The sequence below is a fragment of the Bacillus sp. FSL R7-0166 genome (genome assembly GCF_038008935.1).
Taxonomy (GTDB): domain Bacteria; phylum Bacillota; class Bacilli; order Bacillales; family Bacillaceae; genus Bacillus; species Bacillus altitudinis.
This window is the reverse complement of sequence record NZ_JBBPAC010000001.1, coordinates 1152367-1208841: the sequence shown is the minus strand read 5'-3', so window position 1 is coordinate 1208841 and position 56475 is coordinate 1152367. Positions and strand designations below refer to the sequence as shown.

Here is a 56475-nt window from a genome sequence, read left to right as displayed (position 1 = left end):
TACACCGATTGAACGTGAAGACATTCTTCAATTGACGAATAGCCTCGACGATGTTTTAGACGGCATTGAGCATTTTTCAGCAACTTTAGAAATTTATTCAATTACAAGCTCTGACGAACATATCGACAAATTCAGCCACTACATCAGAGAATGTGCGAAAGAAATTTTAACGACTATTGAATTACTGGCTGATAATCGCTTGAAAGATATTCATCCGCACGCAATCAAAATTAAAGAGATTGAGCATAATTGTGACAATCTTCACCGCAAATCACTAAAGAACTTGTTTGGAAAAGAAACAGATCCAATTAAGGTCATTCAATACAAAGAAATTTACGAAACACTTGAAGAAATCGCAGATTCCTGTCAAAGTGTTGCCAACAATCTAGAAACAATCATTATGAAGAATGCGTAACGGGGTTAGTTAAACATGGATACATTACTCATCCTTACCATACTTATTGTCATTTGTGCACTTGCTTTTGATTTCATTAACGGATTCCACGATACAGCAAATGCCATTGCTACTTCTGTTTCAACAAAGGCGTTAAAGCCTAGACATGCTATTATTATGGCAGCGTTTATGAACTTCTTAGGAGCAATGACATTTACAGGTGTGGCAAAGTCCATTACAAAAGACATCGCAGATCCTTTTACACTTCAAAACGGATCTGTCGTCATTTTGGCTGCTTTAATTGCAGCGATAACTTGGAACTTGCTTACTTGGTATTACGGGATTCCGAGTAGTTCTTCACACGCACTGATCGGATCAATTGCAGGAGCTGTTATTGCCTCTGCTGGTTTTGGCGCTTTAAACTATTCGGGATTCATTAAAATCATTCAAGCACTTTTGCTTTCACCTATCCTGGCTTTTGTTTTAGGATATATCGTGTATACCATTATCAAAATTATATTCCGAAATAACAATCTCGCAAAAACAAATAAACAATTCCGACGTGTTCAAATTTTAACGGCTGCACTGCAATCGTATACCCACGGAACAAACGATGCGCAAAAAGCGATGGGAATTATTACGATGGCTTTAATTGCAGGTAATTTGCATACAACAGACGACATTCCTTTCTGGGTACAATTCTCTTGTGCGCTTGCAATGGGACTAGGTACGTCTATTGGCGGCTGGAAGATTATTAAAACAGTCGGCGGTAAAATCATGAAGATTCGTCCAGTAAACGGAGTATCTGCAGACTTAACGGGTGCAGCTATTATCTTCGGTGCAACATTTATTCACTTACCGGTTAGTACCACTCACGTGATCTCATCTTCTATTCTAGGTGTAGGATCTGCACATAGAGTAAAAGGAGTCAACTGGGGTACGGCAAAACGTATGCTTGTCACTTGGGTGATCACATTACCGATTTCGGGAACTCTAGGGGCACTTATATACTTTGTGTTAAATGCGATTCTCTAATATCAAAGACCTGTCTAACAGGTCTTTTTTTATTTGTTTGCATTCTTAAATGCTCTTTTTTTCTGCAAGCCATTTTTTCATGAAGCAGGGTTTCCAAACATATCCATAGAAATAAATAAGTATCCATCTGTCTATGGGAGAGAAGAACATGCTATTATTTTTTCAATTGACTGTTTGGTTATTGCTAGGTGCTCTTGCTGTATATGTATTTGCGGTATGGCGCTTTGAACAAAAAGTAAAAGAAAAGATGTTTGCGATTCGTAAAACGTGGTATTGGATTTATGTAGCGGGTGCTGTTGTGTACTGGACAAATGACCCTGCTTCAATCTTCACCGATTGGATGCACTACCTGATTATTGCTGTTTTTTTCGCATTAACTGATGCCTTTATTTTCCTCAGCTCCTATATTAAAAAACTAGGAAATCATGAACTTGAAACCGACACCCATCAACTCCTAGAACAAAATAACGACCTGCTTCATTCTTACCTCAATAAACTAAAAACGTACCAATACCTATTGAAAAACGAACCGATCCATGTATATTATGGAAGTATAGAAGCTTATATAGAGGGAATTGAACGACTGATCTATTCTTTTGCAGAAAAAATGAATATTCAAGCAGTTCTTTGTCCTTATGATACGCAGGAGCAAAAAGATGACCTGCTGCGGACACTTGATCAGAGAGCGCTCATTCAAGCAAAGCTTGACAGGCAGGAAGTGTATTACGATGATTTCGGCAAATTGGTTCTCATCCCGTTTTCAGTAGCGGATGCTCACTTTGTGATTAAGCTGACCTCTGAGGAAATTGTCACTGAATTCGACTATTTATTAATGACTTCACTTACAACGATTTATGACCTAATCTTGCCTGACGAAGAGGAAGGTGATGAAGATGGAACACGCACTTCAAGGGGATAATAACAATCGCAAGAAAAACCCATTTAAGATTTTAAAGAAAAAGCGCCATATTAGTATGGCTGATTACAAAGTAAGTCCCCATACGGAGCGTATTTTCAAAAAGAATGAACAGCTCCTAGATGAGTATAAAAATAAAAAAGCTTGATTACACTAAAGGACGCGGAACATCATCCGCGTCCTACTTCCGTTTTCACATCTACTTGCATACAATAAAACCAACTGCTGCAACGATTGAGGTGCCAATATGAAAAAGAAACTTAAACAATTGAGGTATGTTCAGTTTGCTGAATTTAAGCCATCCCCTTATATCTGCCGATTACATGAAAAAAGTGAAGCCGTCATTCAAGCGGCCAAAAAGAAAGACTCACTGATTTAATAGTTGAAGCAACTTCACTTTTGTTTTAGGACCGTATACTCCATCACTTGTTAGACCGTTCATCAGTTGAAATCGCGCGACGGCATTGGCTGTTTTTTCCCCATAAACGCCATCAATGCCCTTATCTGCAGCTGTTTTGTCAGGATAAAAATACACAGCAGCAAGCGCTTTTTGGACGAGACGTACATGCTCCCCTTTTATCAGAGGTGATGTCACCTTTAACACCCCATCCGGCAGTTCATAACTGAGCTTTTCTTCTGCAAGATAAATCTTGAGAACTTGTCCAACTCGAATCATGTTCGGGTCACTAATCTGATTCCATGTCTGTAAATCACTCACTGTGACACCATGGGCTTTGGCAATACTCGTTAGCGTATCCCCGCTTTTCACCACATATGTGATCACCGTTTCCGGATCACCTGCAGTCTCAATTCCTCTTTTAAATTCATCCCATGTAGCTAGCAGCAGACGTGGACATGTTTTTCCTGACCAATGCTGATGCGTCACCACATTTGCTAATGGAATGCCATGTTCTTTTAAAAGCTTTTGAATAAGCCACTGGGCATGTTTGACAGCTTGTTGAAAGTTTCCATCTTCGTTTTCACAAATTTCAATGCCAATCGATTTTCGGTTGCCATCTCCATGTCCATCCCCAGCATGCCACCCATTTTCATTTAAAGGGAGATGCTGAAAAATTTCTCTGTCATCCACTGTAAAGTGCCAGCTTACCTCTGTTGTTGAGCGTTTGACATATGCTGCATGACTTTTTGCGTCAGCTCCCTTAGATGTATTGGCTGTGTTATGCACAGTTACATAAAGCGGCGTCATAGCATATCCTGGCCGATTTCCGTTTCCAACTGGAATAAAATCTTGATAAATTTGTACCATGTTTTGCACTCCTTTTTGTTAAATTGATGTTTGATCTTGCTCATCAATCGGTGGCAAACGTAAGACAAATTTGTTTGTTTTCATCATAAGACTATGGTAAAATTTGAATTCAATCGCCGTTTTATCTTTGTAAAAAATAAAAAATAGAACAAAAAAACAGGAAAAACTTCCAATTTTCTTTGATTTTATGTTAAAATTGTTAAAAATAAGCCGATATAAAAAGTAAGCGATAGCTTTATTAGCCATTTAGTCCTATATGGACTTTTCTTTTACGGCAAAAATAGAACATACGTTTGTATGGAGGTTTTGACATGACTTATTTTTTAACCCATTTAGAAGAAGATATTAGACGGTTATACACTCAACTGCAAATAAGCGGTCCTGCCTATGTAGACATGCATAGGATCGCAGCTGAATTTCATGTATGGGTACACTACGAGGATACTGGCAGCATGATGATCAAACATCAAGGTCTTTACAGTATTATTTTAAACAGAGCCTTATCGTCAGAAGAACAGTGGCAGGATTTCGCCCACGAGCTTTGTCATGTGCTGAAGCATACAGGCAACCACTTTAACATGCACAAGCTCTTTCGAGAACTGCAAGAGTTTCAAGCAAAACAATTCATGTATCACTTTTGTGTTCCGACTTTTATGCTGCTGCAAATGACGCTCCCAAACCTTAGGCAGCAAGCCATTTTGCATATTGCTCAAACATTTCATGTCACTCGGGATTTTGCTGAAAAACGGCTTGCTCTATTTGAACAGCGAAGAGCCGGCATTCAATTTCAAAAAGAATTCACTTCTTATTTAATGAGAGCAGGCAAGGTCGCAGAAAATGAAGCTGCGTATCAAACAAAAGCGTCAGCACACGTGACGTCAGAAGTTTATTCATAAAGGCTTAACACTTGTTTCAGTACATTTGTGTATTGATAAAATTGTTCGGTTTGTGTATCACGCCTACGGCTCCGCCTAAAGTCTTGAAAGAAAGCTCTTCTCTGAGCTTGGCTAATTTCAATTTGAACACTTTTTCCTGTGAGGCACTGATTATTAATATTTTGAGGATGTGTTCCAGCAAATTGATCCGACTCAGATAAAAGTAAGGCATGGAAGCCATTTTGTGTGAGACGCTTCACTGTTTCAGCAGCTTTTTCCCTGTCGGTACCGCCAACTAAAGTTTGTAGGACGTCTGTTTCTCCATAGCCGTGGAGTGCAAACGTATAATGATGTGTATGCACTTGAGAAAGACAAATCGGCTCATCAAAACGTGTGCTCGTAATATGAAGAACATGATTGCCTTTCACTTTAAGGCCCTCGAATAAATACATAGAATAATCGGTTGCTACTTCATGGACCAGCTCGCTCACGCCAGATTCAATTCCTCCCGCATGAGGTGACAGGACGAGAAGCTGATCCCCTTTCCGCTGATGAAGAATCTGATAGTCAATCCCTTTTCTTTCATGAGCGGAAAGCTCTTCATAATTTTGATACGTATCTATGATTTGATTCATTCCATCTGCCCCATTTCTCTATATGAGCATAAGTCTACTGATCGCAAATTCTTTTGTAAAGTGTTTTCGAATGACCAGTGTGATCTGAATGCATCCTTAAATTTTCCTTACCTTTTCGGGCTAACTGTTGAATGTTGAGAAAAAATGACCGATAATTGAAATGAATAGAACTTTTGGACTATATGAATCTTTTTGTATTCTCTCTCATATACTAGAATATTGCGATCTATACCTGGAGGAATTCATGTTTAAAAAGAAAACCACCATCATCCTTGCCATCTTATGTCTTAGCTTCGCCGGAATTATTTACTGGAAATGCTTCTCTCTTCAAGGCGTGTCTCACGGAACATTCATCCGCTCGATATCATCACCTGATGGAACCTATACCATTAACACATATCGACATAGCGGAGGAAAGCTAAAAGAGAATGCGGTCAGAGCAGAAATTGAAAACAAACTCACCCATCACAAGAAAACAATCTACTGGAAGTACCCTGATAAAGATCCACTGATCAAATGGGAAAATGCACAGCTCGTTCAAATTGGACATGAGTTTTTAAATGTGGTCAAAGGTGAAACATACGATTATCGCTTTGATCAGAAAAATAGAAAATAACGAGCCAGCAAAAAAAACGAACCCTTTTTGGATTCGTTTTTTACGTTGACATCACCTTTTGCATAAATTCTTTCATTTCTTTGCTAACTGTCGTCAACCTGTCTACAATTTCACTAAACTCCGTCACTAATAAAGCTTGTTCTGAAGATGACCCTTTCATATGGCCCATACTCTCAAGTAATGTATGTATATTAGAGGAAATCCCTTGCAATGAGCTTTCTATGTTTTCCGTTGCACGTGAGGTTTCGCTTGAGAGCTTTTGAACCTCGCTCGCTACAACACTAAAACCCGCTCCCTCTTTTCCTGCCCTGGCCGCTTCAATTGAAGCATTCAATCCTAGCAAACTCGTTTGTTTAGAGATACCTTTGATCATTTTTGTAATATCTGAAGTTTTCTTCGAGCTTTCAAGTGTTTGCTGTGTTTGGAATGTCATTTCCTCACTTGTCGCAGAGAGCTCTTCTGAATGAGCCGCCACCACATGTACTTTTTCTTGAATACTTTGAATGATGTCGTTCAATGACTCCATATACGCCTCGAGTTCTATTTGATTTTTAAGCGGAAAACCTAAAGCGATTGCACCAATGACTTGATGATTTTCATCGAAAATCGGCAATCCCATTGCATTTAAAGGCGTCCCATACACCGATTCAGGTACGAATGTACTTGATGTTTCTCCTCTAAGCGCATTTTTCATATTCTGATCATCTGGTTTAATGGGATCTCCTTTCCGTATCTGAAAATCCACATCTTTTGATGGCAAATACAGCAAGAATTTTTCTCGATCAATGACACCCATCGTCACTTCATCTTTTAAAATCTTCATCATATAAGGTGCTGCGGTTACAATACTCTGTAGTATATCCATTCTCTCTACCCCCTTAATGTATTTATCGGTCATTCCTCTTAAATTTGATCATTATTTTTTAAAAATAATGATCAAGATTGAAGTTTTTTTCATATTTACGAGTAAAAAGTATGCCAATTCCTTTCTATATTCAAAAAAACAAGAATTTGCTATACTTAGAAAATCAACATATGATGAAATGGTCATGTAACCATTTTATATATTCACTGGAGGCGCATGTTGTGACACAACCCATGAAGTATGAGCGGGCGATCGTCATCGGAGGCGGAATAACAGGAATGCTCGCTGCAAAGGTTTTATCAAGTTTTTACCTTGAAGTATTGATTATTGAAAAGGACGAATTGCCAGACGCTCCTGAGAATCGTCTTGGCACGCCTCAAGCTTTTCATCCACATAGAATGCTGCCACTAGGCAAACAAATAGTGGAACGTCTATTTCCTGGTTATACAAAAGAATTACTCGAAATGGGCGGGTACAACACATGGCATCAGACATCTCGATTTTTGACAAAAGATGGCGAGTTAGTACTTACGGATACTGAAGAAACAGCTGTCACACGACGTGCCATGCTAGAGTGGGTGCTGATGCAAAGAATATTACGTGAGGAACGTGTTCAATTTTTAGAAAAACATGAAGCGATCGCTCTTTTTTTTGAAGAAGAAACGACTAAAGTGAGTGGATTACAGGTCAAAGATCGGAGAATAAAGCCTGGAATCATCAACAAGATGAGTGCGGACTTAGTCATTGATACGTCTGGAAGAATGTCTAAATTGCCAAAATGGCTGAAAAGCGCAGGGCGAACCTTGCCGCAGACAGATGAGCTAATCGTGTCTCTTGGCTATAGCACAAGATACTACCAAATACCACCTGAGGCACCGAATCTGGAACCAATGGTCATCGTTGGACAGCCAAAGAAGAAAATTCCAACAGGACTGTTTGAACGAGTAGATCATGATTTAGTAGCGGTTCTTCTCTCAGCAGCTGGCGATTCTCATTATCCAACAACAGACGCTGATCAGTTTGATGCAGAGACCGCTAGGCTGACCAATCCCTCGATAGCAGAAGCCATCACTCATTTAATTCCCTATACGAAACCAAAAGGATTTAGAGTTCCGGCTTGTGTCAGAAACCACTATGAACAAATGGAAGATTGGCCAAGCGGCTTATTGGTCATGGGTGATGCCTTATGCACATTAGATCCCATACATGGTCAGGGAATGACAAAGGCAGCTCTTGAGGCACAGACACTTGAGCGTATGCTCAAACAAGCACAAGAAAATGAGCTTATGTTTTTTGAAAAAAACACCTTACAACAAATGCAGCACGCCAATGAGCTTGGCTGGTGGCTTTGTGCGATTGCGGATATGGCATGGGAAGGCGTCGAATTAAAAGGAACCCCCATTCCCCATCTGACATTTGTACAAGAATTTTTCAATTATTATGTACAATATGCCGTTCAAACAAAACAACCTAAATGCCTTGAGGCGTATCATCGTATGCATTCATTCTTAATAGAACCGAGAAAAATCATCAACCTAGAGCAGCTGCAAGACATGATTCAAGCTGACTCCACTGGTGAGGTCGGCCACTGGTGGCATAGGTGGGATCAAAAGAATGATGAATTAAATCGAGCTTTCTTCTATGAAGCTGTTCCAGATTTTCAATTACATCTGTTGCTAAAATCAACATAAAAAAAGCCCCTCAAAGGGGGCTTTTAATTAACGTAATAATTGAAGTACGTTTTGTGGCTGTTGGTTCGCTTGTGCAAGCATTGCTTGAGAAGCTTGAGAAAGAATGTTGTTCTTTGTGAACTCACTCATTTCTTTCGCCATGTCAACGTCACGAATACGAGACTCAGCAGCTGTTAAGTTTTCAGCAGAAGCACCAAGGTTGTTGATTGTGTGCTCTAGACGGTTTTGGACTGCACCAAGTGCTGAACGTTGTTTAGATACCGCACCGATTGCAGCATCGATTTTTGCTACTTCAACGTCAAAGTCAAAACCATCTTCATTCACTTTAATATCTTTGACAGTCAATGTTTCAGCGTCCATTTTGCCGATCTTTACGTTGATATTTTGCTCAATGTTCGCTCCAATTTGAAATTGGAATCCATCCTCTACACTACCATCTAATAGATTCTTTCCGTTAAATGCTGTACGCTGAGAAATCCCATCAATTTCATCAACCAAAGCAGTAAGTTCTTCTTGAATCGCCGTTAAATCTTCTGTCTGCTGTGTACCAACGTTACCCGCTTGAACTGTCAATTCACGCATACGTTGAAGAATCGCATGAGTTTCAGTTAATGCACCTTCAGCGGTTTGAATAAGAGAAATACCATCTTGTGCGTTTTTAGATGCCATTTCTAATCCGCGGATTTGTCCACGCATTTTTTCAGAGATCGCAAGACCCGCTGCGTCATCTCCTGCACGGTTGATACGAAGACCAGAAGAAAGCTTCTCCATGTTCTTTTGTCCTGCCCCATTGTTTGCAGACAAACGGTTTAATGTGTTAAGTGCTGCGATATTGTGGTTAATTCTCATTTCCTATTACCTCCATGTGTTTGAACCAATTAGACATCCATGTCCAAAAGTTCTAAATTAGAATTTTTTTGTAAGCCTTACAATCCATTTATCGATCTTTAATGGAATATGTTTAACAAAAAAGGAATAAATAAGGAAAAAGTCTTATTCATTATGATTGTTTCGCTAGAGTATGCCAAATTTAAAGGTCATTTTTCATGATTTATCAGAGGGATTTAAGAATCATAATTAAGGAGAAAAAACGAAGAAAAAAGAGCATAAAAAAAGCCCCATCAAGGGGCCTTTCATTAACGTAGTAATTGAAGTACGTTTTGTGGCTGTTGGTTCGCTTGTGCAAGCATTGCTTGAGAAGCTTGAGAAAGAATGTTGTTCTTCGTGAACTCACTCATTTCTTTCGCCATGTCAACGTCACGGATACGAGACTCAGCAGCTGTTAAGTTTTCACCAGAAGCACCAAGGTTGTTGATTGTGTGCTCTAGACGGTTTTGGACTGCACCAAGTTTAGCACGTTGAGATGACACTTGATTGATTGCTTCATCAATTCCTTTAAGTTGATCGTCAAAAGATGTAGTAGCAAAATCAGTTACATCGATAGCACTAATTGCAACAGTAGTTCCTAAATCAGCAGATTTCATACTGTCAATATTTACAGTCAATTGTTGACCAGAATTTGCTCCAATTTGAAAAACAAGATCAGCTGTTCCTTGAGCAAAAGAACCATCTAGAAGAGTTTTACCGTTGAATTGAGTACGGTCACCAATCCCATCAATCTCTTCGATTAATGCATCCATCTCATCTTTAATAGCAGTTAAATCTTCAGTTTGTTGAGTACCAGTGTTACCTGCTTGAACAGTTAGTTCACGCATACGTTGAAGAATCGCATGAGTTTCAGTTAATGCACCTTCAGCTGTTTGGATAAGAGAGATACCGTCTTGTGCGTTTTTAGAAGCCATTTCTAATCCGCGGATTTGTCCACGCATTTTTTCAGAGATTGCAAGACCTGCTGCGTCATCTCCTGCACGGTTGATTTTAAGACCAGAAGAAAGTTTCTCCATGTTCTTTTGGCTCGCACCGTTGTTTGCAGACAAACGGTTTAATGTGTTAAGTGCTGCGATATTGTGGTTAATTCTCATTTCCTATTACCTCCATGTATATGGGACCTGACAGACGTCCTTGTCTGAAAAAAGTCCTTTGTTCTAGGGTTTACATGCCCTGACATTTAAAATATCGGCTGATTCTAAAGAAAGTTTAGCTTTTTCACATCTTTAGTCTTATTTACAAATTAAATTTACTAAGTATTCGTATCTAAATTAACTTTATAAAGTTTAAATTTTATTTAAACAAAAGCCCCTTAAAAAGGGGCTCTTCATTAACGTAGTAATTGAAGTACGTTTTGTGGCTGTTGATTCGCTTGTGCAAGCATTGCTTGAGACGCTTGAGAAAGAATGTTGTTCTTCGTGAACTCACTCATTTCTTTCGCCATGTCAACGTCACGGATACGAGACTCAGCAGCTGTTAAGTTTTCACCAGAAGCACCAAGGTTGTTGATTGTGTGCTCTAAACGGTTTTGAACTGCACCAAGTTTAGAACGCTCTGAAGATACACTTTTAATTGCTGTATCGATTTTTGCGATTTCTGTGTCAAAACTGAAAGCAGCAGCTGAAACATCAATAGCATTTACGCCTAAAGTAGTAGCATCCATGCTACTAATAGTAACGTTGATATTTTGAGTGGCGTTAGCACCAATTTGGAATGTGAATCCAGCAGTTTCAGTACCATCTAATAATTTTTTTCCGTTAAACTCAGTACGATTAGAAATCCCATCGATCTCTTCAACAAGTGCATCCATTTCCTCTTTAATAGCAGTTAAATCTTCAGTTTGTTGAGTACCAGTGTTACCTGCTTGAACAGTTAGTTCACGCATACGTTGAAGGATTGCATGAGTTTCAGTCAATGCACCTTCAGCTGTTTGGATAAGAGAGATACCGTCTTGTGCGTTTTTAGATGCCATTTCTAATCCGCGGATTTGTCCACGCATTTTTTCAGAGATTGCAAGACCTGCTGCGTCATCTCCTGCACGGTTGATTTTAAGACCAGAAGAAAGTTTCTCCATGTTCTTTTGGCTCGCACCGTTGTTTGCAGATAAACGGTTTAATGTGTTAAGTGCTGCGATATTGTGGTTAATTCTCATTTCCTATTACCTCCATGTATGTGGGACCTGACAGACGTCCTTGTCTGAAAAAAGTCCTTCGTTCTAGGGCTTATCAACCCTGACAATTCTATTATCGGACGTGGTTATGGGATGTTTAGCAGATTTTTTAAAAAATATCTTGTTTTTTTATGATATTAATACTAAATTTAAAAATTATGTAAAATATAAAAAACTGCTGATCTATTATCAGCAGCTTTCATTTTATCAATATTGCTTGATATCAAACATCAAAATATTTTGGTACACTACGTAATCCTTCTTACTTGTGAAAGGTCCTTTATTGTGTTCATCATTGATTTCATAGAAGTTCATCCCAATTCCAAAGCTTCTTTCTTTGTACCAGTTAAGAAAATTGTTGATTTCTTTCATTGAGAGCAGATAATCCTTTTGCAGTCCGTTTATCATAGTAATTGAAAGTATACCTTTTGTTGATTCTTCCCCAGGCTTTGTTCCATCCTGATCTTTCGGTTCTTCGGTTGACCCATCACCAGGTTTTGTTCCGTCCTGATCTTTTGGCTCTTCTGTTGTGCCATCACCTGGATTTGTCCCGTCCTGATCTTTAGGTTCTTCTGTTGTGCCATCACCTGGATTTGTCCCGTCCTGATCTTTCGGCTCTTCGGTTGTACCATCATCTGGTTTTGTTTCCTCCTGATCCGTTGACACTTTTTGCAGATCTTTTAATGGAATAGAGATAACAGATTTAAAATTGTTTTTGACAGAATGACTACCAATTGATTCAGCATAGTCTCTTCCACCAATAACATATAATTGATCATCAGCAATAACTGCCACAGATCCAACTCTACCTTCAGGGATTTCATATAAAGAATCTTTAACTTGACTAGTTTTTGGATCAAATATTTGAACTTGTTTTAATAATTTGCTAGATCTATCTCCAATTTGCTGTCCACCAATGATAAATAGTTTATGATTATATGTCGCAAATGCAGCTTCATAGGCAAAAGAATTTAATTGAACATCCTTTAAGCGTTGCCACTTCCCTAGCGACCTATCATATTCTAAAATGTCTTTATCTTTCCCTCGGCTAACATTAGCCTCACCACCAGCAATATATATTTTCCCATTTATTTCTGAAATACTTCTACCTTGGTGATTCACTAATAGGGAACTATCTAAAGATTCCCACTCTCCACTTACCGTATCATAAGAATAAAAATTTTCTTTATAGGATGATAAAGAGGATACGATATAAATCTTTTCTCCAACTGTAACAGCTCGTAAGGCACCTGTTGTATAGGATTTATAAATAAATTTATCAGGCATCTTAATTGATTCTTCTGTCCATTGGTCAAGTTCTGTATCATAAACATCCATAGTTCTATGAACTGTTTTAGTCGTTTCATAGAGACCGCCAATGACATAGATTTTTTTATCTACTGTCGCATAAGCAGCACCTGTTCTTGACCTTGGCATAGCTGATTTTTCTGTCCACGAATCAGTTTTAGGATCATACATATATGTTGAATCATTGAACTTAGACTGCTGGCTAGCTCCACCGAATACATATATTTTTCCGTCAACTACACCTACACTTGCTCCGATACGCTCTTCCGGTAAGTCCGCTCGCTTCGTCCAACCATTTGTCTCAGCTGCATGAGCATTTAACGGATGAATTGTGACCATCATAAAAATGGCTAAAAACACTAAAAATAATCCTTTTTTCATCGTTTCTTTCCTCCATCTCTTAAATTTCCCTCCTTTTATCGACATATTTGTAATAAAATTTAAATTTCACCGTTGTGCCTGTCATAAATTTAGGGCGCACTTATTTCTATTAATATCTTTCTACATATATCAATTTTATATGACATTACCTTTTCATAATCGCTTCTTCATCTTTCAACTGAATCATAAGTGAGGATTGAATATATAATAAATTGATAATGCGGCGTGCCATTTCTGAGGGAGATGCATTGTAGTCATTTCTGATCCATTCAATGATAAAACCAAAGATGCCGTATGAACGATACTGGACAAAATAACTGTCGTTGATTTCTGCATACTGATCACTCACAAACGACATTCTATTTTGGAAAATATATTGTATTTTCTTAAGCAATTGTTCTTGTATGTGTGGAATTCGGTCTTCCATCACTAATAAATCATAATAGTCGCGATTTTCAACGATATATTGAAATACATCAGTGCCTTCTGGTTTCATGCGAGTTAAATCCAACAGTGGATTTTCACGAGTCGGCTTACAAAATTCATATTCGAAATCGATCATTTCCCGGTGAATAACATCTGCTGCTAATTCATCTTTACTTTCATAATGCACATAAAACGTCGTCCGATTATAGTTTGCCTTTTCCACAATATCCTTCACTTTTACATGCGAATATCCTTTTTCTTTTACTAGTATTTTGAATGTTTGACGAAGTGTTTCTTTTGTTCGCTCAACACGGCGATCCTCTTTTTTGATCATGGGCCCCTCCTTTAGACACTTTTTAAAAAATGTTGATTAGAGATACATAAATTCATTTGTGTTGAAAACCTATACAAAAAATTTTTTTTGCTGATTGAAACGGAAAATCTTTCGTCCTACAATCAACTTAGTCATAAAGAAATGAATTTTTTGTGACATTTGATCTAACCTTTCTTCAGAATATCATACTATACAAAAAGTGAGGGCACATGATATGGAAATTCAAGCGATGGTCACAACAAATGAAAAAGATTTCGAGAAACAAACACTATTACTAGATGATCCAAAAGCAGATGAAGTGCTTGTCAAAATCGTTGCATCTGGCGTTTGTCATACGGATGCCACTGTATTAGATGGCACGCTTCCTGTCCCACGTCCTGCTTTATTAGGACATGAAGGCTCTGGTATTGTCGTAAAAGCAGGTTCTAATGTCACAACCGTTCAAGAAGGAGACCACGTTGTACTAGGTTTCGCTTATTGCGGTCATTGCCATAATTGTCTTGACGGGAACGCTGGTGGATGTGAAAACATGATTCCACTAAATTTTTCTGGTCGTAATAAACATAATGAAACGCCTATCCATACACATGAGCATCAAGATGTATCACAATTTTTTGGTCAATCGTCATTTGGTACATATGCAACGGTTGATGAGAAAAATGTGGTGAAAGTAGACAAAGAAACTGATTTACGTTATTTAGGACCATTTGGTTGCGGCTTAATGACTGGGAGCGGTACTGTCTTAAATTCTCTTGCTCCAGCTCCAGGTACAAGCTTTGTTGTGTTCGGTACAGGCGCTGTTGGTTTAAGTGGGTTAATGGCAGCAAAAATTGCAGGCTGTGATCCGATTATTGCCGTTGATATCCATGATAGCCGCCTTGAATTAGCAAAAGAATTAGGTGCAACACATGTCATCAACAGTAAACATGAGAATCCAACTGAAAAAATCAAGGAAATCACAGAAGGAAAAGGGGCACATTACTCATTTGAAACAACTGGAGTACCAGAAGTCACGCTAGCTGCCCTTCACTGCCTACGTGTCAAAGGAACTTGTGCAACAGTAGCAGTAGGAAAGCGCGATTTAACGTTTAATGTGACAAATGATCTCATGCTCAATGCGCTCACGTTAAAAGGTGTGATAGAAGGAGATGCCGTTCCTCAACTATTCATTCCTAAACTAGTCAAGTTCTTTAAAAATGGACAATTCCCAGTTGAGAAACTAGCAAAATTCTACGAATTAGAAGAGATTGAACAAGCCTTTGAAGATTCTAAAAATGGATCTACGATTAAACCAATTCTTATTTTAGATAAAGAGTATCGAGCTTAAGTCGTAATGAGACATGAAACTCAAAATCCCCCTTTCCATATAAAGGGGGATTTTTGGACTTTCATGCTCTCCTTACCTTCACACATACATCACCGGCGTCGATATTTTAATAATCTTCCCGCCTCGACGATAAAACCTTGGGACTCGGCGGCTTAAGGTCGCGACAACTTCGTAGTTAATCGTATTGAGCATTTCAGCAATTTCATCAACAGAAATTTCTCCGCCCTTTTGACGGCCATAAATGACGACTTCCTCACCTTGCTTTGCTTTCATCTCTCCTAAACTGATCATCGTCATATCCATTGTAACTCGGCCCGCAATCGGCATTCTTTCTCCGCGGAAAAGCATAAACCCTCGATTGGATAAAGCACGTGAGTACCCATCTGCATAGCCAATCGGTATGGTCGCAATGACTTCGTCAGGCTTTGCCACATAGGTTGCCCCATAGCTGACCGTCCTAGGTTTTGTAACCATTTCTTTTACAAAAGCAATTCTTGCCTTTAAGCTTAGTGCCGGTTCCAATTGAACAGCGTCTAAGCTTTGAATATATTGCGAGGGATACAATCCATAAAGTCCGATACCAAGCCGGATCATATCGGCACTAAATTCAGGAAACGCAATCGAAGCAGCTGTATTGTTCATATGTACGGTCGGCAGTTTGATCCCTTCTTCTTTCAAAAACCGAAGAAAATCAATGAAGATGCTGTGCTGAAGCAACGTAAAATCAGGATCAGGCTCATCCGCAGTAGAGAAATGCGTAAATATTCCATCCCACCTCAGGTGTTCACTCTTTTCAAGCGCCTTCACCACCGCTAACAGCTCTTCCTTTGTCCGTACACCTAATCGCCCCATCCCCGTGTCAACATTGACATGAATCCCAAGCCGGCGCTGGCTTTCTTCTTCCGATAAGATCTCATTTGCTTGAGCAATCCAGTCTTCTCGAAGGCCGGAGAGGTCGATTCTCCAGGCTGCGGCCCTTTTCACACAGTCGAGCGGTGTAAATCCAAGAACCAAAATCGGCGCTTCAATTTTTGCTCTTCGCAGCACAATACCTTCCTCTAAGCTAGCAACTGCGAGCTCCGTCGCACCGCTTTCTAGTGCCTGCCGCGCTACCTCCACTGAACCGTGTCCATAAGCATTCGCCTTCACGACGGCCATGATCTTACTCTTCTTTGGAATATGCGCTTGAATGGCTTCGATATTTCTTTTAATCGCATCAAGATTGACTTCAATCCAGACTTCCCGGCAAAGTTTTTGCATGTATTTCTCCTCCTAATCAATTTAATCATCCCTTTATCCATGTTCACTTTTATGCGTAGTCTATCTTTATTCATTTTTAGGAAAAAAATTCAATCATGCCGAAAACAAACAATTCCTAAATATGTATATTTTTTTAATTTTTATTTATTTAGACATTTTTTGACATTTTCCTCCTGCTAGACGTGCTATTCTTATAAGCATCTGTTAAACATTGGTTTAATAGAAAAATAAGGAAAAGGGAGATGTTTTAATGTTTAAGGGAAAAATGAAAAAAATAGTGGGAGCTACTCTCTTCACTGGTGCTTTAATGTTCTCTGCAATTCCTGCTGATGCCGCTTCGAATTTAATCCCTATTAGGGACAAGTATGATGGCTATCAATATCAATGGAATGGCTACAATAGCAGTGGAGTAGCAACCGTCACCGTTTTCTTTAGAGATTCGAATGGTAAGTCTTACTCTAATACTTATGAATGTGTCACTGTTATAAGCGGCACTTGTTATGTTTACGAATAATGTAAAAATGCAAAAAAATCTGCCCCCTTTATTAGGGCAGATTTTTTTGCTTCACATACTTAGAGGCCTCACATGAATAATGATTCCCCCTAGTAATCATTATTCATGTGGTACACTTTTCTAGCTATTCTCATATTATTAACAACATTCAACATTGAATCGATATAAAGACGAAAAAGAAATTTACATTGGCAATTCAAATTTTGAATGAGTTTATAGTGGAGTTTTGCGAATGAAAAATGAGACTTGAGAACTTTTGAATCTTTGTTGTTCTAGTATCGGCTTATACTGCCTGCCAATCAGAATGTTAAATTCATGAATGCTTTGCTAACTATTGATTTTGATTAAAATCTTTAGCGATAAGAAAGGTGACAATCAAATAGAAGATTGTTCCGAAAAACATACCATTTAACAAACTGATTAACAACATCTTACAAATCAGACCAACATAATAAGACACTGGCGTCCCTGGAAATACAGCCATATTAAACAGGCTAATCATAAAGGTTAAAGCAAAGAATATAATGAAAATCCTTCGAAATAATTTGGATTTTAACATTGTCATTTTACTTCCTCCTCAATATCTTTTCTATGGGAAAAATATTCTTTATTCATAGCATATATACCGTCTTAAAATAAAAAGCCCTTAAGGGGCTTTTTATTTAAGCAGTATAACCGATACTTGCCGTATGACCTCTCCTAGCTTCATCATGACTTGCTGTCACTTCAGATGTAAAATAACTAACAATACTGATGACACTGATCACTGCACATACTACTGATAACGTTTTAAATTTCATACTGACAGTCACCCCGCTTTACTTGAGTTTGGAAATAAAGAATTTTTTCATAGAAATGCATCGCATTGTCTTTATCTCCCATCTCATTATAATATTTTGCAGCATCTTTTGCTAAGTCTTCAAGGTCAGGATACATGGACTTCATCTCTAACCAATCTGAAATTTTTTCTAGTTGTTCAAAATTGTTGTCAACGTATAGTGATTTTAAAAACGTAAAGATACGTAACAACACATGATCTTTCAGCTTTTCAGATAGTTCTATACCGTTATGTAATGCATACGTACCTAGATCTTGTTCGTTCTTTTTAAAATAGGATTTTGATAACATAACGAGAGGGTCTAAAATTCGATTTAAATGCTCGTACCCCTGCTCTTTAAATGCTCGAATCGAGTCATTAAAGTGAACAATTGCTTGTGCTAGGTCACCATGATGGAAATAACTCAACCCTAAATTATAGAGCGCTGACCCTTTTAGTCTTTTTGTTGAGTGATCGGCAGCTTGTTCAAGCGCACGTTCAAAATGTGGAATGGCTTTTTCGGGGCAGCCCATATCAATATAGTTTAATCCAATGACAAAAGAACACTGGATTTCTCTGACTGTGTATGTATCTTTTTCTCGGTAACATTCTATCGCCTGTGCGATATGGTGCATGGACATGTGGGTTTGTTTCATGTGGTAATAGATTTCCGCCATCTTGTAATTGAACTCGGCACGTTCAATATCGTCGCTGACAAGAGACAGCTTTTTTTCTGCTCGCTTATAGAAGGTAATCGCATTGAGGTATTCGTAGTTTTCAAATTCATACATCCCATAGAAAAAATTAAAGTAATACTCAAGCAATCCTGTTAATTTCTCTTGATCTTTTTTTATCTTCACTGCAAGTTCCCTGAAGTTCGCTCGTTCTTTCCCATTTTCTAAAGGATTCAAGTAATCTAGCATTAATTTATGTCTGAACTCCATGAGTGAGAAATACAATAATAAATCTTGATTCTCTTCCATATGATCAATCATTGATTTGATTTCTTCTTTATATGCTTCGGCGTCCGGTACATTAAATCGTTGAATATGATAATACCATTCATTGATTTTCAAACCGACGTGAGAAGAAAGCACTTTCTCCATCAGCTCTTACCCCTTCCTCTATTTTCCCTATAATGACATATATTATCATTTTATGAATCATTCGACACCGAAAATAAACCGCAAAAAAGCCCTATAAAGGGCCGTGTGAATGATAGATAACATGACTTCTATTCATAAATAAGCACCCAGTACTTCGCCCCAGGCTCCCCCTCCTCTACAACAGCCTTCCATCCTCTTTTTTGATAAAAAGACAAAGCTATGTGATTTTCGGATACACATTTGAGGGTGACTGGTGTTCCGAGCACTTTGATCGCATGTTTCAGCAACAGATCGCCAGCCCCTTGACCAGCAGCTTCTGGATGTACAAACAAGAGATGAATAAAACGATCTGGTACATATAATGAGATGAATCCAAGGATTTTATTGCTCTCCTCAGCTAAGAAAATTTGCTCTTCCTGCGTATCTTGATCAAAATCTTGCAGTTTGATTTCTTCTGTATTGAGCCAGTGAAAGCTCTGACGTCGGGATTCTAAATAGATTTGTCTTAATTGTGGATAATCTTCTATGCTTGCTTCTCTAATCAACATCGCAACATCCCCTATGTTTTTTAATTTGAATTTAAAATGTGTTTTGCCTGTGTTCTACCTGCCATTAACAATTGATCACTGAACTGCGAATCATTGACAGCTCGTGCAAGAGCAATTGTACCAATCATGCTGCTTACTAGTGCGTAACTGGTAGAGAGATCTATGTTTCCCGTATCAGCTGTAAACGCCATAAACCGTTTCAATTCATCTGTATAGGCTTTACGTACCTCTTGCGATAATTGAGCAATCTCCCCTGCCAGTGCAGGCAATATACAGCCGATCTCCGTCTGATCACGGTGAACGGAACTTAAATAAAATTCAATAATCGTCTGAATTCGAGGCTGATCTGCTTTCTTATCTGCAACACTTTGCAGCAGCTTGATCGTATCAGTAATAGCAAAATGAAAAGTCTCTATCACCAACTGATCCTTGTTCTTAAAGTGAGCGTAAAACCCTCCATGAGTTAGACCTGCCCCTTTCATAATGTATGGCAAACTGATACTACGGACGCCATTTGTTCGAAATGCTCGTGCAGCACTAGCGATGATCTGCTCTCTCACTTTTGACTTATGACCTTTCGGATAAGGCATCCTCTTTTCTCCTTCCTTTTAACTCATCTAAGTGTATTTATTAAAATATTATAATTATCATATTATCTTGTGTCAATTGACTAAAATCCATCTTTCCTCACTCAAATGGGATTGACTTCACTAAAATATGATGACTATAATATATTATGATCATCATATTTTGAAATTGGAGGTGCAAGAAATGATTCATTTAGAAACAGTAGATACATTAGTGATTGGATCAGGTCCAGGGGGCTACGTGGCGGCATTACGTTCAGCTCATCTCGGCATGAAGACAGCGATAGTAGAACGTGATCAGTTAGGTGGCGTATGCACCCATGTAGGCTGTATCCCTTCTAAAGCGCTAATAGCAGAAGCAGAGCGGTTCAAACTCAGCACACAATGGGGTGGTTTTCAAGAAGGCGGTTCTTTCAATGAAGCTCAAGCGTTCAAAAAAGCTGTTGTGGAAAAACAAGCTGGAGGCGTCCAATTTTTGTTAAAGTCAGCGGGAGTTACTATTTTGGAAGGCGAGGCAAGCTTGTTCGATCAGCATACAGCGGTGATTCAACATGCCGAAAAAGGTGAAAAACGAATCAACTTCAAATACCTTATATTAGCAACCGGCTCTCGTCCAATTGAAATTAAATCACTCCCTTTCGGAGGTCGTATATTGTCTTCCACTGAAGCACTATCCCTTCCCGAAATCCCTAAAAGCCTTGTCGTAGTTGGGGGTGGATATATTGGTGTTGAACTCGGACAGATGTTTGCAAGGTTTGGATCAAAAGTCACCATTCTAGAAGGCGGCAATCAAGTATTGCCTGGTTTTGAAAGTGAACTTGTCTCACCTGTTGTTCGACAATTGAAAGAAGATAACATCACCGTGATTACAGGAGCAAACGTCATAGGTGCCGAGCAGCATATGAGCGGAATTGATCTTCATTATGAGAAACAGAAAGAAAGTTACACGTTGAAAGCAGATTATGCACTGATTACTGTCGGAAGAAAACCGAATACAGATGGAACATTAGGTATCCATTCTATCGGTTTGTCCATTACCCCTAACGGACTAGTTAAAATTGATGAACAATGCAGAACTTCCATTCCGCACATTTATGCAATTGGTGATATCACCGAGGGTCCTGCTCTGGCTCATAAAGCTTCCTATGAAGCGAAGGTGGCAGCAGAGGCAATCGCCGGGAAACCTTCGATGATCGATTATAAAGCGATCCCACTTGTTGTGTTTTCTAGCCCAGAATTGACGAGTGTTGGACTGAGCGAAACGGCTTGCAAGCAACAATCGATTCCGACTGTTACTGGAAAAACAATGTTCTCTATTAATGGTCGAGCACTGGCATTAAAAGAACCAGAAGGATTTGTGAAGATTGTGGCCCATGCTGAATCTGGCCTTATTTTAGGAGCACAGATCGTAGGTGCAGAGGCATCTACTCTTATATCAGAACTTTCTCTCGCTATTGAAATTGGTGCTACAGTAGAAGATTTAGCCATGACGATTCATCCTCACCCAACATTAGGTGAAATGATCATGGAGGCTGCAGAAATGGCCACTCGTAAAGTTGAAAAATTTCTTTCACGATAATTCATTCAGGTGCATCTTTTAAAGATTGAGCAAAATAATCGCCATAGCCTACTTAGGAATAGGCTATGGCGATTTCAATTGAGTCATGATATAAAAGCAGCGGTATATTGATCTTTAATTGGATACCTCTTCACGTTTTTTTCCTAACTTCATCGATAACTGAACGCCAATCATCAGCATCACGATGGCGAGCATTGCGACAATAGCAGCTTGAAAATGTCCGCTGATATCGAAAATCAAACCGATTAAAAATGGACCAAATCCTCCCATGATGTACCCGCCCATCTGTGACATCGCGGACCATGTACCGGCTTCTTCTGGTGTACGCGTTTCAATAATAGGCAGCATAAGCGCTAAAGGAAATAATCCACCTGCTCCAATCCCTAGAAAAATAACAGCTGGCAGGATCGGCATTGGCAGTAGAAGGAATATGAGGCCAATCAGCTCTGACAAACTGCATAAGATCAGAAATAATTTCGGCTTTCCTAGACGATTAACGATTGCTGGAACAAGTAATGCCACCGGAATCTGAATGAGCGTAAATATCGTAAGCAGCATGGCGGCATACTGCGGACTATTCCCAAAATCAAGCGCAATGGGTGAAATCCACGCTGTTAACGAATAGAACATGCTAGACATAAAGCCAAAGAACAAGGTGAATTGAATGGCTTTTTTGTTTCGCAGCGGTAATCTCAGCGGCACATCTGCATGATCTGCTTGTTGGTTTTTACGAGCTAGACCGAGCCATAAAATCAGTGCAATCACGCCTAAAACCGCCCAACAGGCTAACGCAAGTGGAAGGTTATGCTCACTGCGAAGGTAAATCGGAATGGTCAAGCCCGAAGCAAGTGCAGCGCCAACTGTCATCGATATAGAGTACACACTGACAATCCCAGGACTTTTCGGAAAATACTTTTTAATAAAACTAGACAACAATGGTCCGGCAAAACTAATTCCAACTCCTCCTGCAAAAGCAGTCATGAGAAGGATGGTAACCGTTTGACTTGTACCACGCAGTCCAGTCGCAATTGTGATAAGAAAAATCGAGAAAAAAAGAGTTCTCTCTAATCCAAACCGGCGGCTTAGTTTCGTTGCTACAGGGGCAAACACTCCCATGCACAAGACCGGCAAAGTGGTTAAAAGACTTGCCGTGAGTGCACTAACGCCAAGGTCTGATTGAATCATGCTCATCATAGAAGCTACGGATGTAATGATTGGGCGCAAGTTTAATGCAGCTAAAAATAAAGCGGCTAAATAAAATATTTTTTTTATCAATACTCTTCTTCCTCTCTCATCTTGTTGAGGTTACTATGAGTATAAATCCGCTTCATTCATTGATCAATACAATAATTCGTATTATGATGATAGGAAAATACTATCATTAATGAAAGGATGGCATATGGATACTCGTCACATTACCTATTTTATGGCTGTATTCGATCATTTACATTTCACAAAGGCTGCAGAGCAGCTAGGTATATCACAGCCTACATTAAGCCAACAGATTCAACTGCTTGAAGCTGAAGTTGGGATGCCGCTCTTTGACCGAATCGGTAAAAAAGTAGTTGCAACTGAAGCTGGTTCGCTTCTTTATCAATATGGCATGAAAATGCTTCAGGCTGAACGAGATGCAAAAAATGCCATGAAAGAACTCTTATCTGAACAGCGGGGTACCGTTCGGCTTGCCGTCCTTCCCTCTGATCTTGACTTTCAGCTTGTTCCGCTTTTTGTAGAATTTAAAACGCTGTATCCAGAGATCAATCTAAAGGCTTTTTCGACCATCTTTGTTCGTGACGAGGTGCTCTCACATAAAGTCGATATCGGAATTGGGCTGCGCGGGCCTGCGGATAAACGCCTGATTCAAATTCCACTTGGCGATGAGCCCTACGAATTGTTTGTTCATTCAGACAGTGAACTGGCAAAAAGGCGTGAAGTGACGCTAAAAGAGCTGACAAAGCATGCGCTGGTCATGTATCCAAAAGGCTATCTAGGAAGAGATTTGGTCGATGACGTATGTAAAGAACACGGTTTTGAATTGGACACGGTCATGGATGTTGGGTCTGCCACTTCATTATTGCAGTTGGTTGAAGCCGGGATCGGTGCCACCATCCAGCCAAGAGGGCTGTTAAAGCAACATTCAGCATGGCCTAATATTGTCTCTATCCCTATTTCTGCCCCTGCTCCTGTTCGGCATCTTGAATTAACGTATTATGCCGATCGATTTGTGACAAAATCGCAAAAACAGCTATCTGAATGGCTAATAGACTTTTTTAAATCAAGAACAAACTAAAAAGTGAGGGTAACACATGAAGAATGCAAACAGCATATTTACAAGAACAAACCGGGTTGTGATTCGTCAGTTTGATCAGCAGGATATTGAAGCATTTTATCAATACCGATCAAATCCCTCTATTGCCACATTTCAATCCTGGGAAAACTACACGCACGAAGACGCTGAATCATTTGTACAACACCAAATGACGCAACAACCTAATCAACCAGGGACGTGGTTTCAATACGCGATTGCCTTATCTGAATCCAATCAGCTGATAGGAGATTGCGCCATTCATACACTCGGCAGCGAGCCTAGAATCGTTGAAATAGGATTTACACTCGCGCCTGAATTTCAAGGAAAGGGCTATATTCATGAAGCCTTGAATTCAATGATCGAATATATTTTCACTACACTGAACAAGCATAAAATCATTGCCTTTACAGATGTACGAAACGAAAAATCTATTCGAGTACTGGAACGTTTAGACATGAGACGCGAAGGACATTTGCTGCAAAATTATATGTCAAAAGGACATTGGGTCGATGAGTATCAATATGCCATTCTTCAATCTGAGTGGGCCGCGAAGCGTCATTAAACATTTATTTCCTATTCAAAATCCCTAAATAAGCGCTCCACGGTCCTACATCGGTTCGATATCGTTCCGCCATGACTCGAACAATTTGGGAGATATGGGTGAAATCATGGACAACCCACGCAGAAAGTAATTCGCTCACTTTCACGACTCCAAACTCCGGGTGGACGCCCTTTTTCTCTAAATCAAGGCCTGAATGTGTCATACGCTGAATGTATGCCACATTCTCCATCCGCACATGATGAAACTCAGATAATGCTTGTTCTATCTGTCTTTCAGATTGGTTCAAATGAGAGTAGCGGTCAAACGCAGGAAATGGTGTATTCTCTCCATCAGCAAGAATGACATTTAATCGGGGAATCCAGTTGAATTTCTCTGCTTCAATCAAATGTTCAATGACTTCAACGGGATTCCACGTTCCCTCCCCTTCACGACTGTGGAGCCAATCCTTCGATAAACCTGACAAAAGACTTTCTAATGTACGAGGAGTTCGACTCAACATATCTAAAGCTTCATCCAAATTGAAATTCATAATGGTAGCTCCTTTATCAATTTTTCTTTATTCTAATGTTTTTTGATTAGATTGCAACTCATACCGCAAAACAGATAAAGAAGAAAATAAAAGGTGCTTTTAATCAACCTTCTATATACAAATAGAACTTTTCTATAACACTCACCCTCCTTTCTTTTTTTATAATAGAAAAAAATGAAATGTGGTGATATGCATGTCTACAACAATTGGTATTATGGGTGGTATGGGCCCTTTAGCGACGATTGATCTGATGAAAAAAATCATTTCTCATACACCAGCGATAAAAGATCAGGATCATCTCCATGTAATTGCTGATAATGATCCGCAAATCCCTGATAGAACCAATGCCATATTTGGGAAAGGCGAAGATCCTACAGAATATATGATTGCATCAGCTAAAAGATTAGAACGCGCAGGAGCGGACTTTATTCTGATTGCATGCAATACCGCTCACTTCTTTTTAGAAAACGTACAACAATCCACTCATATCCCTATCATGAATATGCCATTAGAAACCGCAAAGCACCTGAACAAACATCACTATACGTCTGTGGGCTTACTATGTACTGATGGCACATTAAAAACCCAGCTCTATCAAAAGGCTTGTGCCCATCACAAGATTGATGTCATGACTCCTAGTGAAAACCTTCAGAAAAGTGTGATGAATGGGATTTATGCCGTGAAAGCAGGGAAATTGAGTAAAGGCGAAAGTGAACTGGCGTTAGCTGCAGAAATTTTAATCAATCAAGGAGCAGAAGCCATCATTGCCGGCTGTACAGAAATTCCTCTAGTTCTAAGGTCAACCAAAGCTGTGAAAGTGATTGACCCTACTGTCATTTTGGCGAAAGAAGCTGTAAAATTAGTGTATGAACTTGAAAAGCTAAACATTTAAAGAACGTCATATAAGGGGATAACATGAATATTGAGAATATAGAAGCGTTTATTTATGTATGCCAGCTAGGCAGTATCAATAAAGCTGCAGAAGCATTGTATTTAACCCAGCCTTCTGTATCAGCACGTATTCAATCGTTAGAAAAAGAATTAGACCTGAAATTATTTGATAGACAGAGAAATAAATTATCTCTGACGGAAAAAGGTGAACAGTTTTACCCGCATGCCAAAAAGATTCTCCATTCTTATCAAGAAGCAAAGCATAGTCTCAAACAAACGATGATCCCTTATGAATTGACGATTGGATGCGCATCCTCTATTTCCAATAATCTATTGCCTAACATATTGCCCGCCCTAAAAGAAAAATACGAAAACCTGAAAGTGAAAATTGTAACAGGACATTCAAAGGATGTTGTCCAAAAAGTGATTAACAACCAAGTAGACTTTGGCATTGTCAGGACTGAAACACATCCTCAAATTGAATCAATCCCGATTTTCAGCGATCCAATCGGGCTGTTCGTCCCAACTCATCACCCGCTTGCCAGACTAGGCAACATCAATATGAATGAACTAGAAGAACAACCTTTTATTTTCTTTGACTATGGGTCATTTGATTGGTTGATGCTCCACCGATTATTTCAAAAAAACAATATTACACCGAACATCTCCATTGAGGTTGATCATATGGAAACTGCAAAAAATTTAGTACTGCAAGGAATGGGACTATCGTTTCTACCTCATCATTGTGTTAGAAATGAAGTAAAACAAGGAACATTAAAACAAATTTCAATTGAGCCATCTATCAATTTCAACATCAATATTGAGTTCATTTATAAAAAAGGAAAATCCAAATCCGTTTTCATTGATCAACTCAAACAGTTTTTTCATGATTTAGATTAAAAAAAGCCCTTTTTAGGGGCTTTTTTGGATTCGTTCTGATTGATTAGCTTTCGTTTGCCAACATGTATGCTGCAGATTCATACATATCTTTCAATCCTGATCTCTGTGCGTACTCGGCCACAGTGATCGCACTTGTCGTCAGAAGTTCTATTATATGTTCATCCATTCCTGACCAAGTTCTCCCGCCTGCTTTTTCATACGCATGGATAAGTTTCGTTAATCCTTCTTTCCCAAAGAGAAGTTGATGCGACAAAAAGTCGGCAGATACATCACCAATCCCCACTTCAGACCAATCAATCACACCAGTAACACATTGATTTTCATCAATCAGAATGTGGCCAGGATGCAAATCTCCATGCTTCACTCCCACAAAAGGCGGCCATAAAGAATCTTTAGCTAGCCATTCTTGCCAGCGCTCCCATAAACCGCTGTTAATGGTGTATTGCGATTTGACACGTTCCATTCGCTGTTTCATTGATCCTCTTAATTCATGAGCACTGAGCATGTCCACACCGATCGTTTTAAAAGGCTGTTGATCTAAGGAATGTACATTCGCTAAAACTCTTCCTAATGATTCATAATAAGCTTGCGGTACATTCGTTTGGTCAAATCTCCACTCATAAGATTGCTGTTCCACATCAATACTAGCCGCCGGTACCCCCTCTAATTGTTTATAAGCAATCAGACTTTCTGTAAAGATAGACCACTTAGGAACCTGAAAGTGAACCTGATTACTAATGTAATCTAATGTCTTTTTTTCTTGTAAGGTATGTTTCATTGATTCAGGTCTGCGAGGCATTCTTATTATCCATTGATCACCATGTAAATCTTCGACGTGAGCGACACGGAAATCCACACCTGATTCATTTATTTTGATGGTATTCTCTAAAATCTCTAATCCGTGATGTTTGACTAACTGCTTTAATTCCAGTCTATTCATATCCAATCCTCCAATTGTTCATTTAGTCATGATCAATAGGCATCAAGAATATCATCACAAAACCCACAAACAGGCTACTTTATGTGGTCAGAGTAAACAAAGCTAGACATATGCCTTTCTTTGCATCATAAAAAACATACAAAAAAAGACAGACCGATTAGCTGCCTCTTTTCTAGTGAAATTGCATACTTTCCCGCTGAAGATCATTAAAAATGTGCAGACTACCCCGTTTACTCCGTTTGATGAAAACAGAGCCTTTGAACATATGAAATTACTGATTCAAAGTTTTCTGGCGTAATCTTCCTGCATGCATCATTTTTAACCATCCTCCTCTATATCATATAAATTTACTATACTTTATTTAAATATGACTTTCAATAAGATGACAAAAAGAAAGATTTAAAATCATCAAAAACCCTTTAAATTACATAAAATGAAATAATTTCATTTTATGTGTTATGATATGGTTATTGATTCTTCTGTCTAATATAATTTACTAAACTCAAAAACCCGATGTACTATGAATTTTGAGTGTATGAGAGACAATGAGAACAAATCAAATGTAGCTAAGTCATTTAAAAGGAGAATGGATATGACTCATTTAGAATTCGCATTCGGCTTGCTTCCAGTCAGTATGATCATCGCTTCTTTTATCGTCACATTGTTTGTACAAAAGGTTTATTTCATGCCAATTGTGAGCTTTATCATTTTGCTCATTCTGACATTTACACTTTTTAATGTCTCTTTCTTTGGCTGGGCTGTTGTTTACACTTTAGGCTCATTCATTGCTTCATATATAGCATTATTCATTATGAAAATTTTAAATAAAAAGAGATCATAAACTACATTCGAAAAGCCCTGGAAAGGGCTTTTCATCTTTCACTATCGTTTTTTCACTGGATGAATGTCCTCTCCCAAAAAGGCGGTATTCGGATCTTCACTATTTTCTAGAAATTCAGCAATTTCTTGCAGCTCTTGATTAATACGGTCATTCCTTGGCATATCTGGGTTTAACAGAAGGTTGGAGTGAATAGCAGTAGCTGTTTCATACAAGACATGTTGATCTTTTATCTGTTTGATGCACTGTTTCATGCGCAAGAAAAACCATGCGATCTCTTCAATGTCTTCCATCGGATAATGTGCCATTTTGAAGAGATTCTGCTGACGAAGGTCTCCTCTCTCAAAAATGTGTTCAAGCTCTTCTTTACTGATATATAAATCCGAAGCTTCCTCCTCAATCTCTATTACTTCAACCATGGCGTCGTCAGCTGTATATAACCGCTTAACAAATTCATCGAAACTATCTGCCAGCTTAAAATCTACTTCCAGCTCTAAATCGAAATAGTGAATAGGAGGATGTTCCTTCGTTTCTCGATAATCCATGGCAATCCATGTATCTTCTTCCCCGCTGATGAAAACAAATCCCTCTGGTAGCTCCAATTCATCACTTAACTGAACACTATTCATAATTCCATCATCTTTAGCGATTCCTCTTAGATGATCGAATTGAACATGATCCTCTGCCCATGAATTCGGCCGTTCGGTTGGAAAAGCATTACGAACTGTAAAACCACCATTCCATTCTAAAATGAGTTTTTTGTATGTATCGGGTAAAGTGACTCCAAGTGTTCCCTCTGCTTCACGAATTTGTTCCTCATCTATCTTTTCTAACGTAAAAGGACTCTCTTCATCTTTCTCCCAGAATGATTTCAAATTCAAAATGGATGCCTCCCAGTATTTATTGAGATAAGTATATCATTCATATTTTTAAAATGACCACCAGATCCTCCGGCCATTGGCGGTCAAAGTATTAAACACCTTTTTTGTACTCTTAAAGCGTTTCATGGTCATAAATTCGACCATTAAAACAAATGATAAAACATCTTCATATTCCCCTTTACAGTTGACCGTCAGTCATTTATAATTGACCCTAAGTCATATATAATTGACCAAAGGTCATTAAAAGGAGGAAGAACGAATGAGTAAAAAAGTTGCTCTTATCACAGGTGCATCAGCAGGTATTGGAAAGTCCACAGCAATTGAATTAAATAAGAAAGGTTTTATTGTTTATGGTGCTGCTCGTCGAAAAGAAATGATGGAGGATCTCATCTCTCAAGGAATTCACACCATTTCACTTGATGTCACTGATGAAGAGTCTATGGTAAACTGTGTACGTGAGATTTTGGACAAAGAAGGAAGAATCGACGTGCTTGTCAATAATGCCGGCTATGGCTCATATGGTGCGGTGGAGGATGTATCTATGGAAGAAGCTCGAAGACAAGTAGAAGTCAACCTGTTTGGACTGGCCAGAATGACGCAGCTTGTTCTGCCTAATATGAGACAAAACAACTATGGAAAGATCGTCAATATTTCTTCTATGGGTGGTAAAGTGTGGACATCATTTGGCGCATGGTATCACGCTACAAAATTTGCAGTAGAAGGTTTTTCTGATTGCTTACGGTTAGAAGTTGAACCATTTGGTATTGATGTGATTGTTGTGGAACCTGGCGGGATCGCAACCGATTGGGGCGTCATTGCAGCAGAAAAACTTAAAACTGCTTCAGCAAAAGGAGCTTATAAAGAAGCTGCCAACAAATCAGCAGATAATATGGTAAAAACGTATTCAGGAAGTAATTTAACAAAACCAGATGTCATTGCAAATACAATTGTGAAAGCTGTCACTGTAACGAAACCTAAAACGCGCTATTTGGTTGGGTTTGGTGCTAAACCTATGGTGTTTATGAAAAATCTCCTGGGTGATCGTACGTTTGACAAAATCATTAAAAGATTCAGCTAATCACTTGCTCCCCTAAATATCTCTTTGTCTGACTCCAAATCAAAATTACCTTTGAAATGGAGGTTGAAAATAATGAAACGAGCGATGACAGATGAAGCGAAGGCTCTAAGAGCTCAAGCGATTTTAGATAAAGCAGCAGCGCTTTTTGAGACACATGAATATAACCAAATCAAAATGTCAGATATCGCCAAAGAAACGAAGCTATCAAAGGGCATACTATTTGTTTATTTCAAAACAAAAGAAGCTCTTTTCTTCCAACTATTATGCCGGGAATATGTAAAGAGACTAGAACGCTTCATTGAAATTATTTCTGAAACACAGATCAAAAACCTTCAGGATATCAAACAACTTTTTCTGAAAGAATTGGAAGAAATCATTGATAAAAATCCTATGTACATTAGATTAGAAGCCATTCGCACGTCTGTTTTGGAAAGAAACATCGACTCTGATACCATGCTTCAATCAAAACTGTTATTATTTCAAAAGCTAACGGAAATGACAGACTTACTTTGTTCAAATGATGTGATCAATGAGGCGCAAGTGATGGATATTTTTCAAGCTGAAGCAGCGATTATCACTGGATGCAAACTCACTGCCACTTTACCAGATGAAGTCATTACTATTATTGAAAATCATAATTTGCATGAATTTAAACGAGATTTTAAAACAGATGTGATGAATACAATGTCTTTTTATCTTGATGGTTATTTACACAACCTTGAGGCTTGACATAAAATGTTGTGCACAACAAAAGTGCATACAACACTTACATCTTCCTCATGTTCATGATGATTTTGACTGAAGCCAATATGAAAACAGACCTCCTTAAGGTCTGTTTTCATATGTTTTATACATTTTGAGATGCTGTGCGTCGAGCAATCATCGTCGTGTTTCGACATGTTTTTTGTTGTTCTTTGATTGTTGTATTCCGCATTGATTTTGTTTTAATAATTTCAAAATTTTATTTAACCTTTTGTTGGGCTGTTATTTAATTTGTTAATCTTTTTTACGTTGTCATAAACCATAACTTGTTTAATATTTATCAAAATCGAAACCATATTTCCTGTAAACCCTAGCAGCATAATGAATTGCTATGGTTGAATTAACGTTCTATATTCCATTACTACGTAGTTTATCACCTATCTTTAATTGACTTAGAAGCTTAAATATACTCAGAATCATCACAAATCACTTTTCAGGCCTACTCTTGAAAACAGTTTCAAGCTGAAATTTTCTACATCCCCTACTCACAATTCATTAAGTTCCCTTATATTCCATTTATTATCACATGATAGAATTTACAAAACACCGAAAAGAAACCGCAAAAAAAAATGAGAAACAAATCTTTATTGCCATTAATAGCTACTTGTCACGTTTAAATTTTCATCAAAAAACAAAAAAGCAGACTCATTTAAGTCTGCTTTAAGCTATCTTTTAAATTCCACGGGAACACCTCTTGCAAATCACTCCTGACATTCAGGACATATCCAATGAATCTAACCACTCTTCACAATGTTCTATAAGCCATCTCAAATATTCAACATATTGACCGACATGATAGCCATCACAAACAGCATGATGTACTTGAATCGCAACGGGCAGAATGATTTTTCCTTCTTCCACCTTAAACTTGCCTATCGTAAATATTGGCAGTAAATAAGTTATATCTGTAGATACATTAAGGTTAAAAGAAGTAAAATCAATCCACGGCAGGCTTGAAATATTGAACATGTTTTCTGGCATATGAGGTTTCGGAAATAGGCTGCTGCTTTTGCTGTAAGTGTCCATGTCCGCTACACAGCTTTTATAAAACCGAGCAAAGTTTTCATCATAAGGCGTCCAAATACTTGAAAACGTCTTTGTTTCTTTATTTAAAATCGTATAACTAGGATGGAGAATCTCCCAGTAACCAAGTTCATCGTTCACTTGATCCATCCGAAATTCCGGTAATTTTTGCACAGCTCTTGCTAACAAATAAATTTGCACAGGATATACTTTTAGCCTTTTTTCTTTTAATATTGCATACAATTTTGTGATGTCTAGATCGATCACCAGACTATATGAGCATCGGGTTACCGTCATATAATGATGAAAGTGCTCTTTTCTCGGATAATTTTCATCTATTTGTTTAAACATTTTTTATCTCCTCCTGAATGTTATTTCATGTATTCAGGAGGAGACTTTATCTGTTTTCACCACCACAATCATCCTTTCAAGAGTTATGTCATGTTTCTGTCCATTCAAAGTCTACCATGAGCTTTGTTTATGATAAAGCCTCCAGCAACTCTTCGTAAGTAATCTTCCCTAACGTGAAGGGTTCTAGTGATATATATATTTCTCCCCTGCCAATATAGAATTTGTAATTATCAGCGCTATCCTCTATTCACTTCTACCTTTACTATAGAAGCTTTTTAATTGATTTATCGTACCCAGCCAAATCATCAATTTGATAATAACCGACGGTTAACAATAGGCATGAAAAAGTGAAGAATGATGCCTCCGAAACAAATAGTTAATATGGTTCCAACACCGATAGGTCCTTTGCATATAAAAGCTAATATGAAGAAAAATGCATATAATATTGTTCTCGAAAATGCGATGGTTCTTTTTGAAATATCTCGAAGAATGAGTGTTAAATGATCAATTGGTGTTGATGCGAATTTTGTTTGAAGATATACGGCTGTTCCAAGACCAATGAATATCAAACCAGCTCCAAAGCAAGTCAGTTTGCTAAACCACGTGCTTGTATCAATGACATATTTGATGAGGAGTAACCACAGATCAATACCGATTCCAGTCACGAACGCTGTAATCAAACCTAAAAAAACAGGTTTTTTTCTCACTAATATAGAATTGCAAATTAAGATGATGATAGAAATCAAGACCTCCCAGCTCCCTACGGTAAGACCAAATTCTTTGGAAAGGCCAACTAAAAGGGCATCAAATGGGGAAGCACCTAGTCCTGATTGTATTGTTAATGAAATTCCTAAACTTAATACGAGTACACCTAAACCGTAAGAAACATACTTTTTTTTATTAGACATGATCTCTACTTAAAGATAATTCTTTTATCATTAAAACGTGCAGAATCCCGTCTTCCATAAATTCATCTGAAGCAGTTTGAAAACCAAGTTTTTTATAAAAACCTTCTGCTTGTGTTTGTCCATGCAGCTTTATCTTTGTAATTCCTTTTTCTTGCATGATTTTTTCCAGTTCTCTGATAATCACTTTGCCTAAACCGTACTTACGATAAGGTTTTAGGATGCAAATTCGTTCCAATTTACCTGTACCATCCACAATACGCACCCGACCTGTGCCGACAGGTTCATTGTCATGGCATACCAAGACATGCTGACATTGTTCCTGAAGAGTGTCAAATTGATCAAATTCTTCAGACTCAGGTACTTGCTGTTCATCAATAAAGACCGACTTTCTAATATTAAGAGCAACTTGTAAGTCATTTTCAGTTGTTATTTTTTTTATATGCATTGTTTATCAATCCTTTTCTGATATTAGTCTGAACCAGGTGAAGCATTTATAAGGTCTTATACTAGTAAGAATAAAATATTTTTATTGCAATTACAACAAAAATGCAGGTTTTTTTAAGATAGTGGGCATTTTGCAAGAGAAAGAAATTGAGAAAGCTGGTTTTAGTAGTGAATGTCGAAGCGGAATTAATGCGAACTATTGCGCCACTTATCAGTTTGGTATCTCTTGGCGTTACACTTCTCACTTTTGGTGCCTTTATTTTTTTGTGATTAACATTTGAAGAAAGTTCTCAGAAAAAATCCCCTAGCCATAAAAGTCAGGGGTTTTACTTTGTTCTTCCCTGAAAAAGACTGATTTAATAAGGTTCTATGATGAGCCTTTCTGATAAAAAATGTGCATTTCTGAAGAAAACTGAAAAGGTTCATCCCCAATCTGTCCCCATAAAAAAACAGACCCTGCATGGTCTGTTTTAATTTTGCCTATACGTTTTGAGAAATTGTATTTCGATTGATCATTGTCGTGTTTCGATCGATTTTTTGTGGAATGAAAGTTGTATTTCTATTCGACTCCTCCATTGTTGTATTCCGATTTGATGCTGGTTTAATCAAGCTAGATGCTTCATATAAACCTGCACCTAGAAGGATAATAGAGCTTATAACAATCATTTTTTTAACACTCATAAAGACACTCTCCTTTTTGAATATTATGTTGGGCTTGAAATGCCTTCCTGTAATATTCTGTTGCTTTCTCAAACTTTCCTCTTTTTTCATGAATCACTGCAAGGTTTTTAGTGAATTCTTCTACGAAAACAAACAACTGCTTTTCTTCAAATGCCTGTAGCATAGCTTGAATCTCTTCCTCATCATTACTTTCATATGTTGTTCTTATAGAACGTATTAATAAAATTTCGTGCGGGTTCTCTTTATGAGAGACAAGTTCCAAAGCTTTATCCACTAATTTGGATGCTTCATCATTTTCTCCTGTCTTATATAGTGCCCAACAGAGATTAACATATATGACCGATTTTACATCGTCCACACCATCTTCTGATATTTCAAGAGACTCTTGATAATATTGGATAGCCTTTGCATAATCTTGTTTTTTTTCATAATTGTTTCCTATATTTAAAAGTGCCTTGGCAATCAACCTTTTATCCGCTATTTCTTCAGCGATGGAATAGGCTTTATTCAGATGTATTAATGATTTTTCATACTGCTTAAAATCATCATAATTTCCTGCTATTACAAATAAGCATTGAACTTTTCTAATCTTGTAACTCATACTGATCGTATATTTCAAGCGCCTTTATGATGTGATGCATAGAAACATGAGTTTGTTTCATAATATAGTAGGCTTCAGCCACCTTGAAGTGAAACTCCGCTTGCTCAATATCATCGACAACCAGTGCGAGCTGCCGCTCAGCGATCTTGTAATATTGAATGGCCTGTACATATTCTTTTATACTGAACTCATACATTCCACGAAAAAACGCGTTGTAATACTGCAGCATGCCGGACAATTTATGGTTGGAGTTTTCTATTTTATCTACTAAGTCTGCTATGGATAAAGAGCGCTGCTCTGAGGGTTTAATATAATCAAGCATAAGCTGATGACGAAAGCACATCAATTGATAGTAAATCAGTAAATCCTGGTCTTCTTCCATTCGTTCAATTTCTTGTTCTACCTCAGCTTTCAAAATCTCTGCATCTGGCACACTAAATTGACGAATCATTTTATACCATTCATTTATTTTCACACCAACATGTGAAGAAAGAACTTTCTCCATCCCCTTACTCCCCTTCTACAATATTTCCTTATATTACATTTATTATGACATACAGAAATTTACAAGGCACCGAAAAGAAACCGCAAAAAGAACCAGTGTACATCAATAAACCTTTGGCACATGTCTTTATCCTCACAAAACAAAAAGGCAGACTCATTTCAGTCTGCCTTCATCTTCTAGATTTCCATGAGAATACCTTTTGTCTTCAGGTAATTTGCATTGAATCTAGCCTTTTTTCTTTTAATATTGCATACAATTTCGTGATGTCTAGATTGATCACCAAGCTATATGAGCATCGGGTTACCGTCATATAATGATGAAAGTGCTCTTTTCTCGGATAATTTTCATCTATTTGTTTAAACATTTTTTATCTCCTCCTGAATGTAATTGCTTGTATTCAGGAGGAAGCTTTATCTGTTTTTACCACCACAATCATCCTTTCACAAGATATATCATGTTTCTGTTTATTCAAAGACTACTATGAGCTTTGCCTACGTTAAAGCCTCCAGCAACTCTTCATAAGTCATCTTGCCCAACGTGAATTTTTCTAGTGCTATATATGTATTCTCCGCTGAGGTTTTCATTCTATTATGACATTCATTCACTAACTTATGTTCATTTGGTAATGGTTCATGTAAATGTTCTTTTTTTCGACATGCTTCATAGTATCTTATCCCAAATATTCTTTGGGACATCGCATTGATGTGAATTCCGTCCGGGTTAGGTATAAGACCTTTCGCAGTAACATAATAACAATTTTCATGATCATGTGCATATTTTTGTAGTTCCTCATTGATCAGTTGATATTCCACACATCCTGCGCCAAATGCTGTCTTTCCTAAGAAATCGCCCAAACCACCTATCACAAGCGGAATGTTAGGGACAGATAATTCCGTTCTCAGTTCATGAATTAATCTTCGTATTTTTTCATTGTATTCTTTGTATTTTCCATCTTGGCTGTCACTTTCTCCTTGATGCCATAATATCCCGGCCAATTCGCTATCTTCCCTTGCAAATTTAGCTTCATTTATTGCATGACGAAATAATGCCCCATCTCGTGACCATTCATCAATGGTACTGCCACCTTCGGCACATGGAATAAGACCAATTTTTTCTCCCTCATGATCCTTACACCAAGTCTCCGCGAAGGAAGCCGCCAGTCCTACACCAGCTACCGACCTATCAAAATGAATAGGTTCAGTCATCATTTGCCATCTTCCATTTCGCAGCATCATGATTCTTTCATTATAAATTGGCGGCACTTCATGCTTAAAGCCTCGACCCGCCATATTAGATTGTCCAATTAGTAAAAATGACTTCATATTTTTCTCCCCCTCTCTTCATTTTTCATATTTTTGTTGAAAGAACAGTAAACAGTAATTACTTAGGGTAAGATCCTGATGCATCTATCAATCAGGTGGATCGACTATGATCAATCCACTTAAACCATTTTAACAAGAAGAAATCTCTTGTCCATGTTGTCATATGGGCTGACGTTAAACTTGTGAAAAAAACATATTCATGTATAATACAATTGATGTATCATACATGAATTTTAGGAGGGTGACCTTTTTGAAAAGAGAAGATGCCTTAAAACTAAGATCAGATATTAAGAAAATGATTATAATAACTGGGGTTTTTGAATCTCAAAATTTGCCCAATGGACCATTTGAAAAACCTCTACCAACTTCTCAAATGATGGCGTTAGAGGAACTAGAGATGGAAAAATTAACTGTTTGGCAACTATCCAATAAACTTAGATTAGAGACTTCAACTGTAAGTAGATTGGTAGATAAGTTAGTAAAAAAGGGACTTGTTTATCGTGAAGTAAATGAAAAAAACAGAAGAGAACTTTTTCTGCACCTCACAGAAAAAGGTCACATTACTGTTAATCGCTTAAGAGAACAATCCCTTACATTTTATCAACGTATCCTCAATAATTTATCAGAGTCAGAACAAAAAATAGTTGTGGATGGTTTTGAATTATTTATTGATTCTATTTCTAAGTCTATTGATTAGAGTGAGGTAAATCATACCCTTTGGAGGATAAAATGAGTTTGGATTTTGAACGTCCTATGATTGAACTAAAAGAGAAATTTGATGAATTAAAGAAAATGATGAAAGAACATAATGTAGATTTATCATCAGAAATTCAAGAATTAGAAAAACGTTTAAATAAAATGCAAGATGAAATTTATTCTAATCTTACACCTTTTCAACGAGTTCAAATTGCAAGGCTACGTAACCGGCCCACGACATTGGATTATATACCTTTATTGTTTACAAACTTTTTCGAACTTCATGGTGATCGATTATATGGTGATGATCAAGCAATGATAGGTGGTATTGCAAAATTTAAAGGGATGCCCGTTACGGTTATTGGTCATCAAAGAGGGAGAAGTACAAAGGAAAATATAGAAAGAAATTTTGGAATGTCACATCCAGAAGGATATAGAAAAGCGCTAAGACTGATGAAACAAGCTGATAAATTTAATCGCCCTATTATTACATTTATTGATACGATTGGCGCCTATCCAGGCAAAGGGTCTGAAGAACGTGGAATTTCTGAAGCGATAGCTCGAAATCTATTGGAAATGGCTACACTTAAAGTGCCAATTGTTTGTATTGTAATTGGAGAGGCATCAAGTGGTGGAGCTCTTGGTATTAGTGTCGGTAACCATATCCATATGTTAGAGTATTCATGGTACTCGGTCATTTCGCCAGAAGGAGCAGCATCTATCCTATGGAAGGATGCTAAGTATGCTCCAGAAGCTGCTAAACATATGAAAATTTCAGCAAAAGATTTAAAGCATTTAGGAATTATTGATGAAATCATTCCTGAAATTAAGGGTGGAGCACAAAATGATATAAAATCACAGGCAAAATTGATTGAATCTGTGATTGAATCATCTCTAAAAAAATTGATACGATTATCCTCGGAAGAGCTTATACAACAGCGATATGAAAAGTATAGACAAATAGAGAATTATAAATGAAAATACTTAAAATCCGTATCGGATTATCTTCCATCAATACTTTTTCTGAAGGTCCTCAAATCCTCCTCATAAAAAAACAGACCACGCAGGGTCTGTTTTCATTTTGCCTATATTTTTTGAGATTCTCCATCTCTCAATCGCTGCGCCATATCTAAAGCAAAATAAGTCAAAATGCCATCGCATCCGGCGCGTTTGAACGCCATTAATGATTCTTCAATTACAACATTTGCATCAAGCCAGCCATTCTGAATAGCTGCCATCAACATTGAATATTCTCCACTAACCTGGTAGGCAAAAGTAGGAACTTTAAATTCAGATTTCACCCGATGTATGACATCTAAATAAGGCAGCCCTGGTTTTACCATGACCATGTCCGCGCCCTCATTCAAATCAAGCGCTACCTCTCGAAGGGCTTCATCGCTATTGGCAGAATCCATTTGATAGCTTTTTTTATCCCCAGACAATACATTCCCCAGAGCTTGACGGAAAGGACCATAGAAGCCAGATGCATATTTTACCGCATACGATAGAATTCTTGTATTGACCAGTTCCTTTTCTTCTAAAGCACTCCGTATAGCACCTATACGCCCATCCATCATGTCGGATGGAGCTACAACATCAAACCCAGCTTCCGCAAGGATGATGGCTTGTTCGGATAATCTACTTACACTTTCATCGTTTACGACATAGCCATTACGTAGAATTCCGTCTTGCCCATGAGTGGTGTAAGGATCTAATGCAACATCACCGATTAATCCCAGTTCCGGAAATGCCCTCTTAAGCTCGCGGGCAGCCCGACAAATCAAATTATCCGGATTTGTCGCCTCACTCCCATCAGCATCTTTTTTTTCTGGATCGATAACAGGAAATAGCGCAACTGCTGGAATTCCCAATTCTACTGCCTGTCCCACGTGCTCAATAAGACGATCTAGTCCGACTCGCAACTGCCCTGGCAGCGAAACAATTTCTTCCTCTCCCGGTCGTTCCCGAACAAAAACTGGCCAAATGAAGTCATCAGCCGACAACCGATTTTCGGCAACCAATCTGCGGCTCCAGTCATTGTTTCGATTTCTTCTCATCCGAGTGGACGGATAACTCTCCATTAATATCATCTCCTACTGTTTTTTACCTAGTGGTTTTATTATTGCTCAATTATATACCGACTTTAAACAAAAATCCCGATTTTCGGCTGGAATTAACTTTTTCCTGTCTATATAGTACCTTAGATTGCTGACTTAAACCTTAACAGACGTAACGATCCACTTTGCAGAACACTTTCATCGTTTTGGTCCTAAGAATACTTAGAAACAACCTGATGGATAAAAACTGAACAAATATTCATTACCCACAAAACAAAAAAAACCCTTGCTAGGCAAGGGTTTAAACGATGATTCCGACTGGGCTCGAACCAGCGACCTCTACCCTGTCAAGGTAGCGCTCTCCCAGCTGAGCTACGGAATCGGGTTATGTATCAGTTCTGGGCTTTCTGTTACTGACAGTCTCTATTATATAACCATCATGATCAGTCGTCAATGGTTTTGTTCAAAAAAGGCACAAAGCCGGTATCCATACCGGCTTTTTACTGACGTTTATGATTGGTTCACAAGAACTGGCTTTAGTTGATCTAGTGCTTGTTTGAAGTCCCTTTTGAGGTCTTCTCCGTTTTCTACGCCCACACTTAATCGAAGTAAACCATCCGTGATGCCTCTTTTTTCTCTTTCTTCTTTTGGCATAGCGGCATGGGACATTTTGGCCGGATAGGAAAGAATGGATTCGACTGCTCCGAGGCTGACGGCGAATACAGGTAATGTGACGCCATCGACCAATTCTTTGACAGCCGCTTGGTTTTCTAGTTCAAATGAAAGAACAGCACCTGCACCGCTCGCCTGTTTCCGCTGAATGTCTGCCCCTGGGTGATCATCTAATCCCGGGTAATATACTTTTTTGACCGCAGGATGTTCTTTGAGGAATGAAGCTAGTTCTAATGCGGTTTGACTGGCTTTTTCTAATCTGACTTGAAGGGTCTTTAATCCTCTCAGCACAAGCCAGCAATCCTGTACGCCAAGTACCGCCCCGAAGGAGTTTTGCAGTGAATAAAGTTCGTCTCCTAGCTTCTCATCTTTCACCACGGCTAAGCCTGACAGTACATCACTGTGGCCGCTTAAAAATTTCGTTGCGCTGTGCAGCACAACGTCTACACCAAGGTCCAGCGGACGCTGAAGCGCAGGCGTTAAAAACGTATTATCTAAGAAAGTCAGACAGTCATGTTCTTTCGCAATCTGTACGACACCTTCAATATCTGTAATACCGAGTGTAGGGTTTGACGGTGTTTCCATGTAAATGACTTTTGTATTTGATTGAATGCCTTGTTTCACTTCATTCAAATTTGTCATGTCCACAAAGGTATGCTCAATCCCAAATCTTGAAAGAACTTGGGTGATCATTCGGAAAGTCCCGCCGTACACATCTCTTGTGACAAGGACATGATCTCCTTTTGATAATAGAAGAAAAGCGGTTGAAATGGCTGCCATGCCTGACGCAAAGGCAAGCCCTCTCGTTCCTCCTTCTAGCGCTGCAATGGTATCCTCTAATGCCTGACGTGTAGGGGTGCCTGATCGGGAGTAGTCATATTGACCAAAGTCATCGAAGCTGCTTTGGTGAAACGTCGATGCATGTTGAATCGGCACACTGACTGCACCTGTGGAACGGTCTGTTTTAAACGCATTATGAACGAGTTGTGTTTCTAGTGTCCAATCATGTGTGGTCATTTCGTGTGTACCTCCTCTTTCACATTTGATAGTGCCTGTTTTAAGTCTGCTTTTAGGTCCTCCACATGCTCAATCCCGACTGAGAAACGGAGCAATTTGTTACACACACCGTTTGCAATACGAATCTCTTCTGGGATGTCCATATGGGTTTGCGTTGCAGGATACGTAATGAAGCTTTCGACTCCGCCAAGGCTTTCAGCAAAACAAATCGTTTTCAGCTGCTTCAAAAATGGATTGACCCAGTCCTCTTTGGCTACTCGGAATGACAGCATGCCTCCCTTTCCTGGGTAAAGGACATCTTGAATTTCCGGCTGCTGATTTAGAAAGTCAGCTAATTCTTTCGCATTTGCTTCGTGCTGGCGCATTCTCAGCGCCAATGTTTTCATTCCTCTCATTAAAAGCCATGAGTCAAATGGAGATAAAACCGCTCCGATGGCGTTTTGATGCTGGAACATGTCTTCCGATAGCTTCTCTCCTTTTGTGACGACAAGTCCGGCAAGAACATCGTTATGTCCGCCTAAATATTTGGTGGCACTATGAATGACAATGTCCGCTCCGAGTGTAATCGGTTTTTGCAAGACGGGCGTATAAAAGGTGTTATCCACAATGACCAATGCACCGTGTTCTTTTGCGATTTTCGCAATCTTTTGAATATCCGCTTCCTGCATGAGTGGGTTTGTTGGCGTTTCAATAAAAACGGCTTTTGTATTTGGCGTCATTTTAGAGCGTAAACAGTCTTCATCTGAAAAATCATCATAAACAAAGCGCAGTCCGTACTTTTTCCATTCGTTTTCAAATAGACGGTATGTACCGCCATATAAATCTGATGAAACAATGAGTTCATCCCCGCTCTCAAACAGCGCCATGATCGTTTGGATGGCAGCCATTCCTGAACTGAAGGCAAAACCGGCCGTTCCTTCTTCGAGTGAAGCAATCGCATCTTCTACAAGCTGCCTTGTTGGGTTTTTCGTCCGAATATAATCAAATCCTGTTGATTCCCCAATGCCTCTATGTCTGTAAGCTGTTGAAAGATAAACGGGAGGACTGACAGTTCCAGTCGCCTCTTCGCTGCGGTTTCCAATTTGCGCTAACTTCGTTTCCACATGTTCTGTCATTTGACACCATCCTAAGTAAAAATCTAATTTCAAAACAGAAAAACCCCTTCTTCATAAGAAGAAGGGGTTTAATCGCTTCCTCTTATCTTCCAAGCAAAAAAGCTGCTTGCTGGATTTAGCACCTTGGTACATCACATGAAGTGATGCATACCGGTTGCTGAGGTTTCAAAGGGCCAGTCCCTCCACCTCTCACGATAAGAATGTGTTGTCTGTCTGTTCTAATTCTTAATACTGTAACGCATTAAACCTCATTTTTCAAGGGGAAATGTAACGATTAATTAAAATTTTCTGTATTTTGCAGCAGATTGGATGTCAGCCAATTTGATTGCATGTTAGCATATAGGAACAACGCTGTTTTTCGTGTTACAATGAATGGAAACGTTTCACTTATGATGAATTTGGTTAGCTGGAGGAATGGATTATGGTGAAGAAAACAGGCATCATTCAAGAAGAAACCTTACAGTCAAAAGAACTTGGGGCAGATATGACCATTTTGATTTATTTGCCAGTCAATTACTCCCCCCTTTATACATATCATGTCATCATTGCACAGGATGGTCATGATTATTTCCGTCTAGGTAAAATAGGCAGACAGGCGGAAGAATTAATGCAAAACAAAGAAATGGAACGCTCGATTATCATTGGTGTCCCATATGAAAATGTGACTGAAAGGCGAAATACGTATCATCCAGACGGACCAAAGTTCGAGGCGTATAAACGCTTTTTGGCAAATGAACTAGTTCCGTATATTGATGAACACTACCCAACGTATCAAGTTGGATCAGGTCGTACATTTATCGGTGATTCATTAGGTGCTACGATCTCACTTATGACAGCCATTGATTATCCTTCGTTATTTGGCGGATTGATTTTGCAGTCTCCTTACGTGGATGAGTCGGTTCTGCAAACAGTCAAACAGTCATCATCCCTTGCTCACTATGCCATTATCCATCAAATCGGGTTAGAAGAAACAGCTGTGAAAACGACAGATGGGCAAGTGCTTGACTTTATTCAGCCGAACGAAGAATTAAAGATCCTTTTGGAGAAGTCAGGTGCGGATTATTTATTTGAGACATTCGAAGGCGATCATAAATGGACGTTTTGGCAGCCGCTCATTTCACCTTCGTTAAAAAGAATGCTCCCATATTCGTTAATCAACTGAATTTTGTTATAATAAAAAATAATAAATACTTTCTTAATCAGGAGGGAACATGATGAAATACGGAGTTGTTTTATTTCCATCAAAAAAATTGCAAGACATTGCGAACTCTTATCGGAAACGTTATGATCCGAACTATGCACTCATACCACCTCATTTAACATTAAGAACACCTTTTGAATTAACGGATCTAGAAGCAGCTGAGGTCGTCTCCACCTTGCGAGAGTACGCAAAAAATGCTTCTCCTATTACGTTACGTATTAAAAAATTCAGTTCATTCGCTCCTGTAAACAACGTGATTTATATGAAAGTAGAACCGAACGAAGAATTAATGGCTCTCAATGAGAAGTTGTACACTGATCCGCTTGCTGGTACACCTGAATATGCGTTTGTTCCGCATGTGACAGTGGCTCAAAAGTTATCAGACGATGAGCATTCAGACGTTCTAGGCACATTGAAGCTGAGAAAAATTGACCACGAGGAAACGGTTGACCGCTTCCATCTTTTATATCAATTAGAGAACGGTTCTTGGACCGTTTATGAAACATTTATCTTAGGAGAAGAGGGTTAAAGACATTTGAATACAGTCATCGTAAAAGAACAAACACAACGAGAAGATGCTTATTATGTTCGAAAAGAAGTTTTCGTAAAAGAACAAGAAGTCCCGTTAGAGATCGAAATTGATGAACTTGAGGACGAAGCCATTCACTTTGTCATTTATAATGATGACAACAAACCACAAGCTGCTGCTAGACTGCGCATAATTGAAGGTCATAAGGCAAAGCTTGAACGAATTTGTGTATTAAAAGAGGCGCGCTCTTTCGGTCTTGGCCACCAGCTTTTAGAAGCACTTGAGTCTGAAGCGATGGCAAACGGAGCGAAAGAAGCTGTCATGCATGCACAAGTCCAAGCTCTTCCTTTCTACGAAAAGAAAGGCTACAAAGCCGTTTCAGAACCGTTTGAAGAAGCAGGAATTACACATGTCAAAATGACAAAAACACTATCCGTTTAACGACAATAAAAAGCCAGGGCATCATGGATGCTCTGGCTTTTTATTGATTCCATCTCGTTCGCTCAGGAAGAAAGCGCAGTCATTTAGACGTAAGTATTGATATGAACGCCCTTACCTTCTTCCATAAACATATCTCGTACAAAGCGTTCCCGCTTTTTTTGCTGTACTTTCGTTTCCGCTTCTGTCACTAAGTCCTCTTTTTTCTCCAGCTCTCTGTATACCTTGTCATGAAAGGTGCGGGTGACCTTCGTCACTTTCGCATAGTCTTCTTTATCCTGAGGAGCAGGACGATTGATATATTGAAAATACAGATCCGGCTGAATCGGGGCTATATATCCCATCAAGAACGCCTCCTTTGCTTCTCTTCTACTCTACTATTCCCTAATTATGACTGTTTGAAACACGCCTCATTTGATATGATTAGATGTGTTTCTTTTTAAGATTGATTGACTATTGGAGGACTAGCTTTGAAATGCGCACGACGACATGATCGAACGATCTCATTACATACATATTCGAGAGAACACTATCAATTCCTCCATGATGAGGGCAAAAAAGGGCATTTATCTTGCCCATATTGCGGACAACCCGTCTTTTTCAGATTAAATATACATGAAGAACCTGCCTTTATCCATAAGCAAATATCTCAGCAAGAGATTTGCGAAAAAAGAGAACAACAAGAGGAAAAGAAACCGGCTGAACGAGAGGAAGAGGCATCCTACAAAGAACTTGGCGGCTTTCGCTTTCCAACCGGCAAACAGATCATCTCACAAACAGAAGAATCGGATGACTGGCAGGAACCACGATCCATTCAATTTGGCGAAACCTTTCATTTAGAAAAGAATGAAGAAGTGCATACCATTGACCTCTTTCCACACATCACCTTTAGCGCACCGCAGCTCCAAGCTGTCACACACAAAGACGGTCCGATGCTTGTGCTGGCTGGCGCCGGCAGCGGGAAAACAAGGGTACTGACAGCAAGAGCTGCTTATCTGATGTCGCACCATCAAATCCCTGCTCACCATATCCTGCTCGTGACCTTCACCACAAAAGCAAGCAGTGAAATGAAAGAAAGACTACGTATGCAGTATCAGCTTCATCCTTCACAGGCGAGCCAAGTTGTGACAGGCACATTCCACAGTCTATTTTATAAAATGTTGCTTCACGATGATCGGGGCAAATGGAACGGACAGCATTTGATTAAATTCGACTGGCAAAAAGAGCAGTATATTCGCAAAGCGATCATGCATGAAGGACTTGATGAAAAAGACTATCCAACCGATCAAGTGCTGCAATCAATCGGCTATTGGAAAAATGCTTTTTTACCAAACGAACTTCCTGAGCTGAAAGATGAAAAGGAAAAGCAAATGTGGACAATCTATCAGTCATACGAACAGCAAAAGCGTGAAAATCAACAATTTGACTTTGATGACATGGCGATTGCCTGTTTACACATGCTGACTAAGCAGCCTAAATTGCTCAAACAATATCAAGAACGATTCAAGTATATTTTAGTAGATGAATTTCAAGATATTAATCCCGTACAATATCAATTAATCCAGCTTTTAGCTGGAGAATCCGAGCAGTTATTTTGTGTAGGCGATGATGATCAAGCCATCTATGCATTTAGAGGAAGCAATCCTGCTTTTATTCTTGACTTCAAACAGGACTATCCTTCGGCCGAGATCGTCCATTTACATGCAAATTACCGCTCTCATCATACGATTGTCGCAAGTGCAGACGCCATTATTAAGAAGAACCAGCATCGTTACGAGAAAACGTTAAAAGCCGTACGCGTGGAGAAAATTCCGCCGACTCTTTTTTATCCATATGACGAGGAAGAGGAAGCGACCATGATCGTAGCAGATATTCAGGAGAAAATTAAAAACGGTGCAAAACCGAATGACTTTTGCGTGCTGTTTAGAACGAATACAGGAGGCCGCGCGATTTATGAACGTCTTCATCAATCGGCGATTCCGTATCAAACTGATGCTGGCGTAAAAGCCTTTTATAGCAGAAGAATTGTTCGGGTGCTGCTCGCTTTTCTTTCGCTCAGTCAGGATGCAGATGATGTCGCCGCAATGAAGCTGCTGCTGCCCGTTTTCTTTTTAAAGCAGCAAACACTGAATACCATGAAGGCACTGACCATTACGGAAGATTGTTCTATGGTAGAGGCACTTGGAAAGCTAACAGACATTCAGCCGTTTCAGCGCAAAAAACTGCAATCGATCGTTCCCCTGTTTCGTACGTTAAAATCGTTAAAGCCATCTGAAGCTGTAGCGTTTATTGAACAAAGGATGGGACTTGGTGATTATTTAAAAAAACGTGTGAGTGATACGAATGTGCTTGAAAAAGGAACTGATGATGTACGAGATGTGAAAACAGCGGCGAAACGTTTTGAAACGATTGAAGCCTTCCTCGCTCATGCCGAACATATGAAATCTGCTGAAAAGGAAAAATCAGATGAACCAGGCGTTCAGCTCATGACGATCCACCGTGCGAAGGGACTAGAATTCCAAACAGTGTACATCACGAGCGTGGTTGATGGGGCGCTCCCTCATGACTTTGCACTTGATGAGCTGAGAAGCGGTGATGAAGAAGCCATCGAAGAGGAGCGGCGCTTATTATACGTTGCCATGACGAGAGCAGAACAATCCCTTTATCTATCCGTTCCATCATATAGAAGAGGAAAAACGGCTCACCGCTCCCGCTTTTTGTACCCTCTTTTAAAGAAAAATCGTGAATTATTCACACAAAAACAACAGGCCCCCCTTTAAATGGAGAGCCTGTTGTTTATTTTTTGTTGTTCATCATTTTAGCGATTGTATTAAAATCAAGCTTTTCTTTTCCACTTGTAATCGATTGAACGATTTTGTCTTCCATTTCTTTAGGTACACGTTTGTTTGCAAGCTGCGCCACTTTTTTAATGACACCTCGAACGGTATTCTCATCTTTAAAGTTCGCGTTTTGCAAAGAACCTGCAAGCTTAAAGACATCATTCATATTTACACCTGTTTTATTTTCCACGCTTTTAAAGAATTTATTATCCATTCCTTTGCCTCCTCTTTGTGGAGTAATCACCTTACTATATGAAAATAGGCGAGATATGTGCCTATCCTGCTGCCTTGTTAGCAAAGAGAAAGGAAAGCAAAAGGCTTCCCTATTGCTTCCCTCACCTTCTTACTGTTTAGTTAAAGAAAGAAGCACCAACGATGATTAGAAGGATGAAAAGCACGACGACAAGAACAAAAGTTGAACCATAACCGCCGCCGTAGCCGCCACCATAACCTCCGCAATAACCGCCACCGTAACCGTAACAACTCATATTTAAGCACCTCCTCTTCTCCCTTACAAAATATGAAAAATACATGAAATGGTTTGGACGATCACATAAAAAAGTGCGGAATTTTTATTTCTGCTGTTTAAAGACGTAATCTGCCTCTCCATGACGGATCATGAATGCTTCTGTTTCTTTCGCAAAAGTATCCATTTTCTCGCCAAATGCTTTTAAGTGCTCTTCAAGATCCTTCGCTTTGTTCGCTAGATCCATTTCAGCTTTTTCGTGCGCTTGCTCTTTCCCATCATGGGGTTTAGTGAACAAGGAACCGATTAATTGTTCGAATGCATCCATTCTGGTCACCCCTTCTCTCTTACATATGCATCACCCAAAAAAAGGGCAACAAAAAAACCGGATAAATCCGGCTTTTGTTTTTCTCTATTGAGGTTTCTTTTTCTTCCCGCAGCCGCAGCCCGTCTTCTTGATTTTCTTCGTATATACAGATTGTTGATTTGACTGCGCTGGATACCCTTGAAGCATATGTGACGGTGTTTCAGTTGGTTTCATCGCAACCCTTCCTTTCCTATTCCATGTTAGTATATGCATTTTCTTTAAGCGTGTCTGATCAGAATGCCTGTTTATTTCACAAGCTTTGACACGACTGCTTCAATCAAGCCTGCTGCGGCGGCAATCGCTAATAGTAAATTAAGCCACATGCTGATGACAGGAAAAAATATGTATATCGCAAGTAAAGCAGCAGTGCACCACATACCCGTACACCAATAACAGCTTAACAGCTCTCCTATCCAAGATCGCAGTCCCTTCCCCTTAATGACGATATAGGTCTCGACTTCACCTTGTTCGTTTACCTCTTCTTGCTCTTCATGAAATAGACGGCGAAAGGGGGCTGTAATCGTATCAAACACGATCAATCTCGTCAGCCTAAAGGATGCGAGGGCAAATATAGCAAATGACAAAGCGCCGCTCATGGAACCTCCACCTCCTTCATTCTTCTTTTTCCGTCCTTTCTTTATATATGCAAAAAGAAAGACCGCCATGATGAATCGAGTGGAAATAAAATTGGGTTGTACTTTTTCATGCTTTCCGATTCCACCTTGAGCCTCTGCTGCATTAAATAATGTATAGATAAGAAAGGAGTGAAAGTATTGTCTATTGAAGAAAGTGCTGATTTATTATACACACAACTGTTAAACGAATTAATCAGCAATTATGATGATTTCATCGAGATCAAGGATTCCGAAAATGTCACGATTCATAAAACAGATGTAACAGCCGCACTCTCCCTTCAAGCGACCGTAACGACAATCATTACTCTTTTAATTCAAATTCTTGTACCAGATGATGAATTGGCTGCAGACATCACAGAACAGCTTTTAGCTGCACAACAAGTGACAGTTCAAAAGAAAACAGTGATTCAAATCATCAATTGTTATAACGTCACGATTACATTATCTGATGCATCCATTATGAACTCCGTCCAAATTCTCACTCAAACACTGAATGTACTTTTAGTTGAAGCCGGCATTCTTTGACCCTTTCTTTTTCTAACATCATGTATGAAAGAGGTGAAATAATCGTGGCTGAAGAGAACGAAAAAAAGGAGTTTCAAATCAACACTGATGTTGATCCATTAACAAGCCTTCTTGTGAGTGATATTTTAAACAAAAATAATGTCACAGATGATCAGAAAGCAAACCTTTCAGAAGATCAAAGAAGGATGATTTTGAAGCTGGTTCAGGATTTACAAAAGAAAGCAGATGATTTCGTACAGCAGCAGCAGGAGAAAAAGCGTCAGGCAGAGGCAGCAAAACATGCAGAAGAGGTCGAGCCTGAACCACAAGTGCGCCCTAAACGAAATTCACTTCGAGATCGTATCCAGCAGCGCCGTCAAGCGCAGCAAAATAACGATTAAATAAAAATGGGTTGCCTGCTAGGATAAATGCCCGAGACAAAACCAATCATTCCAGCATTTAATAAAGTAAACGGAAGGAGGAAAAGAAATGGATTCTAAACCATACTCTTGGGTCGCTCTAGATCGTAACTGTACACACCACGGCGATTACCATCATAACTACGAAAGAAAAGCAGTTTGTGACGGCCACTATTATGATGATGAAGATGTTTTACAAGACTTTGATCAAGTGAGTGTCACAAAGCAGACATCTGAGGAAGTCATTATCGTTAGAGATTCTTGTGACATTAACGTTTCTTCTGTTGATGCACAGGTTGCAGCATCTATCCAAGCAGCTGTTCAAACAGCGATCATCACCATTACAAACATCTCAATCGCTGATGGTGACCTAGCTGACCGCGTCACGCAAGATCTCTTACAAGCAGCTAGCCACAAACAAACAAATCGCCAGAAACTTGTTATCGAAAACTCTAGAAACGTTACAGTCTCTACAATCGATGCGGACATCTCTATTGCCATCCAAACGCTTACACAGACACTTGTTGCGACGATCGTTGCAATTGGTATCCTCTAATGTACAAAAGCAGAGCGAAAAGCTCTGCTTTTCCTTTTTCTAAAAATACAACAAAGATAAATAGTCATTTACCCACACCAACTAGAGGGCGCATACATATGTTGTTAAGGACTAAAGTCAAATACCTTGTTAAAGGAGCTGAAATCCATGAGCTGCGGAAAACACCATGGCCGACATGATGAAAACTGTGTATGCGATGCGGTTGATAAGATTTTAGCAGAGCAGGAAGCTGTAGAAGATAAATGTCCTACGAGCTGCTACAGTAATTTATTAAGCCCGACAGTTTCTGGAAAAGATACGATTCCGTTTTTACTTTTTGATAAAAAGGGCGGATTGTTCTCTACTTTCGGAAACATTGGAGGATTTGTTGACGATTGCCAATGCTTCGAATCCATTTTCTTCCGGGTTGAAAAATTGCATGACTGCTGTGCCACATTATCTGTATTAAGACCTGTTGATGTACACGGACATACGCTAAGCGTTTGTCACCCTTGCGATCCTGACTTCTTTGGTTTAGAAAAAGCGGACTTTTGTATCGAAGTTGATTTGAACTGTTTCTGCGCGATCCAATGTTTAAATCCAGAACTTGTCGACAGAGTCATGCCAACAAAAGATAAAAAGCATCATCACCACGGCTAAACCAATCGCCCGCTCATCTATCTTGTCATAAGTCAAAGCATCCCCTTCCTCACGAATGACAACCAATCATGCGGAGCAGTCAGCAAAAGGCGGCCGCTTCCGCATTGATTGACATTAGATGCATCAACCGGCGAGACACGTAATAAAGCTTATAGATGATGATGACAGTGCTCAAACACTCAAACAAATTTCCTTGTATAGGAGGGTTGAATATGAGCCGCAAACATTCATGGAACTGTGTAGCAGAGGCTGTTGAAAACATAAACGACTTACAAAATGCCGTCGAAGAGGATTGCCCGACCAGCTGTTACAGCAATCTCCTTTCTCCATCACATTCATTAGGTGACACTGTCCCGTTTGTTCTATTTACCTCAAAATCAAAACCATTCGTCGCATTCGGAAACGTCGGAGAAGTAGATGCTGGCCCTTGCTTCAGCACTGCATTTTTCAGAGTCGAACACATCTCTGATCACTGCGCAACACTCAGCTTGCTTATTGCATTTGACAAAGATCGTCATATTTTAGATTTTACAGATAAAGATTCCGTATGTGATGTGTTCCGTTTAGAAAAATCAAAATATTGCATTGAAGTAGACCTTGACTGCTTCTGCGCAATCGAGTGCTTAAATCCAAGACTCATCAACCGTAGCTGCTAACAAAAAAAGTCCCGTTATGGGACTTTTTTTATGTTCATTAAAAACCAAGTGGATGAATAGAAGAAATATCACCAATTGCTAATTCCACTGGATTACCGCCGCCTGCCGTGCGAATGACCACCATATTGTCTTTTCTCTCCATGATGATTCCTCTGTATGTTTTTCCATCGGCTTCAATGAGGCAAAGCGCTCTCGGCATATTATGCGGCAGACTTGTAAGAAAATCGACTTTCTCCTCGATATTCATTTGGCTTAACGGCTTCTTCACTCGTTTTCTTCTTGGTTCTTCTTTTGTTTCATGAAATACGCCTTCTGGTTGTTTTTCTTGTTCTTGTACTGGCTCTCGATTTTGTGAATCATCTTTTTCTTGATTGATCTCCTGCTCTTGCTGTAGCGCAGGCGGCTCTTCTTTTTTCTGCTTTACTTCCTGTGATATAGGTTCTTGCACGCTCTCTTCAATGGCATCCTCTTTGGCGCTTTTTTTGGTTTCTGAAGGTTTTTCTGACTTCTTTCGCTTTCTCACAATATTTTGCATGGCCGGCGCTGATTCATCATAGCTCGGCTGAACAATATACATAAGCGGCTTTTGATTCTCATCACCTTTATTTGACATACTGATCCCTCCCGAATGATTCATTCCTTATATATATGAGAGGACACCCCAAATCAGAAGAAAAATAAAAAACAGCATACCAGTGATTGGTATGCTGCAAATCAATTATTCGTTTAGCGGGCAATGATATGGAAGCCAGAATCAACATGAAGATTCTCACCTGTCATGCCGCGGGATAAATCACTGAATAAGAATAGTGCTGTATCGCCAACTTCTTCAGGAGTCGTTGTACGGCGAAGTGGTGCACGCTCTTCAATATCCTTCAGGATCGTATTAAAGCCGCTGATTCCTTTTGCAGATAACGTACGAATTGGACCAGCAGAAATGCTGTTCACACGGATGCCTTCCGCTCCAAGATCAGCTGCTAAGTATTTCACACTTGCTTCAAGGGCTGCTTTTGCTACACCCATGACATTGTAGTTAGAGACAACGCGCTCTCCGCCTAGGTAAGTAAGTGTGACAATGCTTCCGCCTTCTGTCATGAGCGGACGTGCTGCTTTTGCTACAGCTGTTAGTGAATAGGCACTAATGTTGTGCGCTAAAAGGAAACCTTCACGGTTCGTGTTCAAATATTCACCGACAAGCTCTTCTTTGTTCGCAAATGCAATCGCATGTGCAACACCATGGATGACTTGTACTTTTTCTTTAATCGTTGCAAAACATTTTTCGATTTCTTCATCACTTGTCACATCACAAGGAAGAATAATGGAATCATCACGCTCTAGCGTGCTTGCTAGCTCTTTCACTGATTCTGCCAGACGATCTCCAACATAAGTAAAAATCAAACGAGCTCCTGCTTCGTGAAGTGAACGAGCAATTCCCCAAGCGATGCTTCGTTTATTGGCAACACCCATCACCACAATATTACGGCCTTCTAAAGAAAAGTTCATATGTATTAAAGCCTCCTATTTTTTCAAGACATAGTATTAGTACCTGATCATAATCTTATCACAAATCATGAGATATTGACAATTTCCGTTGAAAGAAAGTTTTTATTTCAGTAAAAAGACCGTCCTCACAAGTGAAGACAGTCTTCTTTTTATGCTTTGACTCTGTTTTGCTGATAAGCAAAGTGGTTAGTCGGTCCGTGCCCAGCGCCAATATTCAGAGGAAATTTGATCGCCTCATGGACAAAGGTTTCTGCCGTTTCAAAGGCTTCCTTCATGGAATGACCTTTTGCTATTTCTGCCGTTAATGCCGCTGCAAATGTACAGCCTGTTCCGTGTGTATGTGGTGTATCAATATGTTCATTCGTGAGTTCAAAAAAGCTTTTTCCATCATACAAAATGTCTGTAATGAGGCCGTCTGAAGGACTATGACCTCCTTTGATCACAACATAGGACGTGCCAAGCTCATAAAGTCGTTCTGCTGCTCTATGGCGATCGTCTTTTGTCTGAATGCGCATGCCTGTCAGCACTTCTGCCTCAGGGAGATTCGGTGTGACTGCATAACTGACTGGTAGTAACTGTGTTTTCATAGCAGAGACCGCATCTTCATTTAATAAAGAAGCGCCGCCTTTGGCAATCATGACTGGATCGACAATTAGTTTCAAGTCATATTGCTTCGTCTTTTCAGCAACGACACTGATCATGTCGGCACTCCACAGCATCCCTGTTTTAGCGGCATCTGGCAACAAGTCTTCTGCTACTGCATCAATTTGACTTTCGAGTGCCTCGATAGACAGTGGATAAATACCGTGAACACCAAGTGTGTTTTGCGCTGTAATGGCCGTAATGGCGGACATTCCGTACACACCAAGCTCCTGAAAGGTTTTCAAGTCTGCTTGAATACCTGCTCCACCACCAGAATCAGTACCTGCGATGGTTAATGCTTTTTTAATCGTCATGTCATCTCACCCTCTCATTAGCCAATCCATTGATGATAAATCGTTCTCGCTTTCGCAATATCATTTGTCCCATGTACAAGCGCTCTGCCATCTTTGAATAAAACAAGCTTGTACTCATCCTTCTGACACGAAAGCAAATAAGGATTTTCCAGCACATCCATTCCTGCTTTCTTTAGCTGACGGGCTACTTCATGCAGCGCCGGGGGTGCCCCTAGTGCACTGCGAATTTGTACGGTATTTCGTCCACATAATACATCTGCTTTTGCTCTTTGATCATATGAGAGAAATGGATATGTCTTAAGACCGCAGCTTGGACATTGTTTCTTTTTTAAAGACGTAACGGATCGAATATCAGATCGCTCGTTTGTCCATAAATCAAACGATCTTAATACCGGTGTGATGTGGTGTCCTGTTAAAAGCTTCAGTGCATCCGCCACTTGATAGGCCGCAACCTGTTGCACAACTGGACTAATAATTCCTGCTGTATCACATGTCATGCCTTGTGCAGGTAAATGCTCAAGCAGGCAATGTAAACATGGTGTTTCACCAGGAATCACTGTGAATTGAATACCATAGCTTGCTACACAGGCCCCGTAAAGGAACGGAATTTGATGTTTGACGGCTGCATCGTTCGCAATCATTCTCACCTCAAAATTATCCGCTGCATCCACGATGATGGATGCCCCGCTGACGTACTCATCAATATTTTGAGCGTTCACGTCAATGACGATTCCTCTCACATGAACGTCACTGTTCACCTGCTTGAGTCTTTTCTCAGCAGCCACAGCCTTTGGCAACCGATCAAGAACATCTTGTTCTGTGTATAGCTGCTGACGCTGCAGGTTGCTCCATTCAATATAATCTCTATCCAAAATGGTGACAGATCCTACGCCGGCACGGACGAGCATTTCAGCACTCGCTGTTCCAAGTGCCCCAGCCCCAATAATGACGGCCTTTGAGGCATGTAGCCGTTTTTGTCCTTCTGTTCCAATCGGCCTAAACAGCTCTTGGCGTGAATAACGTGTGCTCAAAATGCTGGCATTCCTTCCTGCGGACTGCTGGCTGTTCCATAGTTTTTGAGTGGAATACGGCCTGCCTCGAAACCGAGTCTTCCAGATTCAATCGCCAGCTTCATCGCTTTAGCCATTTTCACAGGGTCCTTTGCGCCAGACACGGCTGTATTCAGTAATACAGCATCAGCGCCCAATTCCATCGCAAAAGCAGCATCCTTCGGCGAACCTACACCCGCATCAATAATAACTGGCACCTTTGCCTGTTCGATAATAAACGATAGATTCAGAGGGTTTAAAAGCCCTTGACCTGAACCGATTGGAGAAGCACCTGGCATAATGGCATGAACACCAAGTTCTTCTAATTTTCTTGCCAGCACCACATCATCTGACGTATATGGCAACACGATAAAGCCTTCTTCTAATAGCATTTCAGATGCTTTTAACGTTTCGACTGGATCTGGCAGAAGAGACCTTGAACAGCCAATGACTTCTACTTTGATCATGTCACACAGTCCAGAAGCTTTCGCTAAACGGGCAATCCGCACCGCTTCTTCCGCTGTACTTGCCCCGGCAGTATTTGGCAGCAATGTATAGGCTGATAAATCAAGCTGCTCTAAAAAATTGGGCTGTGATGGTTCAAATATGTTCATTCTTCGCACAGCAAAGGTCAAAATTTCAGCTTCTGATACGTTGACCGCCTCTTTTTGAACTTCAAATGATGGATACTTTCCTGTCCCTAGTAATAGTCTTGATGTAAATGTTTTTCCGCCAATGCGCAGCATGGTGTCATCCTCCTCCTACAAAGTGAACGATTTCAATCGTGTCATTTGGTTGAATTTTTACCTGTTGAAAGGCTTCTTTATCTATAATTTCTTGATTTTTTTCAACGATCACCACTCGGTTTTCAAGTTGATAGGCTGATAGCAGATCAAAAATCGTGCCATTTTCCTTATCGAAATCAACCATTCTTCCATTCAATTGAATTTTCATACGAACAATGCCTCCTTTCGCCCAATACGAAACGCATGAAGCCATTCCTTGTGAACAGACTCGCCCGCTATTAAGCCGCGAATGATTTCCCCCGTAATTGGCGCAAGTAAAATGCCATTTCGGTAATGTCCCGTTGCAAAAAG

Annotated in this window: 66 protein-coding genes, 1 tRNA gene, 2 pseudogenes and 1 riboswitch (2 of these 70 cut by a window edge); of the genes and pseudogenes, 29 read left to right on the top strand and 40 right to left on the bottom strand. The window is 39.4% G+C overall.

All coding sequences use genetic code 11. From position 1 onward, the window contains the following. The 5 genes from NST01_RS06160 to NST01_RS06140 form a co-directional block, all read left to right on the top strand. Nucleotides 1–415, top strand: the 3' portion of a protein-coding gene (locus NST01_RS06160) for a DUF47 domain-containing protein (protein WP_017359157.1). 203 nt of this gene lie to the left of the window's left edge; 415 of the gene's 618 nt are visible here — the last part of the coding sequence; its start codon lies off the left edge, out of view; the stop codon is at nucleotides 413–415. Between the two features lie 15 nt (nucleotides 416–430). Then, complete coding sequence (locus NST01_RS06155) at nucleotides 431–1429, top strand: inorganic phosphate transporter (protein ID WP_017359158.1); 999 nt, start codon at nucleotides 431–433, stop codon at nucleotides 1427–1429. Nucleotides 1430–1577: 148 nt separating this feature from the next. Then, nucleotides 1578–2348, top strand: coding sequence for a type II toxin-antitoxin system SpoIISA family toxin (locus NST01_RS06150; RefSeq protein ID WP_017359599.1), 771 nt, complete (start codon nucleotides 1578–1580; stop codon nucleotides 2346–2348). Beyond that, a complete protein-coding gene (locus NST01_RS06145) occupies nucleotides 2317–2493 on the top strand; it encodes a type II toxin-antitoxin system SpoIISB family antitoxin (protein ID WP_008346289.1) in 177 nt (58 codons plus the stop codon). The genes NST01_RS06150 and NST01_RS06145 overlap by 32 nt, the downstream gene beginning before the upstream one ends. A 99-nt stretch (nucleotides 2494–2592) precedes the next feature. Continuing rightward, entirely contained in the window at nucleotides 2593–2724 is a 132-nt protein-coding gene (locus NST01_RS06140; RefSeq protein WP_255201815.1) for a hypothetical protein, read from the top strand. Here NST01_RS06140 and NST01_RS06135 read toward each other — a convergent pair. Beyond that, on the bottom strand, nucleotides 2713–3612 hold the full coding sequence (locus NST01_RS06135; RefSeq protein WP_144625973.1) for an N-acetylmuramoyl-L-alanine amidase: 900 nt from the start codon (nucleotides 3610–3612) through the stop codon (nucleotides 2713–2715). The genes NST01_RS06140 and NST01_RS06135 overlap by 12 nt on opposite strands. Nucleotides 3613–3923: 311 nt before the next feature. On the opposite strand from NST01_RS06135, the gene NST01_RS06130 reads away from it, so the two are divergent. Further along, nucleotides 3924–4508 (top strand): ImmA/IrrE family metallo-endopeptidase, encoded by a 585-nt coding sequence (locus NST01_RS06130; RefSeq protein WP_249476627.1) that lies wholly within the window; start codon nucleotides 3924–3926, stop codon nucleotides 4506–4508. Here NST01_RS06130 and NST01_RS06125 read toward each other — a convergent pair. Continuing rightward, nucleotides 4499–5122, bottom strand: a complete 624-nt coding sequence (locus tag NST01_RS06125; protein WP_007498897.1) for a poly-gamma-glutamate hydrolase family protein — start codon at nucleotides 5120–5122, stop codon at nucleotides 4499–4501. The two genes, NST01_RS06130 and NST01_RS06125, sit on opposite strands and share 10 nt — an antisense overlap. 244 nt (nucleotides 5123–5366) lie before the next feature. On the opposite strand from NST01_RS06125, the gene NST01_RS06120 reads away from it, so the two are divergent. Then, nucleotides 5367–5738: a DUF5412 domain-containing protein gene (locus NST01_RS06120; protein WP_017359605.1), complete on the top strand. Its 372-nt coding sequence runs from the start codon at nucleotides 5367–5369 to the stop codon at nucleotides 5736–5738. 40 nt (nucleotides 5739–5778) lie between these two features. Here the strand turns inward: NST01_RS06120 and NST01_RS06115 are convergent, their stop codons facing one another. Beyond that, on the bottom strand, nucleotides 5779–6603 hold the full coding sequence (locus tag NST01_RS06115) for a methyl-accepting chemotaxis protein (protein ID WP_025207197.1): 825 nt from the start codon (nucleotides 6601–6603) through the stop codon (nucleotides 5779–5781). A gap of 221 nt (nucleotides 6604–6824) precedes the next feature. Between NST01_RS06115 and NST01_RS06110 the strand changes: the two genes are divergently transcribed. Continuing rightward, entirely contained in the window at nucleotides 6825–8294 is a 1470-nt protein-coding gene (locus NST01_RS06110; RefSeq protein ID WP_249476628.1) for an NAD(P)/FAD-dependent oxidoreductase, read from the top strand. Nucleotides 8295–8321: 27 nt separating this feature from the next. On the opposite strand, the gene hag (NST01_RS06105) is transcribed toward NST01_RS06110, so the two are convergent. The 5 genes from hag (NST01_RS06105) to NST01_RS06085 all read right to left on the bottom strand — a co-directional run bounded on the left by hag (NST01_RS06105) (nucleotide 8322) and on the right by NST01_RS06085 (nucleotide 13801). Further along, nucleotides 8322–9143, bottom strand: a complete 822-nt coding sequence (gene hag / locus NST01_RS06105; RefSeq protein ID WP_025207195.1) for a flagellin Hag — start codon at nucleotides 9141–9143, stop codon at nucleotides 8322–8324. 287 nt (nucleotides 9144–9430) lie between these two features. Continuing rightward, a complete protein-coding gene (gene hag / locus NST01_RS06100; protein ID WP_025207194.1) occupies nucleotides 9431–10276 on the bottom strand; it encodes a flagellin Hag in 846 nt (281 codons plus the stop codon). A gap of 236 nt (nucleotides 10277–10512) precedes the next feature. Further along, on the bottom strand, nucleotides 10513–11334 hold the full coding sequence (gene hag, locus NST01_RS06095) for a flagellin Hag (protein ID WP_025207193.1): 822 nt from the start codon (nucleotides 11332–11334) through the stop codon (nucleotides 10513–10515). A 225-nt stretch (nucleotides 11335–11559) separates the two neighbouring features. Next, on the bottom strand, nucleotides 11560–13041 hold the full coding sequence (locus tag NST01_RS06090; RefSeq protein ID WP_025207192.1) for a Kelch repeat-containing protein: 1482 nt from the start codon (nucleotides 13039–13041) through the stop codon (nucleotides 11560–11562). 145 nt (nucleotides 13042–13186) lie between these two features. Continuing rightward, the gene (locus NST01_RS06085) at nucleotides 13187–13801 is read right to left on the bottom strand and encodes a TetR/AcrR family transcriptional regulator (protein ID WP_341041667.1); all 615 of its coding nucleotides are present in this window, start codon (nucleotides 13799–13801) and stop codon (nucleotides 13187–13189) included. Nucleotides 13802–14015: 214 nt separating this feature from the next. Between NST01_RS06085 and NST01_RS06080 the strand changes: the two genes are divergently transcribed. Further along, on the top strand, nucleotides 14016–15128 hold the full coding sequence (locus NST01_RS06080; protein ID WP_341041666.1) for an NAD(P)-dependent alcohol dehydrogenase: 1113 nt from the start codon (nucleotides 14016–14018) through the stop codon (nucleotides 15126–15128). Between the two features lie 78 nt (nucleotides 15129–15206). Here the strand turns inward: NST01_RS06080 and alr are convergent, their stop codons facing one another. After that, complete coding sequence (gene alr, locus NST01_RS06075; RefSeq protein ID WP_341041665.1) at nucleotides 15207–16388, bottom strand: alanine racemase; 1182 nt, start codon at nucleotides 16386–16388, stop codon at nucleotides 15207–15209. Between the two features lie 250 nt (nucleotides 16389–16638). Between alr and NST01_RS06070 the strand changes: the two genes are divergently transcribed. Then, the gene (locus NST01_RS06070) at nucleotides 16639–16902 is read left to right on the top strand and encodes a hypothetical protein (protein ID WP_024720168.1); all 264 of its coding nucleotides are present in this window, start codon (nucleotides 16639–16641) and stop codon (nucleotides 16900–16902) included. A gap of 789 nt (nucleotides 16903–17691) precedes the next feature. Here NST01_RS06070 and NST01_RS06065 read toward each other — a convergent pair. From NST01_RS06065 to NST01_RS06055, 3 genes are all read right to left on the bottom strand, one after another. Next, on the bottom strand, nucleotides 17692–18825 hold the full coding sequence (locus NST01_RS06065; protein WP_136944435.1) for a response regulator aspartate phosphatase: 1134 nt from the start codon (nucleotides 18823–18825) through the stop codon (nucleotides 17692–17694). Between the two features lie 128 nt (nucleotides 18826–18953). Next, nucleotides 18954–19373, bottom strand: a complete 420-nt coding sequence (locus NST01_RS06060; RefSeq protein WP_341041663.1) for a GNAT family N-acetyltransferase — start codon at nucleotides 19371–19373, stop codon at nucleotides 18954–18956. A gap of 20 nt (nucleotides 19374–19393) precedes the next feature. Further along, entirely contained in the window at nucleotides 19394–19963 is a 570-nt protein-coding gene (locus NST01_RS06055) for a TetR/AcrR family transcriptional regulator (RefSeq protein WP_341041662.1), read from the bottom strand. Nucleotides 19964–20144: 181 nt separating this feature from the next. Between NST01_RS06055 and lpdA the strand changes: the two genes are divergently transcribed. After that, nucleotides 20145–21539 carry a dihydrolipoyl dehydrogenase gene (gene lpdA, locus NST01_RS06050; protein ID WP_341041661.1) on the top strand — a complete coding sequence of 465 codons (1395 nt, stop codon included), beginning with the start codon at nucleotides 20145–20147 and terminating at the stop codon, nucleotides 21537–21539. A gap of 114 nt (nucleotides 21540–21653) precedes the next feature. Here the strand turns inward: lpdA and NST01_RS06045 are convergent, their stop codons facing one another. Continuing rightward, on the bottom strand, nucleotides 21654–22814 hold the full coding sequence (locus tag NST01_RS06045; RefSeq protein WP_412055006.1) for an MFS transporter: 1161 nt from the start codon (nucleotides 22812–22814) through the stop codon (nucleotides 21654–21656). 109 nt (nucleotides 22815–22923) lie between these two features. Here NST01_RS06045 and NST01_RS06040 point away from each other — a divergent pair, with 109 nt between their 5' ends. Together NST01_RS06040 and NST01_RS06035 are read left to right on the top strand one after the other, a co-directional pair. Further along, a complete protein-coding gene (locus tag NST01_RS06040) occupies nucleotides 22924–23829 on the top strand; it encodes a LysR family transcriptional regulator (RefSeq protein WP_272755234.1) in 906 nt (301 codons plus the stop codon). Between the two features lie 16 nt (nucleotides 23830–23845). Next, nucleotides 23846–24409, top strand: coding sequence for a GNAT family N-acetyltransferase (locus tag NST01_RS06035; RefSeq protein WP_035700391.1), 564 nt, complete (start codon nucleotides 23846–23848; stop codon nucleotides 24407–24409). A gap of 4 nt (nucleotides 24410–24413) precedes the next feature. Here the strand turns inward: NST01_RS06035 and NST01_RS06030 are convergent, their stop codons facing one another. Further along, nucleotides 24414–24938 (bottom strand): DinB family protein, encoded by a 525-nt coding sequence (locus NST01_RS06030; RefSeq protein WP_341041658.1) that lies wholly within the window; start codon nucleotides 24936–24938, stop codon nucleotides 24414–24416. Between the two features lie 193 nt (nucleotides 24939–25131). On the opposite strand from NST01_RS06030, the gene NST01_RS06025 reads away from it, so the two are divergent. Continuing rightward, nucleotides 25132–25830, top strand: a complete 699-nt coding sequence (locus tag NST01_RS06025; RefSeq protein ID WP_035392360.1) for an aspartate/glutamate racemase family protein — start codon at nucleotides 25132–25134, stop codon at nucleotides 25828–25830. Nucleotides 25831–25853: 23 nt separating this feature from the next. Then, nucleotides 25854–26729 carry a LysR family transcriptional regulator gene (locus NST01_RS06020; protein ID WP_341041657.1) on the top strand — a complete coding sequence of 292 codons (876 nt, stop codon included), beginning with the start codon at nucleotides 25854–25856 and terminating at the stop codon, nucleotides 26727–26729. A gap of 43 nt (nucleotides 26730–26772) precedes the next feature. Here the strand turns inward: NST01_RS06020 and NST01_RS06015 are convergent, their stop codons facing one another. After that, complete coding sequence (locus NST01_RS06015) at nucleotides 26773–27669, bottom strand: macrolide 2'-phosphotransferase (protein ID WP_341041656.1); 897 nt, start codon at nucleotides 27667–27669, stop codon at nucleotides 26773–26775. A 592-nt stretch (nucleotides 27670–28261) separates the two neighbouring features. Between NST01_RS06015 and NST01_RS06010 the strand changes: the two genes are divergently transcribed. Then, entirely contained in the window at nucleotides 28262–28510 is a 249-nt protein-coding gene (locus NST01_RS06010) for a DUF2651 family protein (protein ID WP_035392368.1), read from the top strand. A 41-nt stretch (nucleotides 28511–28551) separates the two neighbouring features. On the opposite strand, the gene NST01_RS06005 is transcribed toward NST01_RS06010, so the two are convergent. Beyond that, nucleotides 28552–29382 carry an SMI1/KNR4 family protein gene (locus NST01_RS06005; RefSeq protein WP_181362775.1) on the bottom strand — a complete coding sequence of 277 codons (831 nt, stop codon included), beginning with the start codon at nucleotides 29380–29382 and terminating at the stop codon, nucleotides 28552–28554. A gap of 265 nt (nucleotides 29383–29647) precedes the next feature. Here NST01_RS06005 and NST01_RS06000 point away from each other — a divergent pair, with 265 nt between their 5' ends. Both NST01_RS06000 and NST01_RS05995 read left to right on the top strand, forming a co-directional pair. Continuing rightward, nucleotides 29648–30466 (top strand): oxidoreductase, encoded by an 819-nt coding sequence (locus tag NST01_RS06000; RefSeq protein WP_008348355.1) that lies wholly within the window; start codon nucleotides 29648–29650, stop codon nucleotides 30464–30466. A 72-nt stretch (nucleotides 30467–30538) separates the two neighbouring features. Further along, entirely contained in the window at nucleotides 30539–31195 is a 657-nt protein-coding gene (locus tag NST01_RS05995; RefSeq protein WP_060832251.1) for a TetR/AcrR family transcriptional regulator, read from the top strand. Nucleotides 31196–31942: 747 nt separating this feature from the next. Here NST01_RS05995 and catA read toward each other — a convergent pair. The 7 genes and pseudogenes from catA to NST01_RS05960 form a co-directional block, all read right to left on the bottom strand. Beyond that, entirely contained in the window at nucleotides 31943–32602 is a 660-nt protein-coding gene (catA, locus tag NST01_RS05990; protein ID WP_008348362.1) for a type A chloramphenicol O-acetyltransferase, read from the bottom strand. Nucleotides 32603–32907: 305 nt separating this feature from the next. Further along, the gene (locus NST01_RS05985) at nucleotides 32908–33510 is read right to left on the bottom strand and encodes a YczE/YyaS/YitT family protein (RefSeq protein ID WP_007498941.1); all 603 of its coding nucleotides are present in this window, start codon (nucleotides 33508–33510) and stop codon (nucleotides 32908–32910) included. Next, on the bottom strand, nucleotides 33503–33955 hold the full coding sequence (locus NST01_RS05980) for a GNAT family N-acetyltransferase (RefSeq protein WP_046343304.1): 453 nt from the start codon (nucleotides 33953–33955) through the stop codon (nucleotides 33503–33505). Before NST01_RS05980 ends, NST01_RS05985 begins: the two co-directional genes overlap by 8 nt. Nucleotides 33956–34434: 479 nt before the next feature. Next, complete coding sequence (locus NST01_RS05975) at nucleotides 34435–34635, bottom strand: hypothetical protein (RefSeq protein WP_048003227.1); 201 nt, start codon at nucleotides 34633–34635, stop codon at nucleotides 34435–34437. After that, nucleotides 34625–35741 (bottom strand): annotated as a pseudogene (locus NST01_RS05970) (response regulator aspartate phosphatase). The gene NST01_RS05975 and the pseudogene NST01_RS05970 overlap by 11 nt, the downstream one beginning before the upstream one ends. A 226-nt stretch (nucleotides 35742–35967) precedes the next feature. After that, a pseudogene (locus NST01_RS05965) lies at nucleotides 35968–36105 on the bottom strand (CatA-like O-acetyltransferase); the annotation flags it as partial. Between the two features lie 127 nt (nucleotides 36106–36232). After that, complete coding sequence (locus tag NST01_RS05960; protein ID WP_341041655.1) at nucleotides 36233–37063, bottom strand: sialate O-acetylesterase; 831 nt, start codon at nucleotides 37061–37063, stop codon at nucleotides 36233–36235. Between the two features lie 250 nt (nucleotides 37064–37313). On the opposite strand from NST01_RS05960, the gene NST01_RS05955 reads away from it, so the two are divergent. Both NST01_RS05955 and NST01_RS05950 read left to right on the top strand, forming a co-directional pair. Continuing rightward, nucleotides 37314–37760 (top strand): MarR family winged helix-turn-helix transcriptional regulator, encoded by a 447-nt coding sequence (locus NST01_RS05955; RefSeq protein ID WP_212356482.1) that lies wholly within the window; start codon nucleotides 37314–37316, stop codon nucleotides 37758–37760. A gap of 32 nt (nucleotides 37761–37792) precedes the next feature. Then, nucleotides 37793–38737, top strand: a complete 945-nt coding sequence (locus NST01_RS05950) for an acetyl-CoA carboxylase carboxyltransferase subunit alpha (protein WP_212356484.1) — start codon at nucleotides 37793–37795, stop codon at nucleotides 38735–38737. Between the two features lie 107 nt (nucleotides 38738–38844). On the opposite strand, the gene hemB is transcribed toward NST01_RS05950, so the two are convergent. The 4 genes from hemB to NST01_RS05930 form a co-directional block, all read right to left on the bottom strand. Beyond that, a complete protein-coding gene (hemB, locus tag NST01_RS05945) occupies nucleotides 38845–39840 on the bottom strand; it encodes a porphobilinogen synthase (protein WP_326114278.1) in 996 nt (331 codons plus the stop codon). Between the two features lie 285 nt (nucleotides 39841–40125). Then, a tRNA-Val gene (locus tag NST01_RS05940) sits at nucleotides 40126–40198 on the bottom strand. 128 nt (nucleotides 40199–40326) lie between these two features. Then, the gene (gene metC / locus NST01_RS05935) at nucleotides 40327–41505 is read right to left on the bottom strand and encodes a cystathionine beta-lyase (RefSeq protein ID WP_017367031.1); all 1179 of its coding nucleotides are present in this window, start codon (nucleotides 41503–41505) and stop codon (nucleotides 40327–40329) included. Continuing rightward, nucleotides 41502–42620 carry a methionine biosynthesis PLP-dependent protein gene (locus NST01_RS05930; RefSeq protein WP_249476635.1) on the bottom strand — a complete coding sequence of 373 codons (1119 nt, stop codon included), beginning with the start codon at nucleotides 42618–42620 and terminating at the stop codon, nucleotides 41502–41504. Before NST01_RS05930 ends, metC begins: the two co-directional genes overlap by 4 nt. Before the next feature lie 79 nt (nucleotides 42621–42699). Continuing rightward, nucleotides 42700–42821, bottom strand: a riboswitch (SAM riboswitch). A gap of 220 nt (nucleotides 42822–43041) precedes the next feature. Between NST01_RS05930 and NST01_RS05925 the strand changes: the two genes are divergently transcribed. Genes NST01_RS05925 through NST01_RS05915 form a run of 3 tightly spaced genes read left to right on the top strand, consistent with a single transcriptional unit; the run spans nucleotide 43042 to nucleotide 44791 of the window. Beyond that, the gene (locus tag NST01_RS05925; protein WP_249476636.1) at nucleotides 43042–43782 is read left to right on the top strand and encodes an esterase family protein; all 741 of its coding nucleotides are present in this window, start codon (nucleotides 43042–43044) and stop codon (nucleotides 43780–43782) included. 52 nt (nucleotides 43783–43834) lie between these two features. Continuing rightward, entirely contained in the window at nucleotides 43835–44350 is a 516-nt protein-coding gene (locus NST01_RS05920) for a YjcG family protein (protein WP_017359656.1), read from the top strand. 6 nt (nucleotides 44351–44356) lie between these two features. Next, nucleotides 44357–44791 carry a GNAT family N-acetyltransferase gene (locus NST01_RS05915; protein ID WP_008348412.1) on the top strand — a complete coding sequence of 145 codons (435 nt, stop codon included), beginning with the start codon at nucleotides 44357–44359 and terminating at the stop codon, nucleotides 44789–44791. Between the two features lie 83 nt (nucleotides 44792–44874). Here the strand turns inward: NST01_RS05915 and NST01_RS05910 are convergent, their stop codons facing one another. Continuing rightward, a complete protein-coding gene (locus tag NST01_RS05910) occupies nucleotides 44875–45132 on the bottom strand; it encodes a hypothetical protein (RefSeq protein WP_008348414.1) in 258 nt (85 codons plus the stop codon). 126 nt (nucleotides 45133–45258) lie between these two features. On the opposite strand from NST01_RS05910, the gene NST01_RS05905 reads away from it, so the two are divergent. Next, complete coding sequence (locus NST01_RS05905; protein WP_138825556.1) at nucleotides 45259–47568, top strand: ATP-dependent helicase; 2310 nt, start codon at nucleotides 45259–45261, stop codon at nucleotides 47566–47568. A 16-nt stretch (nucleotides 47569–47584) separates the two neighbouring features. Here NST01_RS05905 and NST01_RS05900 read toward each other — a convergent pair whose 3' ends face one another. From NST01_RS05900 to NST01_RS05880, 5 genes are all read right to left on the bottom strand, one after another. Then, on the bottom strand, nucleotides 47585–47842 hold the full coding sequence (locus NST01_RS05900) for a stage VI sporulation protein F (protein ID WP_008348417.1): 258 nt from the start codon (nucleotides 47840–47842) through the stop codon (nucleotides 47585–47587). A 136-nt stretch (nucleotides 47843–47978) separates the two neighbouring features. Next, nucleotides 47979–48116: a YjcZ family sporulation protein gene (locus NST01_RS05895; RefSeq protein WP_008348419.1), complete on the bottom strand. Its 138-nt coding sequence runs from the start codon at nucleotides 48114–48116 to the stop codon at nucleotides 47979–47981. 84 nt (nucleotides 48117–48200) lie between these two features. Then, nucleotides 48201–48422 carry a hypothetical protein gene (locus NST01_RS05890; RefSeq protein WP_008348420.1) on the bottom strand — a complete coding sequence of 74 codons (222 nt, stop codon included), beginning with the start codon at nucleotides 48420–48422 and terminating at the stop codon, nucleotides 48201–48203. An 84-nt stretch (nucleotides 48423–48506) separates the two neighbouring features. Next, nucleotides 48507–48635 (bottom strand): hypothetical protein, encoded by a 129-nt coding sequence (locus tag NST01_RS05885; RefSeq protein WP_008348422.1) that lies wholly within the window; start codon nucleotides 48633–48635, stop codon nucleotides 48507–48509. 71 nt (nucleotides 48636–48706) lie between these two features. Next, entirely contained in the window at nucleotides 48707–49057 is a 351-nt protein-coding gene (locus NST01_RS05880) for a DUF1360 domain-containing protein (RefSeq protein WP_019743061.1), read from the bottom strand. 177 nt (nucleotides 49058–49234) lie between these two features. Here NST01_RS05880 and NST01_RS05875 point away from each other — a divergent pair, with 177 nt between their 5' ends. The 5 genes from NST01_RS05875 (at nucleotide 49235) to NST01_RS05855 (ending at nucleotide 51870) form a co-directional block, all read left to right on the top strand. After that, the gene (locus NST01_RS05875) at nucleotides 49235–49621 is read left to right on the top strand and encodes a spore coat protein (protein WP_007498962.1); all 387 of its coding nucleotides are present in this window, start codon (nucleotides 49235–49237) and stop codon (nucleotides 49619–49621) included. 44 nt (nucleotides 49622–49665) lie between these two features. Next, a complete protein-coding gene (locus NST01_RS05870; protein ID WP_008355377.1) occupies nucleotides 49666–50001 on the top strand; it encodes a hypothetical protein in 336 nt (111 codons plus the stop codon). A gap of 88 nt (nucleotides 50002–50089) precedes the next feature. Continuing rightward, complete coding sequence (locus NST01_RS05865; RefSeq protein WP_008348431.1) at nucleotides 50090–50575, top strand: spore coat protein; 486 nt, start codon at nucleotides 50090–50092, stop codon at nucleotides 50573–50575. A gap of 147 nt (nucleotides 50576–50722) precedes the next feature. Beyond that, entirely contained in the window at nucleotides 50723–51214 is a 492-nt protein-coding gene (locus tag NST01_RS05860) for a CotY/CotZ family spore coat protein (protein ID WP_008348432.1), read from the top strand. Nucleotides 51215–51426: 212 nt separating this feature from the next. Continuing rightward, nucleotides 51427–51870: a CotY/CotZ family spore coat protein gene (locus NST01_RS05855; protein WP_008348434.1), complete on the top strand. Its 444-nt coding sequence runs from the start codon at nucleotides 51427–51429 to the stop codon at nucleotides 51868–51870. A gap of 37 nt (nucleotides 51871–51907) precedes the next feature. Here NST01_RS05855 and NST01_RS05850 read toward each other — a convergent pair whose 3' ends face one another. The 7 genes from NST01_RS05850 to thiO form a co-directional block, all read right to left on the bottom strand. Further along, entirely contained in the window at nucleotides 51908–52483 is a 576-nt protein-coding gene (locus NST01_RS05850; RefSeq protein WP_079919100.1) for a CotO family spore coat protein, read from the bottom strand. 113 nt (nucleotides 52484–52596) lie between these two features. Further along, nucleotides 52597–53373 (bottom strand): enoyl-ACP reductase FabI, encoded by a 777-nt coding sequence (fabI, locus tag NST01_RS05845; RefSeq protein WP_003211867.1) that lies wholly within the window; start codon nucleotides 53371–53373, stop codon nucleotides 52597–52599. A 149-nt stretch (nucleotides 53374–53522) separates the two neighbouring features. Further along, nucleotides 53523–54329 (bottom strand): bifunctional hydroxymethylpyrimidine kinase/phosphomethylpyrimidine kinase, encoded by an 807-nt coding sequence (gene thiD, locus NST01_RS05840; RefSeq protein ID WP_341041648.1) that lies wholly within the window; start codon nucleotides 54327–54329, stop codon nucleotides 53523–53525. Nucleotides 54330–54346: 17 nt separating this feature from the next. Beyond that, entirely contained in the window at nucleotides 54347–55360 is a 1014-nt protein-coding gene (locus tag NST01_RS05835; RefSeq protein ID WP_249476637.1) for a thiazole biosynthesis adenylyltransferase ThiF, read from the bottom strand. Next, nucleotides 55357–56124, bottom strand: a complete 768-nt coding sequence (locus NST01_RS05830) for a thiazole synthase (protein WP_048003220.1) — start codon at nucleotides 56122–56124, stop codon at nucleotides 55357–55359. Before NST01_RS05830 ends, NST01_RS05835 begins: the two co-directional genes overlap by 4 nt. A 4-nt stretch (nucleotides 56125–56128) precedes the next feature. Then, nucleotides 56129–56332 (bottom strand): sulfur carrier protein ThiS, encoded by a 204-nt coding sequence (gene thiS, locus NST01_RS05825; RefSeq protein WP_017367025.1) that lies wholly within the window; start codon nucleotides 56330–56332, stop codon nucleotides 56129–56131. Then, nucleotides 56329–56475, bottom strand: partial view of a glycine oxidase ThiO gene (gene thiO, locus NST01_RS05820; protein WP_046527494.1) — the 3' portion only. The gene runs 966 nt beyond the window's last position; the window shows 147 of its 1113 coding nt (coding positions 967–1113); its start codon lies off the right edge, out of view — the gene reads right to left on this strand; its stop codon occupies nucleotides 56329–56331. Before thiO ends, thiS begins: the two co-directional genes overlap by 4 nt.

Coding starts and splice junctions, on each gene's coding strand:
- NST01_RS05880 (WP_019743061.1), bottom strand. CDS start 49,057: ATGAGCGGCGCTTTGTCATTTGCTATATTTGCCCTCGCATCCTTTAGG.
- NST01_RS06150 (WP_017359599.1), top strand. CDS start 1,578: ATGCTATTATTTTTTCAATTGACTGTTTGGTTATTGCTAGGTGCTCTT.
- NST01_RS06070 (WP_024720168.1), top strand. CDS start 16,639: ATGTTTAAGGGAAAAATGAAAAAAATAGTGGGAGCTACTCTCTTCACT.
- NST01_RS05860 (WP_008348432.1), top strand. CDS start 50,723: ATGAGCTGCGGAAAACACCATGGCCGACATGATGAAAACTGTGTATGC.
- NST01_RS06040 (WP_272755234.1), top strand. CDS start 22,924: ATGAAAGGATGGCATATGGATACTCGTCACATTACCTATTTTATGGCT.
- NST01_RS05900 (WP_008348417.1), bottom strand. CDS start 47,842: ATGGATAATAAATTCTTTAAAAGCGTGGAAAATAAAACAGGTGTAAAT.
- NST01_RS06035 (WP_035700391.1), top strand. CDS start 23,846: ATGAAGAATGCAAACAGCATATTTACAAGAACAAACCGGGTTGTGATT.
- NST01_RS06130 (WP_249476627.1), top strand. CDS start 3,924: ATGACTTATTTTTTAACCCATTTAGAAGAAGATATTAGACGGTTATAC.
- NST01_RS06065 (WP_136944435.1), bottom strand. CDS start 18,825: ATGGAGAAAGTGCTTTCTTCTCACGTCGGTTTGAAAATCAATGAATGG.
- NST01_RS05950 (WP_212356484.1), top strand. CDS start 37,793: ATGAGTTTGGATTTTGAACGTCCTATGATTGAACTAAAAGAGAAATTT.
- NST01_RS06030 (WP_341041658.1), bottom strand. CDS start 24,938: ATGAATTTCAATTTGGATGAAGCTTTAGATATGTTGAGTCGAACTCCT.
- NST01_RS05855 (WP_008348434.1), top strand. CDS start 51,427: ATGAGCCGCAAACATTCATGGAACTGTGTAGCAGAGGCTGTTGAAAAC.
- NST01_RS05830 (WP_048003220.1), bottom strand. CDS start 56,124: ATGCTGCGCATTGGCGGAAAAACATTTACATCAAGACTATTACTAGGG.
- catA (WP_008348362.1), bottom strand. CDS start 32,602: ATGTTTAAACAAATAGATGAAAATTATCCGAGAAAAGAGCACTTTCAT.
- thiD (WP_341041648.1), bottom strand. CDS start 54,329: ATGACGATTAAAAAAGCATTAACCATCGCAGGTACTGATTCTGGTGGT.
- NST01_RS05890 (WP_008348420.1), bottom strand. CDS start 48,422: ATGGATGCATTCGAACAATTAATCGGTTCCTTGTTCACTAAACCCCAT.
- hemB (WP_326114278.1), bottom strand. CDS start 39,840: ATGGAGAGTTATCCGTCCACTCGGATGAGAAGAAATCGAAACAATGAC.
- metC (WP_017367031.1), bottom strand. CDS start 41,505: ATGACCACACATGATTGGACACTAGAAACACAACTCGTTCATAATGCG.
- NST01_RS06140 (WP_255201815.1), top strand. CDS start 2,593: ATGAAAAAGAAACTTAAACAATTGAGGTATGTTCAGTTTGCTGAATTT.
- NST01_RS05975 (WP_048003227.1), bottom strand. CDS start 34,635: ATGAGTGTTAAAAAAATGATTGTTATAAGCTCTATTATCCTTCTAGGT.
- lpdA (WP_341041661.1), top strand. CDS start 20,145: ATGATTCATTTAGAAACAGTAGATACATTAGTGATTGGATCAGGTCCA.
- NST01_RS05960 (WP_341041655.1), bottom strand. CDS start 37,063: ATGAAGTCATTTTTACTAATTGGACAATCTAATATGGCGGGTCGAGGC.
- NST01_RS06115 (WP_025207197.1), bottom strand. CDS start 6,603: ATGGATATACTACAGAGTATTGTAACCGCAGCACCTTATATGATGAAG.
- NST01_RS05865 (WP_008348431.1), top strand. CDS start 50,090: ATGGATTCTAAACCATACTCTTGGGTCGCTCTAGATCGTAACTGTACA.
- NST01_RS05925 (WP_249476636.1), top strand. CDS start 43,042: ATGGTGAAGAAAACAGGCATCATTCAAGAAGAAACCTTACAGTCAAAA.
- NST01_RS06020 (WP_341041657.1), top strand. CDS start 25,854: ATGAATATTGAGAATATAGAAGCGTTTATTTATGTATGCCAGCTAGGC.
- NST01_RS05930 (WP_249476635.1), bottom strand. CDS start 42,620: ATGACAGAACATGTGGAAACGAAGTTAGCGCAAATTGGAAACCGCAGC.
- hag (WP_025207193.1), bottom strand. CDS start 11,334: ATGAGAATTAACCACAATATCGCAGCACTTAACACATTAAACCGTTTA.
- NST01_RS06145 (WP_008346289.1), top strand. CDS start 2,317: ATGAAGATGGAACACGCACTTCAAGGGGATAATAACAATCGCAAGAAA.
- NST01_RS05885 (WP_008348422.1), bottom strand. CDS start 48,635: ATGAAACCAACTGAAACACCGTCACATATGCTTCAAGGGTATCCAGCG.
- NST01_RS06090 (WP_025207192.1), bottom strand. CDS start 13,041: ATGAAAAAAGGATTATTTTTAGTGTTTTTAGCCATTTTTATGATGGTC.
- NST01_RS06000 (WP_008348355.1), top strand. CDS start 29,648: ATGAGTAAAAAAGTTGCTCTTATCACAGGTGCATCAGCAGGTATTGGA.
- NST01_RS06055 (WP_341041662.1), bottom strand. CDS start 19,963: ATGCCTTATCCGAAAGGTCATAAGTCAAAAGTGAGAGAGCAGATCATC.
- NST01_RS06155 (WP_017359158.1), top strand. CDS start 431: ATGGATACATTACTCATCCTTACCATACTTATTGTCATTTGTGCACTT.
- fabI (WP_003211867.1), bottom strand. CDS start 53,373: ATGAACTTTTCTTTAGAAGGCCGTAATATTGTGGTGATGGGTGTTGCC.
- NST01_RS05895 (WP_008348419.1), bottom strand. CDS start 48,116: ATGAGTTGTTACGGTTACGGTGGCGGTTATTGCGGAGGTTATGGTGGC.
- hag (WP_025207195.1), bottom strand. CDS start 9,143: ATGAGAATTAACCACAATATCGCAGCACTTAACACATTAAACCGTTTG.
- NST01_RS06015 (WP_341041656.1), bottom strand. CDS start 27,669: ATGAATAGACTGGAATTAAAGCAGTTAGTCAAACATCACGGATTAGAG.
- thiS (WP_017367025.1), bottom strand. CDS start 56,332: ATGAAAATTCAATTGAATGGAAGAATGGTTGATTTCGATAAGGAAAAT.
- NST01_RS06120 (WP_017359605.1), top strand. CDS start 5,367: ATGTTTAAAAAGAAAACCACCATCATCCTTGCCATCTTATGTCTTAGC.
- NST01_RS05910 (WP_008348414.1), bottom strand. CDS start 45,132: ATGGGATATATAGCCCCGATTCAGCCGGATCTGTATTTTCAATATATC.
- NST01_RS06010 (WP_035392368.1), top strand. CDS start 28,262: ATGACTCATTTAGAATTCGCATTCGGCTTGCTTCCAGTCAGTATGATC.
- NST01_RS06025 (WP_035392360.1), top strand. CDS start 25,132: ATGTCTACAACAATTGGTATTATGGGTGGTATGGGCCCTTTAGCGACG.
- hag (WP_025207194.1), bottom strand. CDS start 10,276: ATGAGAATTAACCACAATATCGCAGCACTTAACACATTAAACCGTTTG.
- NST01_RS05985 (WP_007498941.1), bottom strand. CDS start 33,510: ATGTCTAATAAAAAAAAGTATGTTTCTTACGGTTTAGGTGTACTCGTA.
- NST01_RS06080 (WP_341041666.1), top strand. CDS start 14,016: ATGGAAATTCAAGCGATGGTCACAACAAATGAAAAAGATTTCGAGAAA.
- NST01_RS06085 (WP_341041667.1), bottom strand. CDS start 13,801: ATGATCAAAAAAGAGGATCGCCGTGTTGAGCGAACAAAAGAAACACTT.
- NST01_RS05850 (WP_079919100.1), bottom strand. CDS start 52,483: ATGTCAAATAAAGGTGATGAGAATCAAAAGCCGCTTATGTATATTGTT.
- alr (WP_341041665.1), bottom strand. CDS start 16,388: ATGCAAAAACTTTGCCGGGAAGTCTGGATTGAAGTCAATCTTGATGCG.
- NST01_RS06060 (WP_341041663.1), bottom strand. CDS start 19,373: ATGTTGATTAGAGAAGCAAGCATAGAAGATTATCCACAATTAAGACAA.
- NST01_RS06135 (WP_144625973.1), bottom strand. CDS start 3,612: ATGGTACAAATTTATCAAGATTTTATTCCAGTTGGAAACGGAAATCGG.
- NST01_RS05995 (WP_060832251.1), top strand. CDS start 30,539: ATGAAACGAGCGATGACAGATGAAGCGAAGGCTCTAAGAGCTCAAGCG.
- NST01_RS05920 (WP_017359656.1), top strand. CDS start 43,835: ATGAAATACGGAGTTGTTTTATTTCCATCAAAAAAATTGCAAGACATT.
- NST01_RS05980 (WP_046343304.1), bottom strand. CDS start 33,955: ATGCATATAAAAAAAATAACAACTGAAAATGACTTACAAGTTGCTCTT.
- NST01_RS06125 (WP_007498897.1), bottom strand. CDS start 5,122: ATGAATCAAATCATAGATACGTATCAAAATTATGAAGAGCTTTCCGCT.